Origin of the sequence: Bacillus sp. MSP13, from assembly GCF_000815295.1 — a bacterium.
In the GTDB taxonomy this organism is placed as follows: Bacteria; Bacillota; Bacilli; order Bacillales; family Bacillaceae; genus Bacillus; species Bacillus vallismortis.
The window spans coordinates 287,129-344,169 of the sequence record NZ_JXAQ01000003.1 but is presented as its reverse complement, the minus strand read 5'-3'; the positions used below and the strand labels follow the sequence as shown (position 1 = coordinate 344,169).

Genomic DNA, 57,041 nt, shown 5'->3' with positions numbered 1-57,041 from the left:
CGCTTGCACTCGCTTTCAAAGCCATTGGTAAATCACCAGACGCTGTTTCTAACGGAAAGGCCAAAAACAGCGATAAAGCCGAGTTAAAAGCCGTAGAAACAAAGGACGGCAGCTATCGTCTTGCTTATGACGTGACGATTCGCTACATCGAGCCTGAACCCGCAAATTGGGAAGTCTTAGTTGATGCCGAAACAGGCGACATTTTAAAACAGCAAAATAAAGTAGAGCATGCTGCCGCCACTGGAACCGGAACAACTTTAAAGGGCGCAACTGTTCCTTTAAATATCTCTTATGAAAGCGGAAAATACGTTCTAAGAGATCTTTCAAAACCAACAGGCACGCAAATCATCACATATGACTTGCAAAACAGACAAAGCCGCCTTCCGGGAACGCTTGTCTCAAACACAACGAAAGCATTCACATCTTCATCCCAACGGGCAGCAGTTGACGCCCACTATAACCTTGGTAAAGTATATGATTATTTTTATTCGACATTTAAACGAAACAGCTATGATAATAAAGGCAGCAAGATCGTTTCTTCCGTTCACTACGGCACTAAATACAACAATGCTGCATGGACAGGGGACCAAATGATTTACGGTGACGGCGACGGTTCATTCTTCTCTCCGCTTTCCGGCTCTTTAGATGTGACTGCGCATGAAATGACACATGGTGTTACTCAAGAAACGGCCAACCTGATCTATGAAAATCAGCCAGGGGCATTGAACGAATCTTTCTCTGACGTATTCGGTTACTTTAACGATACAGAAGACTGGGATATCGGTGAAGACATTACGGTTAGCCAGCCGGCTCTCCGCAGCCTGTCCAATCCGACAAAATACGGTCAGCCTGACCATTACGCCGATTACAGAAATCTTCCAAATACAGATGAAGGCGATTATGGCGGCGTACACACAAACAGCGGAATTCCAAATAAAGCCGCTTACAATACCATTACAAAGCTTGGTGTCTCTAAATCACAGCAAATCTATTACCGTGCGTTAACAACGTACCTCACGCCTTCTTCCACGTTCAAAGATGCCAAGGCAGCTCTTATTCAGTCTGCCCGCGACTTGTACGGCTCAACTGATGCCGCAAAAGTTGAAGCGGCCTGGAATGCTGTTGGATTGTAATGTGGGACAAGCCTGAGATCCCTCTGGCTTGTTTCGTTATATGTAACAATATGAATCAACCAAACATCAGGGTTGAGGGGACCTTCCAATTTTGCCAACAAAAAGAGCAATAGATATTGACAAAAAAATTTATTTATGCTATAATTTACTATTAATATATTTGTTTGTATAATAAGATTCTCCTGGCCAGGGGAATCTTATTTTTTTATGGGAGGATCATTTTATGAAGAAAAATGAGTCCAGCTTAACGTCTTTGATTTCAGCTTATGCCCGTGCGTATCACAGCCGATATGACACATCTCTCATTTTTGATGATTTTATCGCAAAAGATCTCATTAACGAAGAAGAGTTTACCAGCATTAGCAAGAATATGATTCAAGGAATATCGTTTTTCAACAAAGAGATCGCCGATCGTCTGCAACATGATCCAGAAGAGATATTAAAGTGGGTTACACAAGTACAGCTTTCCCCGACGCCCTTAGCACGTGCTTCGTATTGCGAAAAAGTCTTGCACAACGAATTAATGCTGGGAGCAAAGCAATATGTCATTCTTGGCGCCGGATTGGATACTTTCTGTTTTCGGCATCCTGAATTAGAAAACACGTTACAAGTTTTCGAAGTTGATCATCCGGCCACACAGCAATTCAAAAAGAGTAAGCTGAAGGAGGCTAAGCTGACCATCCCTGATTTTCTTCACTATGTTCCTATGGATTTTACCAAAACGTTTTCCTATCAGCCTCTTATAAATGAAGGATTTGAAAACATAAAAACATTCTTTAGCCTTCTGGGAGTCTCTTATTATATAACAAAAGAAGAAAATGCAAGCCTGATTACACAATTATTTTCTCATGTCCCCTCAGGGAGTTCTATCGTTTTTGATTATGCCGATGAAACACTTTTTACTGCAAAAGGGAAGTCAAATCGAGTTGAACATATGGTGAAGATGGCTGCTGCAAGCGGAGAACCAATGACATCATGTTTTACTTATCAAGAAATGGAACAAATGTTAGAGTCAGCAGGTTTACTGATCTATGAACATCTAACACCCGACGACATTCATGACCTTTTCTTTGGCAATCGAACAGACGATTTATCGGCGTTTGAAACGATTCATTATATTCATGCGGTGAAAAAATAATGTTTCTTCTATCATAGATTCGCCTTTCATTTTCGGGAGGCTTTTTATGGTTAACAGCTTACAAAAATAAGCTGCCGTTATCATACGGCAGCTTCCGCTAAAGGCTTCACCAAGATCATAAATGATTTGCCTTTCTCATCTTTTTCCGTTTTCAGCTGTTCAAACCCGCATTGGCTCAAAAACAAGATCCATTCACTGCGGTCAATGGGAACTGCCGCAAACATCGCTTTGTGTCGGGCCTTGAGCGATGTGCTGATCCGTTCAACGATCATGCCCGCATGCCCCTTTTTTTCTTCAGCCGGGTCTACCAGCACCGTTCCCAGCCATGGTTTTCCGTTAGAAGGCGCCCACTCGAGATGATAGCTGAGGGCAACAGGCTGGCCGTCTTTTTCCCATACAAGCCAAGAGCCGTTGTACATGGAGTAGGAGATCATATAGCTTTCAGCATCTTTCTCCCCAAACTCCTCATCTCTCCAGACAGGATGAGCCTCTGCGAGCGCCTCTAACAAGCTGAGGTCGTCCTGTTCAAATAACCTACTTTCCAGCACGAAGGTACTCCTCAAATATTGTTTTATGTATAGCAGGATTTCCGGCCAGAACACCGTGATTTTCTAAAAAGGTAAACGGCTCACCCTCAATGGTAGAATAAATGCCTCCTACTTCATTTAACAGTACACAGCCGGCCGCATAATCCCATGGCGCAAGCCGCATTGTGATGTAAGCATCTATTCTGCCGGCCGCGACATTCGCCAGCTCTAAAGCAGCAGAGCCGTAGGAGCGTGTGCCTCTGACTCTTTTCACAAGGGGCGCTAACACACTCGGATCAATTCTTCTGTTTTCTGTTATCCATGTCGCGTTAATGCCAAGAATGGCTTCTTCAATGACGGTTTCTTTTAAAGGCGCCAGCTTCGTTTCGTTCATATAAGCTCCTCTGCCGCTAAATGCGTGATAAAGCTCATCATGCACCACATCATAAATTAATCCGATTTTCCCTTCTCCATTTTCAAATATCCCGATTGAAATCGCAAAGTTTCTTTGCTGGTGAACAAAATTCATCGTCCCATCAATCGGATCGATTATCCAGACAACTCCTTCCAGTGAGTGAAGTTTGTCTCCTTGCCCTTCTTCGCCGAGTATGCGGTGCCCCGGGAACGTTTCTTGAATGCGATCAATGAAAAATTTTTCCGTTTCTTTGTCAATATTGGTGACTAAATCATTCGGATTTGATTTCGTTTCAATCGTCAGGTTTTTATGCATGGATTGTTTTATTCTCGCGCCTGCTTCCCTTACCCATTTTTTTGCAATCTCATCAATTTCCGTCCAATTTGCCATTCGTATGTGCCCTCTCTTCTATGTAGACCTTTTATTTTATAGGATACTGATAACGGCGGTGAAAAAGCAAGGAAAATGAAAAATATCCCTTCTCATGTAAAAACGAACCATTCACGCGGTTCGTTTTCACTATCGCTTTTACCCGTTAAGACGAATCCATTCTTTTCTGAGTCGCTCAAGTTTGTTTTTGCTTTGTTCAATCTGTTCTTCATTTTCTTTTTGCATTGCTTCATACAGGGTTGCCAATTCATAATCAACCTCTAGTCTCCAGACAGCTACACGATTGTCTTTCTCTTCCTTAAATCCCTCTTTCACAACTTGCCTCATTGTCTTTCGCCCCTTCCAGAGATCATTTGTTTGTAAAAAAGCATCCCATTTTGCCATTCAACAATGATTACTTCTTATATCGTATGATCCTTCTATTTACGTGTAACATGATTCTGAAAATTGTGTGTTTACCTATTCGTTTATTACCACATTTCCCCTTTCTTCAAACGTGCTCAATCTTTTGACGCTCGTATGAACTGTGATAAAATATGTTTACTTGCATGAAGGAGGAAAACGATGACTCAAATGCGTTTTACAGAAGAAGACTTTAACACATTTACAATAGAAGGCTTAGACGCGCGCATGGAGGTACTAAAAGAGACGGTCCGTCCGAAGCTTACAGCTCTAGGCGAACATTTCGCCCCGACTTTATCTGCTTTAACCGGAGATGAAATGTTTCCGCATGTGGCAAAGCACGCAAGAAGATCCGTCAATCCCCCTGCCGACAGCTGGGTGGCGTTTGCAAACAGCAAAAGAGGCTATAAAAAACTGCCGCATTTTCAGATTGGTTTATGGGAAAGCCACGTATTTGTGTGGTTCGCGATTATTTATGAATCCCCTATCAAAGAAGAGTACGGCAAATTGCTTGAAGCGAATCAGGAAACCATAACAAAGAATATTCCAGACAGCTTCGTTTGGTCCGCAGACCACACAAAACCAGGAGTACATAAGCAGTCTGAAATGGACAAGGAACAGCTGAAGACGTTGTTTGAGCGTTTGCAGACTGTAAAGAAAGCCGAGCTGTTATGCGGCATTCAGCTTCAAAAAGAAGAAGTGCTGAATATGAATAACCAGGAATTCCTTCAGCGCATCGACGATGCCTTTCAGCAACTTGCTTTCTTGTACCGATTCACCCAAAAGGTATCACAAGCATAAACAAGAGCCGGGGCATGAAATGCCTCCGGCTCTTTCTTACATCTTAATCTTCGCATGCTCAGATTCTCTCGCCTGTTTCACCGTGCGATAAGGAGAGTATGTACTTTGCTCTTCAAACTCACCGCATAGCTTTTTTTCCTCAGCCTTTCCAGGTACAATTTCCTTGAAACGGCGGTAAACTTTAAGAAGCTCTTCACGATCTGCGCCTTTTTCATATGCAAGCTCAACCTGCTGGAAAAACGCAATCACATCCACTGCTTCTTCGGTTGTCCAATCTTCATTCATTGGATATTGGTACTCCATTTTCTTCACTCCTTATAGATTTGCTTCCTTCAAGAGAAAGCATCTTCATTAGATCATAAATTGTTCTTTACTTTCTTTCAAGTTCATAATATAATTCATTTGTTTTACGTCTAAAAAACGGTTGAGAAACTGATTTTAATACACACTATTATCCATAGGTATGATTACAAAGGTGGGAAAACAATTGTCGCAACATGAAACACCCTTATATACAGGACTGAAAAAGCACGCAAGCAGACAGCCTGTTCAATTCCACATTCCAGGCCATAAAAAAGGGGCAGGAATGGACCCAGAATTCAGACAATTTATCGGTGAAAACGCGTTAAGCATAGATTTAATCAATATTGAACCATTAGATGACCTGCACGCGCCTAAAGGCATCATCAAGCAGGCACAGGATCTGGCGGCTGAAGCATTTGGCGCGGATCACACATTTTTTTCTGTTCAAGGAACAAGCGGCGCCATTATGACAATGGTGATGGCTGTTTGCGGACCTGGAGATAAAATTATTATTCCAAGAAATGTGCACAAATCAATCATGACAGCTATTGTATTTTCCGGAGCAATTCCAATCTTTATTCATCCTGAAATTGACAATGAATTAGGCATCTCTCACGGCATTACGCTCGAGTCTGCTAAACGGGCGCTTACCGAGCATCCAGACGCAAAAGGGCTTCTTGTTATCAATCCGACTTATTTCGGTGTTGCAGCCGATTTAAAAAGCATTGTTGAACTCGCTCATTCGTTTGATGTGCCCGTTCTAGTTGATGAAGCACACGGCGTTCACATTCACTTTCACGACGAATTGCCGCTTTCAGCTATGCAGGCAGGGGCGGATATAGCAGCTACAAGTGTACACAAGCTGGGAGGATCACTGACGCAAAGCTCTATTTTAAACATGAGAGAAGGCCTCGTTTCTAAAGACAGAGTGCAATCCATCCTGAGTATGCTGACAACAACGTCTACATCTTACTTACTTCTTGCCTCTCTGGATGTTGCCAGAAAACGTCTTGCGACAGAAGGCCATCAGCTTGCCGAAAAGACACTGCAGCTTGCCAACCAGACGAGAGACCGCCTCAATCAGATTGAAGGCATGTATTGTGTCGGTTCTGAGATTCTCGGTTCAAAAGCAGCTTACAGCTATGACCCGACAAAATTGATTATCTCTGTTAAAAATCTTGGACTTACAGGGCATGATGTTGAAAAATGGCTGCGAGAATCCTTTAATATTGAAGTGGAACTATCCGATCTGTACAATATTTTATGTATTTTCACCCCTGGCGACAGCCAAAATGACGCAGATCGGCTTGTAGAGGCATTAACAGAGATTGCACATCATATGTCAGAAAAAGATATAACACACCAGCAAACTGAGGTACTGCTTCCGGAAATCCCTTTATTGGCAATGACTCCTCGTGATGCTTTCTATGCCAATACGGAGGTCATTCCATTAAAAGAAGCATCTGGACGGATTATCGCTGAATTTGTCATGGTATATCCTCCTGGTATTCCGATCTTCATTCCAGGTGAAATTATTACAGAAGACAACATCAGCTACATTTTTAAGAATCTTGACGCAGGCCTGCCGGTTCAAGGACCTGAAGACTCAACTCTAAACATGATTCGGGTCATTAAAGAACAAAAAGCGATACAATAAATAAAAAGCATGCGGCCAAAGCCGCATGCTTTTTATTACTCTTCATCAACAGGACATTGACATTGTCCGCAGCATGATCCGTATAATGTTGTCACTTTCTCATCTTCAAAGTAATGAATGGCTTCGTTGCAATCTTGGCAAACAATCGTTCCCATCTCTCATTCCCCATTTCTTTGAATTTTGAAAACGCTTAATTTCTTTTGTTGCTATTATATTAATATGTCACATTTAAAATGTCAACATCAAACTGTATAACACATTTAATTTAGATACGATGCTATATAGTGTTTTTTTATTTTTCACTATACAATCTCAACCTTCAAAAAACTGCTTTAATCGATACATATGCAAAATACCTCATGTGATTTCGTGTTTTCTTAAACTTCCATGAAAGAACACATCCACACATTCCTTATACCCCCAGACCGCTATGTTAAACGAATGATACGATATGTAATCTCACTTTAAAAACAGTTTCAATTATATAACAATTAGGTAACAAGGAGCAGATTAATCCGCCACTCATGATAAACTAAAACTAGTTTACTATTGTTTATACAGAGGAGAAGATAGATGCGATATCGCGCGGTATTCCCCATGCTGATAATAGTATTTGCTTTATCGGGCTGTACGCTTTCCACCATCAATCCGATAAAAAAAAGCCGGATTGACAATATTCATCATACACAAATTTTGTTTTTTTCTGATGAAAACCAAATTGATCAGGAAGCGCCATATTATGATGCACTGCTTGATTTAGAAAAAGATTATCCAGAGCAATTAGATAAAATGAAGGTTTATAATAACAAAAAAGGCTGGGAAGATGAAATTGAAACCGTTCCTACCCTTATGGTTGTTGACCAACGCCATGTCGTCGTGAAAATCGAGGGATGTGTGAAAAAGAAAGAAGATATCATTAAACCATTGCAGCATGTGCTGTCAAAATAAATAAAACAGCCCCCGCTTTATGCGAGGGCTGTTTTTGATATGAGCATTATTTTACGATGTGAATCGGACTTCCGATTGCCACTTCAGCTGCTTCCATTGTGATTTCGCCCAATGTTGGGTGAGCGTGAATAGTCATCGCGATATCTTCAGCAGTCATGCCGCTTTCAATCGCTAAACTTAATTCAGAAATCATATCTGAAGCACTTGCGCCGGCGATTTGCGCACCGATTACAAGGCCGTCCTCTTTACGAGTGATCAGCTTCATGAAGCCGTCTGTTTCGTTAAGAGAAAGCGCACGTCCGTTTGCTGCAAATGGGAATTTAGCAGCAACAATGTCAAGACCTTCTTCTTTTGCCTGCGCTTCAGTGTAACCAACTGATGCAAGTTCAGGCTCTGAGAAGACAACCGCAGGAATACCAAGGTAATCGATTTCTGCAGGCTCTCCAGCGATAGCTTCTGCTGCGATTTTACCTTCGTAAGACGCTTTGTGAGCAAGCGGCGGTCCTTCGATGATGTCACCGATTGCATAAATGTTAGATACGTTAGTGCGGCACTGTTTGTCAGTTTTCACGACACCGCGGTCCGTCATTTCAATACCGACTTGCTCAAGTCCAAGCTCATCAGTGTTTGGACGGCGTCCTACTGTGATCAGAACATAATCAGCATCAACCGTTTTTTCTTCGCCTTTTACTTCAAACGTAACTGTTACGCCGTCTGGTCTTTCTTCAACGCCTTTAGCCATCGCATTTGTATGGATTTCAACGTTGCCTTTTTTCTTCAGTCTGCGTGTAACAAGAGAACTCATTTGTTTTTCAAAGCCAGGAAGAATTTCTTCTCCGCCTTCGAGAATAACAAGCTCAGTGCCAAAGTTAGCATACGCCGTTCCAAGCTCAGTTCCGATATACCCGCCGCCGATCACAACGAGCTTTTTAGGAATTTCTTTAAGAGCCAAAGCGCCTGTTGAATTTAGGACACGCTCAGTATATTTGAAGTTTGGCAATTCGATAGGACGAGAACCAGTTGCAATGATTGCGTTTTTGAACGTGTATGTTTGAGCAGAGTTCTCATCCATAACACGAACCGAATTGCTGTCTACAAAATAAGCTTCACCTTTTACAACATCTACTTTGTTGCCTTTAAGAAGACCTCCAACACCGCCAGTAAGCTTGTTTACGACAGAAGCTTTCCATTCTTGAACTTTTGTGAAATCAACTGATACGTTCTCAGCTGTGATTCCCATGTCGTCAGAATGCTTTGCATTCTCATAGCGGTGGCCAGCATTGATCAGCGCTTTTGAAGGGATACATCCAACGTTCAGACAAACGCCTCCAAGAGTTGCTTTTTCAACGACTGTTACTTTTTGTCCAAGCTGTGCAGCGCGGATGGCAGCTACATAGCCGCCAGGTCCCGCACCGATTACAAGAGTATCTGTTTCAATAGGGAAATCTCCTACTACCATAACATTACGCCTCCATTAAAATTAATTGTGGATCGTTCAGTAAACGCTTGATGTGATTTAATGCATTTTGCGCAGTTGCTCCGTCGATCATACGGTGGTCGAAGCTGAGAGAAAGAGCTAAGACTGGAGCTGCTACAATTTCGCCATCACGAACAATCGCTTTTTCTGCAATGCGTCCGATACCAAGAATCGCAACTTCCGGATGGTTGATAACCGGAGTGAACCATTGTCCGCCGGCAGAACCGATGTTTGTAATTGTGCAAGATGCGCCTTTCATTTCAGCTGGAGCAAGCTTGCCTTCACGAGCTTTTGTTGCAAGGCCATTGATTTCATCAGAAATTTCAAAGACAGATTTACGATCTGCATTTTTCACAACCGGTACAAGCAAGCCTTTTTCAGTGTCAGCAGCGATCCCGATGTTGAAGTAATGTTTTTGGACTACTTCTTCTGTTTTATCGTCAATTGACGTGTTTAAAACAGGGAATTTTTTCAGTGCAGATGTAAGTGCTTTTACAACGTAAGGCAAGAAAGTCAGCTTGATTCCTTGATCAGCAGCAACCTGTTTGAACTGTTTACGATGTGCAACAAGGTTTGTTACGTCCACTTCATCCATTAACGTTACGTGAGGAGCAGTGTGTTTAGAGTTAACCATTGCTTTTGCAATTGCTTTACGGATACCGCTCATTTTTTCACGTGTTTCTGGGAATTCGCCCTCAGGAGCTGGTACAGCAGCCGGTTTAGCAGCTGTTTCTTGAGGCGCAGCCGTTTCTTGAGGTGCAGCAGCTTCTTGCGCTCCTCCGTTTACAAAGCTGTCGATATCTTCTTTCACAACACGTCCGTTGTTGCCTGAACCAGTTACTTTACGGATGTCAACGCCTTTTTCACGAGCATATTTACGTACAGAAGGCATAGCGATAACGCGTTTGTTAGGGTCAACTTCTGCTTGATCCTGCTGACCTGCGCCAGTTGCTTTTGCAGGCTCTTGAGCTTGCTCTTCTTTCGCAACGTCTTGTCCAGCTTCTGCAGTTGACTGAACTTGTGCTTCAGTTTTCGCATCATCTGACTCTTCGCTGCCTTTAAATTGAAGGTCTTCGTAACCAGGTGCATCAAACGTAATGATCGTTTGTCCAACAGTTGCAACCGTTCCCTCTTCAACTTTTAATTCTAATACTTTTCCTTTAACAGGTGAAGGAATTTCTACTACTGCTTTATCATTTTGGACTTCAGCCAGTACATCATCTTCGTCTACCTCATCGTTAGGCTTGACAAACCATTTTACGATTTCGCCTTCGTGGATACCTTCCCCGATATCTGGAAGTTTAAATTCAAATGCCACAGTTTTCGACCTCCTAGTTTGATTAAGCAATTTTAAAGTTTACATCGTAAGCATTGAAAACAGATATATAATAGAGGGAAAACATTCATCTTCCCTCTCGATTATGCAGTTTGATTAAAATTCAAGTACTTTTCTTGCTGTTTCAAGAACGTCTTTATGGTTTGGAAGCCATACGCTTTCTGCTTGAGAGAAAGGAAATACTGTATCAGGCGCAGCCACACGAAGTACAGGCGCTTCCAAGCTTAAGATCGCACGGTCGTTAATTTCCGCTACTACGTTTGCTCCAACACCGGCCTGTTTTTGTGCCTCTTGAACAACAATCGCGCGCCCTGTTTTTTCGACAGATGCGATGATTGTATCGATATCAAGCGGGCTTACAGTGCGGAGGTCGACAACCTCAGCAGAAATGCCGTCTTTTTCAAGCTCCTCGGCAGCTTTTAATGATTCGTGAACCATTGCGCCGTAAGTGATGATTGAAAGGTCAGTACCTTCACGTTTCACGTCAGCTTTGCCAAGCTCAATTGTGTATTCTTCTTCAGGAACTTCCTGACGGAAAGAACGATAAAGTTTCATATGCTCTAAGAAAACAACAGGATCATTGTCTCTGATCGCAGAAATTAAAAGTCCTTTAGCATCGTAAGGAGTTGATGGAATCACAACTTTGATACCAGGCTGTTGGGCAACAAGACCTTCTAAGCTGTCAGCGTGAAGTTCAGGCGTATGAACACCGCCGCCGAATGGAGAACGAATTGTTACCGGTGACGTCCAGCGGCCGCCAGAACGGTAGCGCATACGAGCCATTTGGCCAGAAACCGAATCCATTACTTCGTAAACAAATCCGAAGAATTGGATTTCCATTACAGGACGGAAGCCGTTTAAGCCTAAACCAAGGGCAAGACCGCCGATACCAGATTCAGCAAGCGGCGTGTCAAACACACGGTCTTCACCGAATTCTTTTTGCAATCCTTCTGTCGCACGGAATACGCCGCCGTTTACACCAACGTCTTCTCCGAAAACTAAGACATTTTCGTCATTTTTCAGTTCTGCGCGTAACGCATCCGTGATTGCTTGAATCATTGTCATTTGCGCCATGGCTTACTTCGACTCCTTCTGTGTATAAATTTCAAATTGCTCCTCAAGATTGTGAGGCATTTTTTCGTACATGATTTTCATTAAATCCGTTACTTTTTGCTTAGGCTCAGCATCAGCTTTTTTGATCGCTTGCTTAATTTCTTCTTTCGTATCCTCGATTACTTTAGCTTCTTCTTCTTCAGACCATAAGCCTTTATTTTCAAGGAACGCACGGTAACGTACTAGCGGATCTTTTTGTTCCCACTCATTTTCGATTTCTTTTGTGCGGTATTTAGTCGGATCGTCACCAGCCATTGTGTGCGGGCCGTAACGGAATGTAAGTGTTTCAATCAGTGTCGGGCCTTCGCCGTTGATTGCGCGCTCGCGTGCTTCAGCAGTTGCAGCGTATACAGCAAGCGGATCCATTCCGTCTACTTGTACGCCGACAATACCGGCAGCTACAGCTTTTTGTGCGATTGTTTCAGCCGCAGATTGTTTTTCAACCGGAGTTGAAATCGCGTAGCGGTTGTTTTGTACTACGAAGATTGCAGGTGCTTTATACGCGCCGGCAAAGTTAATTCCTTCGTAGAAGTCCCCTTGGGAAGCTCCGCCGTCACCAGTGTAAGTGATTGCGACAGCTTTCTTACCGCGTTTTTTAAGACCTAACGCAACACCGGCTGTTTGAATGTATTGAGCACCGATAATGATTTGTGGAGAAAGAGCATTCACATCATCAGGCATTTGGTTTCCTCTGAAATGTCCGCGAGAGAAAAGGAACGCTTGATATAATGGAAGGCCGTGCCAAATTAACTGAGGCACATCACGGTATCCTGGAAGAACAAAGTCTTCTTTTTCAAGCGCGAAATGCGTTGCAATCTGAGAAGCTTCTTGACCCGCAGTAGGAGCGTAAAATCCGAGACGCCCTTGACGGTTTAATGAGATAGAGCGTTGATCAAGCACACGCGTAAATACCATGCGGCGCATGAGCTCTTTTAATTGATCATCTGTTAAATCAGGCATCGCCGCTTCATTCACGACTTCTCCCTTTTCATTTAAAATTTGGAACGTTTCGAACTGCTTTTTAATGGCATCAAATTGCTTTTTGCTATCAACAATAGCTTTTTTCGTTTTTGCAGCCATACTAAGTCACCTCTTCCTTTCTTTTAAACAGTCATTAGACGTGCATTCCTTTTATACATACAAACTTAGGGTACCCTAAAGTATGATCAGTAAGTCGTATATATTTTAGCCGATCCCCAGTTTGCCAAAACCTTTTATGTAGGATAGTTACACTCTGCTTTGAACTGTATTATTTCGAAGTTGTAAAAAACTAATACAACACCGCTTAACATGGATTAGTTTACACCAAATAAAGAAGAACCGTCAATCGTTTTCATCGCTGATTTTCAATAATTGTATTCGCTTTACATTTTCAATAAAAAAACAGAAGCCGACTGCGCTCAAAACTGTACTAGTATACATCTACATACTGTACTACAATAGAAATGAAAATTTTGAACAATATCAATGTCTTTTGCATTTAAAAAAGAGCTGTTCTCAAAGTCAGCTCTTTTTCACTTGATAGCCTGCGGCATCGTATAGATCTTCTCGGGCTTCATTATATTTTTCTGTTTGTTCATTAAATTCTCCGCTATATTTCAGGACCTTTTTATAAGAAGCATTCACTTTATCGATCTGCTGATCCAGAGCATCCCGTGTCAAGCTTTTGTCTTTCAACTGCATATACAGCTTTTTATCAAGCTGAAGCGCTTTATTATATTCTTCATACAGGGAGTCATAAGATGAATATCTTTTCTCCATCTGGCTTGCTGCGGCGTCAGCCTTTTCTTTTATGTGCTTATCCTTAATATGTTGAGCAGACGTTTTCGCTTCTTCAAATGCCGATTCCGATTTTTTGATGCTGTCATTTTCAATCTTTACATGTTCTTCACGCTTGCTGATATTTTCAAGCGCTTCGTTACATAAAGCTGCAATTTTTTTATAGTCATCCATATTGAGTGTCATTACATCATCATAAAGCTGATTTTCTTTCGCTTCCAATTCTTTTAGCGTTTTCTGCTCTTCTAAAAACGGCTTCTCCGATTCTGCGGCTTTTTCTAATGACTGATGCAGTGAATCAACCGGGTCCTGCCCCATGCATCCTGATAACATCAGAGTCACAGCAAAAAAGACACCGATTTTCATCCCAGACCGCCGTTTTAATGCGTCTTTCACGTTAAATCCCCCAATCTTGACCATTTCTACTATAGAATTCACCGGGTGATTTGGCAATAGCTTTCCTGAATGAGGAATACAGAAACCAAACCAAAAAAGTGAAAAATCAGGACAGATGACCATACAACTTTTTCGTTTTTACATAGGTTATAGTAGACGCTATGCCTACTCATAAAGGCTCTGGCGTAATTCAAAGAGGAGGTTTTGTAGTATGTATGGATATGGATACGGCGGAGGCTGCTGCGGTTATGGTGGTTACGGATATGGCGGATACGGATATGGCCGCACATTTGCGCTAATCGTTGTTTTATTCATTCTGTTAATCATTGTCGGAGCTGCTTATTTAGGCGGAGGCTGCTAATCACACAGGAAGAAATTCGACCAGCCATCAACGGCTGGTCATTCGTTTCGTTGCACCTTTGTGAAGAAATCCGATATAATTTACATATTAAGCTTTAGGAGTGAAGTTTCTTGATTACTATGGAAAACATCGTACGTGACGGACATCCAGCCCTTAGAGAGACAGCTGAACCTGTTGAGCTGCCTGCGGCTGACGTAGAAAAACAGCAGCTGGCCGACATGATCGAGTTCGTTAAGAACAGCCAAAATCCGGAACTGGCCGAAAAATACAAACTGCGTCCGGGCGTAGGACTCGCAGCTCCTCAAATGAATATAAAAAAACGAATGATCGCCATTCATGCGGAAGATTCTTCCGGCAAGTTATACAGCTATGCTTTATTTAACCCAAGGATCGTCAGCCATTCTGTTGAAAAAAGCTACTTAACAAGCGGCGAGGGCTGCCTTTCTGTTGATGAAGCGATTCCAGGCTATGTTCCCCGCTATGCTCGCATCAGAGTAAAAGGAACAACCCTTGAAGGAGAAAACATTGATATTCGTTTAAAAGGATTTCCGGCAATTGTGTTTCAGCACGAGATCGATCATTTGAACGGCGTGATGTTCTATGACCATATTGATAAAGAGAACCCTTTCAAAGAACCTGAAAATGCGATCGCGATTGAGCGCTAAAAAAAATAGCTGGCACAATTCAGTGCCAGCCATTTTTTTATGTTAAAAGACCCAATTCTTTGACAGCGTACGCGATTCCATCCTCGTCTACCGGCTTTGTTACAAAATCCGCGATTTCTTTCAATTCTGGAACAGCATTGCCCATAGCCACACCTGTTCCAACATACTCAATCATTTGCAGATCGTTTAATCCGTCCCCAAACGCATATGTATCGCTAATATCAAACGGAAGGCGCTCGATCACTTTTTTGATTCCTTCAGCCTTCGAACCTCCATGCGGCAGAACATCAGTCGAGAGATCATGCCAGCGCACTAGATCAAATTCAGGAAAAGCCGCGTAAGCTTTTTCTTCTTCATCCCGGCAAAATAACAGAAGCTGAAAAATGTCTTTTCCTTCATAGAAAAGGTCATCGGTTTCTGGATAATCGGTTTTAAGGCTTCCGATTCCCTCCATGACATGAGGATGATCCGCAACAGTCGCTTTCATTGTGTCCTCAGCCATAAACACGACAGGATGTTTGCCCTCTCCCGCCTGTTTTAATAATCGTTTGACTGCCTCTTCAGGCAGAGGATTTTTATAAATCACTTGATTTTCAAAGACAACATATTGCCCATTGTAAGAAATAAACGAGTGTATGCCCAGCTCTTCTATAATAGGCTTAACTAAAAACGGAGACCGCCCGCTGGCAATAAACACATGGTGCCCTTGGCGCTGCAGCTCGGCCACCGTTTTTCTCGTACTTTCCGGTATATTCTTATCATGATCATATATCGTACCGTCAATATCAAAAAAAATTAATTTTGAATCCATTATAACTTCCCCTTTATCGTCTTGATCTGCAAATCCCACCTTCATCATACAAAAAGATTGCCATTCAGCAAACTATTTGGTTCAAAAAACACATTTCAATTCCATTAATAACCACGAAAAGTCTTCCCCCATCTCCGTATACTATTTGTATAAAAGAACTATGGACAAGTTAAGATGAAAGGAGGAAGGAACAAATGCTGCGCAAATTAAGAAAGAAACTCAGAAGACAATGGAACGGAATGCTCCGCAAGAAAGCCATTGCCTGACAAGGGATCTTCCGTTTTTCAAAGGATCCTTATTTTGCTCAAGGCTTTCCTTATATTCCGTTTTCGAATATAATAGAAGAAGCGAGTCTAACATACGGCATTTAAGGAGAGATTTGGATGATTTATAAGGTATTTTATCAAGAAAAGGCTGACGAAGTACCTGTTCGGGAAAAGACAGATTCACTTTATATTGAAGGCGTATCTGAGCGTGACGTCAGAACTAAGTTAAAAGAGAAAAAATTAAACATTGAGTTTATTACACCTGTTAATGGTGCATTTCTAGAATACGAACAACAGAGCGAAAATTTTAAAGTATTGGAGTTATGAGCGGTATGAAATTTGTAAAAAATGATCAGACTGCCGTTTTCGCCCTCGGAGGACTGGGCGAAATCGGTAAAAATACGTACGCGGTGCAATTTCAGGATGAAATTGTGCTGATTGATGCGGGGATCAAGTTTCCCGAGGACGAGCTGCTCGGGATTGACTACGTTATCCCAGATTACACGTATTTAGTCAAAAACGAAGATAAAATTAAAGGGCTTTTTATCACCCACGGTCATGAAGACCACATCGGCGGTATTCCGTACCTGCTCAGACAAGTGAATATTCCTGTTTACGGCGGTAAACTCGCGATCGGCTTACTTCGGAATAAACTTGAAGAGCACGGATTATTACGACAGACGAAACTGAATATTATCGGTGAGGATGATATCGTAAAATTCCGTAAAACGGCAGTGTCATTCTTTAGAACTACACATAGTATTCCGGATTCCTACGGTATTGTTGTAAAAACGCCGCCCGGAAACATTGTACATACTGGAGATTTCAAATTCGACTTTACTCCAGTCGGCGAGCCGGCAAACTTAACGAAAATGGCCGAAATCGGCAAAGAAGGCGTTCTATGCCTCCTATCAGACAGCACAAACAGCGAAAACCCGGAGTTTACCATGTCTGAGCGCCGTGTCGGCGAAAGCATCCATGACATTTTCCGCAAGGTGGACGGCCGAGTCATCTTCGCTACATTTGCGTCGAATATTCACCGCTTGCAGCAGGTGATTGAGGCAGCTGTATTAAATGGAAGAAAAGTTGCCGTATTTGGACGCAGTATGGAATCCGCGATTGAAATCGGACAAACTCTCGGTTATATTAGCTGCCCTAAAAATACATTTATTGAGCATAACGAAATCAATCGTTTGCCTGCCAATAAAGTAACGATATTATGTACGGGAAGCCAAGGGGAACCGATGGCAGCATTATCAAGAATTGCAAACGGCACACACCGCCAGATTTCAATCAATCCTGGGGACACAGTCGTATTTTCTTCATCCCCTATCCCAGGCAACACAATCAGCGTAAGCCGGACAATCAACCAGCTGTATCGCGCGGGGGCAGAGGTTATCCACGGACCTCTAAATGATATTCATACATCCGGTCACGGCGGACAGGAAGAACAGAAGCTGATGCTTCGTTTAATCAAGCCTAAATTCTTCATGCCGATTCACGGAGAGTACAGAATGCAAAAGATGCATGTCAAGCTTGCAACAGATTGCGGCATCCCTGAAGAAAACTGCTTTATCATGGATAATGGCGAAGTATTAGCGCTTAAAGGAGATGAAGCTGCAGTGGCCGGCAAGATCCCTTCTGGTTCAGTATACATTGACGGAAGCGGCATCGGGGATATTGGCAATATCGTACTTCGCGACCGCAGAATTCTTTCTGAAGAAGGTCTGGTCATCGTGGTTGTCAGCATTGACATGGATGGCTTTAAGGTTTCAGCGGGACCTGATTTAATTTCCAGAGGATTTGTGTACATGAGAGAATCTGGCGACTTGATTAATGATGCTCAAGAACTTATCTCAAACCACTTACAAAAAGTGATGGAACGAAAAACGACTCAATGGTCTGAAATCAAAAATGAGATTACAGATACACTTGCACCGTTCTTATATGAAAAAACGAAACGCCGCCCGATGATCCTTCCGATCATTATGGAGGTTTAAAAAAAGATGCACTCACTTTGGAGTGCATCTTTTTTTATTGTAATGTTATGTGCTGGAATGACTTTACATCAAATAATCCCGTTGTCGTCATTTTGATATCAGGGATGACAGGCAAAGCCAAAAATGACAGCGTCAAAAATGGATTAAATCCGCCTGTGAAACCTACTTTCGACAATTGATCATGCAGCGACATCAAGCTTTGATTCACCTGCTCCGCTGATTGGTCTGAAAGTAAACCCGCAATCGGCAGCGGTACTGAATGAAGCTCGTCTCCATTATTTACAATGGTTAATCCTCCGCCAATTTCCTGGAGTTTATTAACTGCAGCCGCGATATCAGCATCGTTTGTCCCGACGGCAATAATATTATGGGAATCGTGCGAAATGGTTGTGGCAATCGCTCCGCTCTTCAATCTAAATCCATTCACAACACCAAGTCCGATTTCTTTTAACCCTTTATGCCGCTCAACAACAGCAATCTTTAACAAATCGAGCTCAGTGTCAGACTCAAAAACATGCCCTTCAGGAGCAGGAACACGTACCATCCGTGTTTCAAGCTGATTTGGAATGATTTGAATCACATTGATTGGCTGATTTGGTTCGATTGGCATATGAAAATTCTGTTTATTAAGAGGCGCGGCGAGTTTAACAGAATGAAGCAGAGCCGGTTCTGGTGAGGGAGCTGAAGCACTATCTTGATAGACTGCTTCACTACCTTCAGAAACCGTTTGTCCTTTTACCATTGTCTTTGTGACAGTGACGTTTTCCAGATCAGAAACAAAGAGCAAATCGGCGTCAAAACCCGGGGCAACCGCTCCCTTTGTATCTAATCCGTAGCATTCAGCTGCGTTAAGGCTTCCTAATTGATAGGCTAAAAAAGGGTTGAGTCCGGCTTCAATCGCCATTTTCACCTGATGATTCACACTTCCCTCTGACAATAAATCATCCACATGCTTATCATCTGTACAAAAGAAGAAACGGCGTGCGTTCTTTTCATTCACTGCCGGCAGCACATTGAGAGTGTTTTTTGCGACTGATCCTTCACGCATCATGACATACATTCCTCTTCTAATGCGATCAAGCGCTTCCTCTTTCGTTGTTACTTCATGATCATTTAAGACATATGCAGTTCTATAAATATTAATGAGGTCTGTTGATAAACCCGCTAAATGACCGTCAACCCGCTTTCCTGCAATACGGGCATCGAGCAGTTTCTGAACCATATCTTCCTCAGCCTGCTGAACTGACACATAGTCCATGACTTCAGCTAGTCCTAAGACTTCTTTCTCTTCGTAAAAAGGCTTTAAATCGGCAGCTTTAAGAACTGCGCCTGATCGCTCAAAGCTTGCGGCAGGCACACTGGAGGGAAGCATAAAATGAATATTCAGCGGTGTTTGCCGAGCCTGTTCAATCATAAATGCAATCCCTTTTTCACCAGATACATTCGCAATCTCATGCGGATCGGTAACAACTGTCGTTACACCATGCGGCAATACCGCTTTAGCGAACTCAATCGGTGTTACCATTGATGACTCAATATGTACATGTCCATCTATAAAACCTGGAACAATCATTTGTCCCTCTGCATCAATAACATTTTCGCCTTCATACTCGCCGAGGCCTACAATGACTCCATCTGTAATCGCAATATCTTCATATATCCACTCTTGATTATATACGTCCATGATTTTTCCGTTCTGAATGACGATATCAGCTTTTTGTCTTCGGGCTGAAGCATTCAGCCTATTGACCAGCTCTCCTTTATTCAAATAGGCCCCTCCTCTTTTTTATTATATGGTACAATATGCTATCGGAACGACCATGCTTAGTCAATAAAATGTTAGGAAATTAACGCTCATTTCATTAAAGTCGTTATATTCTGATAATATTAAAAACACCGCCCTTTGGGGACGGCTTGTTTTACTGCTATTTTGTATAAAGAACTCTTTTTTCAAAACGGGAAATGTCTGTCACTGATCCAATGACGATGAGAATATCTTCTTGATGTATCACTTCCGTCGCAAGAGGTGATACGATGACTTCCTTGCCTCTTTTGATAGCTACGATGTTAATACCGTATTTCGCACGAATATCTAAATCGAGAAGCGTATTTCCAGCCAGGCGGCTGTTAGCTACGATTTCAACAAGACTATGCTCTTCAGACAGCTCCAAATAATCAAGTACGTTGTTGGACACGATGTTATGCGCAATTCGTTTTGCCATATCGCGTTCCGGGTGGACGATGTGATCGGCTCCGATTTTAGAAAGCACTTTTTCATGATAATCGTTCTGTGCCTTCACTGTAATGGTATGAACGCCAAGTTCTTTCAGAATAAGAGTTGTTAAAATACTCGCTTGAATGTTTTCGCCGATTGCTACAATGACGTGGTCAAAATTTCGCAGACCTAAATTTTTCAGGACAGACTCGTCTGTTGAATCACCGATAACGGCGTGGGATGCGATCTTGGCATACTCGTTGACTTTATCTTCGTCAATATCCATCGCCATAACCTCGACGCCTTCTTCGCTTAATGCTTTGCAAATACTGCCACCAAAACGGCCCAGTCCAATTACCGCAAATTCTTTTTTCATAATGGTGCTCCTTTACCTGACTTCATATTGTTCAAATTTTATCATATTCTTTTGTAACAGTGTTAATTTCGTTACCCTTTTGGCAGGGAATTCATATGCCGCTTGAGCTTTTCAGCAAACGCCGATGACAAATACATCTCCGCTCCGCGTTCAATTTCAACCTGATAGTGCTGAGGCGGGGCAGTTTCCGGTTCTTTTTGGAGGACGAGAAAGGTTAAGCAATCTGTATAGCGCCTCCCCCCTGCTTCAACGTCTACAAAGGCCGGCCGATACGCAAAAGATGCTACGCCCTCCCTTTTATATAAATAAGTGAGAGCAGAGAAAGGAATACGATATAAAACGCCTTCCGTTGTTCCTCCGTCTTCCATCATATCCGCTCTTGAGCCGTCTTCCCTTTTTAGGGTGAAGCGGGTTGTGTATCCTTTTAAAACTGCTCTCCCTACTGGATCTTGAAAATAGTGTTCGACTCCCGCCTTTTGAAAGCGGGCATTGTCCATGCAGGACCCATAAGCAAAATAATAAACAGGATTGTGCGATTTGCTGATCATTTGATGTTCTTTCCAGTCACCGCTGCTTATTTTTGAAAAGCCGGCACATTCGGTTTTGTTCATATCATAAACTAGCGCTTTTTTGATTCCGTCATCCGTTTCTACAAGGACCGTATGTTTTTCACTGCCTTGATAAAATTGATCGAGCTTATGTATACACCATTCATCTGCTTCATATAACTCGCCGCATATATAGCCTTCATCATCAAAAGCGGCTGCAGGCCCCTCATTTGAATCAAACAGACATCCCTTCGTTCTGGCCTGCTCATTGATACATACCGACTGCGCAAGCAGATGATGATTTTTTTCATGTTTTCTTAATGTCCCGTATACAAACAGCAGCATGTGTATCGTCTCCCCCCTCTCAGCCGTTTGGTTTAAAAGGCAGAACAACTTGAAAGACACTGCCTTTTCCAGCTTCACTTTCGATTTTCAATTCTCCGTCATGCTCCTTCAAGATTCTTAAACAAATGGCAAGTCCGAGCCCCGTGCCCTTTTCTTTGGTTGAATAAAAAGGTTTGCCAATCTGCTTAAGCTTTTCCTGGGGCATGCCGTTTCCTTCATCTCTCACGCTTATCACGGCGTGAGAGGCTGTCTTAGCGGTTGAAATGGTAACGACACCGCCTTGTGGCATTGCCTCAATTCCATTTTTAATGATATTGATAAAGACCTGCTTCAGCTGATTTTCGTCTCCGTTAATGATACAGCTCTCTGTCTCTTTGAAATTTTTTTCTATGACGATATTGGACAGAATTGCATTGGTATCAAGCAATGTCGTAACTTGTTTCAGGATCTCGTTGAGGTGATGCGCCTTAAATGTGACCGCCTGCGGCTTTGCAAGCAGCAACAGCTCGCTGAGCACCAAATCAATTCTTTTAATCTCTGAAAAAATGATGTCAAAATAACCTTTTCTGTCTGGATATTGTGTTTTCATAATCTGAAGGAAACCGCTGACAGAGGTTAAAGGGTTTCTGACCTCATGTGCAATCCCGGCGGCAAGTTCACTTGTGATTGACAGTTTCTGAGATTCTCTCGCCAGCCGTTCATTAATCTCAATAAGCTCATCTTCGGCTTCTTTCCGCTCAGTGATATCTGACATTGTGCCCAGGCTGCCTGTAAATTGGTCATCTCGATCGTAGTAAAGTTTATAATGAACTTCTCCCCAAAAAATCGTGCCATTCTTTGTCACGTATTTTGCCGTAAACATGCCAGAAGAGGCTTTGTTTTGAATTTGCGTGCTGATGTGGTCGGCTACGTGCTTTTCTTTTATGAAGTAATCATTATACATTGTTCCCATACATTCACTGATTGAAAAGCCGGTTATGGAGGCCCACGCTTGGTTTAAATATGTAATTTCACCTTTGTCATTCGTTTGAAATACGATTTCCTGCAAATTATCCATGATGCGGTTTTTTTCTTCAGAAAGCTGTTTATACTTCCATTCATTATCCTTCATTTTCTGAACCAGCTGCTGTTTTTCATCAATATAATAAGCCAGCATCCAGACACTTGCTAACGTGACTGCAGTATACACAATATCAACAGGCCAATTAATCGGGTTTTTGCCTATAAAATAAAATAAATAATCCCAAAACATAATAAAAATCATTGCCAAGATGATGGAAATGATACGTGCTTGATATTTTCTCATATGACCACCTGCCGCTTGTGTTTCTCTATTTATTGTACCATTCTTCAACAAATAATTGAGTAAAATATGTAAAGTATCCCAAATCATTCATCACATGATGTATATTTTTCCATATATTAGGCGGCGGATTCGGAAATCGGCAGAAAGAAAGGCGGAGATTGTTTCTTTCCGCCTATTTCAACATGATATTATTCTTTTAAAGCGGCTTGGATTTCTTCGAGAAGCAGCTGTGCACCCTCAGGGCTTAACGTAATCTTACCATTGCCGTATTCTTTATTATCTGAAGTGATTTCTCCGGTCATTAAACAAACCCCATGAGGTTTATACTTTTTCAAGATAATTTTATCCCCGTCAACAAAAAACTCAATGCTGTCTTTTATCGCAATATCCAATGCCCGTCTTAATTCGATCGGCATGACAATACGCCCTAACTCATCTACTTTTCTCACAACACCTATTGATTTCATAAAAAACCCTTCTTCCTTTAAATGTTTCTTTTCTCATGTAATGTTTAAGGATGAACCTCAATATATCGTAGACGTATGAAACTCAGAAAAAGTTTCCCGCTTTCTATAAGAATCACAAGATATTTTTACCATAAAACCGAAAAATGTATTACTTCTGTTACACTGCTCCATGATTTTTTACAAAAACATTTCTTTCCCGACACACACCCCCAAAAATCGCTTCATTTCTCAGAAACTTTAAATGTAGAATGATATAAAATCAGGATAGAGATTGGGTGAAAACATGTTTCAATCAACTGAAATCGGGATTGACTTAGGAACAGCTAATATACTTGTGTACAGCAAAAATAAAGGGATTATCTTAAATGAACCATCTGTAGTGGCAGTGGATACTACGACAAAAGCAGTCCTTGCGATCGGGACTGACGCGAAAAACATGATCGGGAAAACACCAGGAAAAATTGTCGCTGTCAGACCAATGAAAGATGGCGTGATCGCAGACTATGATATGACAACCGATTTGCTAAAGCACATTATGAAAAAAGCCGCAAAAAGCATCGGCATGTCGTTCAGAAAACCGAATGTAGTCGTTTGCACACCGTCAGGCTCGACAGCCGTAGAACGCCGTGCCATCAGTGACGCGGTGAAAAATTGCGGCGCGAAAAACGTCCATTTAATTGAAGAGCCGGTAGCAGCCGCCATCGGAGCGGATTTGCCGGTCGATGAGCCGGTTGCCAATGTGGTAGTAGATATCGGCGGAGGGACGACAGAGGTCGCCATCATTTCCTTCGGCGGCGTTGTTTCCTGCCACTCTATTAGAATCGGCGGAGACCAGCTTGATGAGGATATCGTTTCCTTCGTCCGGAAAAAATACAATTTGCTGATTGGTGAACGGACAGCTGAGCAGATCAAAATGGAGATTGGTCATGCTTTAATTGAGCATGTTCCTGATGCAATGGAAATCCGGGGACGCGATCTCGTGACAGGCCTTCCCAAAACCATTATGCTTCAATCTAACGAAATTCAAGATGCAATGCGTGAATCTCTCCTGCATATTCTTGAAGCCATCAGAGCTACACTTGAGGACTGCCCGCCTGAATTGAGCGGAGATATTGTTGACCGCGGTGTCATTTTAACAGGCGGCGGCGCGCTCCTTAACGGGATTAAAGAATGGCTCACAGAAGAGATTGTCGTGCCTGTACACGTGGCGCAAAATCCGCTTGAATCTGTGGCAATTGGCACCGGCCGTTCTTTAGAGGTGATTGATAAGCTTCAAAAGGCGGTTAAATAGTCTTTTCCTGAAAAAATCTCACATGCAGCAAATTTCTTGCTTCTTTTTTCCTCACTCCCTTCATATTGTGGGAAATGGAGAAACGTTAAGGAGGAAGCAGATGCTAAGAGATTTAGGAAGAAGAGTAGCCATCGCAGCCATTTTAAGCGGAATTATTCTTGGAGGCATGAGCATTTCTTTAGCCAATATGCCCCATTCGCCTGCAGGCGGCACTGTAAAACTGAATCATCCGTAATTTCGAAAAACCCAAGACATGTTGTTTTGGGTTTTTCACTTTTGCCTCCTTTCTTTTCTTTATGGGATCATATTTGATATGATGAGGAAAAAGCTTGAGGAGGAATGATTTATGGAACCATTTTCCTATAAATTAAATACATATGCGCAGCTGGCGGTAGAGGTCGGCGTAAACGTGCAAAAAGGCCAATATGTAGTGGTAAACGCTTCAACAGACGTACGGAATTTTGTCCGTCTCATTGTGAAACATGCATATGAAAAAGGCGCAAAAAATGTCACGGTGAATTGGCAGGATGACGAAGTCGCCAAATTAAAATATGAACTCGCGCCGTTTGAAGCATTCGAAGAATACCCTGAATGGGAAGCAAAAGGCAAAGAAGCTCTTGCTCAAAAAGGAGCTGCTTTCATCTCTGTTGTGTCATCAAACCCAGACTTATTAAAAGGTGCAGATTCCAAAAGGATCGCTGCATTCCAAAAAGCGGCAGGCAAGGCACACATACATACAGACAATATATTCAATCGGACAAAGTCAGCTGGACTGTCGTTGGTGCGGCATCAGCGGGCTGGGCCCAAAAAGTTTTTCCCGGCAAATCAGAAGAGGAAGCGATTCAGCTTCTGTGGGAAGAAATTTTCAAAGCAACGCGGGTAAACGAAGACAACCCGGTTCAAGCTTGGATCAAGCATGATCAAAATCTTTATGAAAAAGTTGACCATTTAAACAAGAGACATTACGCCGCTTTACACTATCAAGCAGAAGGAACTGATTTAACCATTAAGCTGCCTAAAAAGCATGTTTGGGCTGGTGCGGGCAGTGTAAATGAAAGCGGCCATGAGTTTATGGCCAATATGCCGACAGAAGAAGTATTCACGCTGCCGCAAAAAAACGGGGTCGATGGAGTCGTATCGAGCACAAAACCGTTAAGCTATGGCGGAAATATTATTGAAAACTTCACCCTCACGTTTGAAAATGGCCGTATAATCGACATAAAAGCCGAAAAAGGTGAAGACATTTTAAAAGAACTGGTGGAAACAGATGAAGGCTCTCACTATTTAGGTGAAGTGGCACTTGTACCTTACGATTCGCCTATATCACAATCAAATATTCTTTTCTATAACACATTGTTTGATGAGAATGCGTCAAGTCATTTGGCGATCGGGAGTGCCTATGCCTTTAACATTGAAGGCGGAAAGCAGATGTCACGTGAGGAGCTTGTCAAAGAGGGCTTAAATGAAAGCATTGCACACGTGGACTTTATGATTGGTTCTAAAGATATGAATATTGATGGAATTACGAATGACGGAAAAAGAGAGCCTATCTTCAGAAAGGGAAATTGGGCTTTTTAAATAAATAAAAGGAGGCTTTCGCCTCCTTCCTTTTTATTTTTCTGCTTCATACATTTGCAGATTGGCATAAACCGTTTCTAATATAGGTACTGCTAGAGATAAGCGTTTTGCTTTTCCAAGTAAAAAGCCGTGCAGGTGGTCGCCTTCAGTCGTTTGACCGTTTTCCATATCCCGAAGCATGGAGGACTTCATATGATAAGACATGTTTGTCATCGTACGGAAGCTCTCTTCCTCAAGATCCGGATCAGCCGGAACGCCTTCTTTTCGCAGAATAGCGCCAATTTCCCCAATAAGAGTTTGCGCCGTGTGACGTCCGCCTTCTGATGCAAGGATCGGGCCAAGCGGCCTTTGAAATAACGTTGTAATCCCCGCTTGCGCCGCAATAAACAGATACTTTTTCCAAATGTCCTTCTCAATATGCCCGCTGATGATGACTTCTGCCTTGACGTCTGAAAATGCCTCTTTAAGCGCTGTTATTCGTTCCGTACGTTCACCGTTCCACTCTCCGAATACAAAACGATGGGATGCACTCGTATGATGAATTTCTCCCTTGTCATCTAAGGCACTTTCTATAAAACACAAACCGCCCAGCACCTGTTCTTTTGAAAATGCCGTAAACAGCTGCTCGTAGTGACGGTACCCGTTTAAAAAAGGGATAATGACAGATTCGCAATTGATAAACGGTTTGACATCATCGATCACTTGCTCAAGTGAATACGCTTTAGAAGCAATGATCACGACGTCAAACCGCCCTATTTCTCCGGCAGTGATTAATGCGGGCTGGAATGATACATCCCCCTTTTCACTGTGGATGACAAGCCCGGTTTCTTTTAGGTGCTCAGCTCTTTTTTGGCGTACGAGAAATGTCACATCATTGCCTTTCTCTGCAAGGCGCCCGCCAATATACCCGCCGACTCCTCCTGCTCCGACAACTAAAAACTTCATTATTGTAGCCCCTTTCATATCTATGTATCAAAAAAAGCAGAGGAACATCTCTGCTTTTTTTGTTACGCGTATAATTCAGCCAGTTTTTTCTGCACATCAGGATTTTCAAGGAACTCATCATAGCTCATTTGCTTATCAACAATGCCGTTAGGTGTAATTTCGATAATTCTGTTGGCAATGGTCTGTACAAACTGATGGTCATGGGATGTAAACAGCATAGCGCCTTTAAAGCTGATTAAGCCGTTATTGAGCGCTGTAATGGATTCTAAGTCTAAATGGTTGGTCGGCTCATCCAAAATTAAAATATTGGCGCCGGAAAGCATCGCTTTCGACAGCATACAGCGAACCTTTTCTCCCCCAGATAATACATTTGATTTTTTGTGGACTTCTTCTCCGGAGAACAGCATCCGTCCTAAGAAACCGCGTAAAAAGCTCTCACTTTGGTCATGAGGAGAATATTGGCGAAGCCAGTCTACAAGATTCAGATCACTGCCTTCAAAATATTCACTGTTGTCTTTTGGAAAATACGCTTGAGATGTCGTTACACCCCATTTAAACGTTCCGCTGTCTGCTTCCATTTCCCCAGAAATGATTTTAAACAGCGTGGTAACAGCCTGTTCGTTACGGCCAGTGAAAGCAATTTTATCTTCTCTATTCATGATAAAGCTGACATTATCGAGCACCTTTACGCCATCGATCGTTTTCGTTAAGCCTTCCACCTGAAGAACATCATTTCCAATTTCCCGTTCCGGTGTAAAGTTAACATAAGGATAGCGGCGGGAAGATGGTTTAATATCATCCAGCGTAATTTTATCGAGAAGTTTCTTTCTTGATGTCGCCTGCTTAGATTTAGACGCATTGGCGCTGAATCTAGCGACAAATTCTTGAAGCTGTTTGATTTGCTCTTCTTTTTTCTTATTCGCTTCTTGAGAAAGCTTTAATGCCAGCTGGCTTGATTCGTACCAGAAATCATAGTTTCCGACATAGACTTGGATTTTGTTAAAGTCAAGGTCAGCAATGTGCGTACACACTTTATTTAAAAAGTGGCGGTCATGGGATACGACAATAACTGTGTTTTCAAAGTTAATCAGAAACTCTTCCAGCCACTGAATGGCCTGAAGGTCCAAGTGGTTCGTCGGCTCATCGAGCAGCAGTACATCCGGCTTGCCGAATAACGCTTGTGCCAAGAGCACTTTTACTTTCTCTGAACCGCCAAGGTCTTCCATCTTCTTCGCATGAAGGTCTTCTGAGATACCAAGGCCTTTTAAAAGGATCGCAGCTTCACTTTCTGCTTCCCATCCGTTCAGCTCAGCAAATTCGCCTTCTAGCTCAGCAGCCCGAATTCCATCCTCATCTGAGAAATCAGGCTTCATGTAAATAGCATCTTTCTCCTGCATGACCTCATACAGGCGTTTGTGGCCCATAATGACCACTTTCAGCACTTCATACTCTTCGTACTCAAAATGGTTCTGCTTCAAGATAGCAAGACGCTCGCCAGGACTCATATGAACGTCCCCTGTCTGAGGCTCGATTTCGCCAGATAGCACTTTCAGAAACGTTGATTTCCCGGCACCATTTGCACCAATTAACCCATAGCAATTGCCTGGGGTAAATTTAATATTGACATCTTCAAATAACTTGCGATCCGCAAACCGCAAGCTTACATTATTTACAGCAATCATTTATTATCCTCCATCATGTCTATCATCAATAAAAGTATACCATGAATGCAGGGCAAGAGAAATGATTCCCTGATAAATCGGAGAGAAAACACTTATACACTCAACGTTGCAAGCATATGTTACAATAAAACAGAAGAGGATGCATCCAGCTGGAAATTACACACTCTTATGGAGGAACACATTGAGGCTTTTAACACTTACTGAATATTGCTTAATGATCTTTTTCACGGGTTTTTACCTCGCTGTAACAGGCTTTACCGCTAAAGATGTCGGCTTATATATTGGCATAGCCCTTATTTACATATTTTCGCATATTTTTTCTAAACGGCTTTTAGAAAAACGCGGAAAAGAAAACAAACAGGTTCACCTTTTCTTCAGTGTGCTGGCCATTATCGGTTCAGTGTTTATTACGGTATTATGCATTGCATTAGTCGCTTCTTTTTCAAATTAAAAAACGCCTGCTGTCCAAAGGCCAGCAAGGCGTTTTTATTTTGTTTGGCGCATTTCATTAAACGGGAAAAAGACAAACTTCGATGTGCCGACAATCCGTTTTTCCGCAATCAGCCCCAACCCGTTTCGGCTGTCCATTGAATTCAGCCGGTTATCTCCCATAACAAAATATTTGCCTTCGGGAACCTTAAGCGGCCCAAAGTCGCCAGTCAGACTCACACCAAGTTTTTCTGCTTCCTTTTTATTTTGAGACAAGTAAGGCTCGGCTACTTTTTTTCCGTTTATATAAAGCGTATCATCCTTCATTTGAACGGATTCTCCAGGCTTTCCGATCAATCTTTTGACGTAATGGATTTTAGACGTCTCACCATCGATAATGACGATATCTCCGCGTTCCAGTTCGCCGATATAATTGACTGTTTTATTCACAAACAGCCTTTCACCGTCGTGTAATGTGGGATACATAGATGAACCTTCGACTAAATAAGGCTCAAACAAAAAGTGACGGATCAAGAGAGCCAGCAGGACAGCGATGACAATCGCTTTTCCCCATTCCAAGTACGTATTGGTTTTTTTCTTCGGCGCTTCCTCAGTTTTCGTATTTTTTTCCTCGGTCAAAGTGTTTCCTCCTAGACGGTTGCTATGTCAGTTGTTTCTCTTCTTTTACTTTATCATAAATGATTATAAAATACATAACTTAACCGCGCTCCCGCCAGCAGGATAAAGAAAAAGCACCTCCAAATTTTAGACTGTGTCTAAAATTTGGGGTGCACTTCAAATGAGGGACGCTTTTTCTTATTTCTCTGTAACAGGTTTTTTAAGAACGCCGAGGATAATTGCCATCACGACAGCACCGATCACGATACTTAATAGGTAAAGCAGCGGATGGTTTGTAATGAAGGCTACGAATACTCCTCCGTGAGGTGCCGGAAGCGTTACACGGAAGAATTCAGTTAATCCGCCGGCAACAGCTGCACCAGCGACAGCAGCTGGAATCACGCGAAGCGGGTCAGCCGCAGCAAACGGGATCGCTCCCTCTGTTACGAAAGCAGCACCCATGAAGTAGCATGTAATGCCAGCTTCACGGTCACGCTGAGTGAATTTGTTTCGGAAAATTGTTGTTGCAAGTGCGATACCAAGCGGAGGAACCATACCGCCGGCCATGATCGCTGCGTGAGGCGCGTAGTTGCCTGCATCGATCATCGCGATACCGAACGTAAAGGCTGCTTTATTAAGCGGGCCGCCCATATCGATCGCCATCATACCGCCCAAAATAATACCCATTAATACAAGGTTGCCAGTTCCCAGGCTTTCAAGCCAATTGGTTAAGAAGTTCATAAATGCCGCTACCGGTGTATTCACAACGAAACGCATGATAATACCAGTTAAGAAAATACCAAACAGCGGATAGATTAATACAGGTTTCAGTCCATCAAGTGACTGCGGAATAAAGACAAACGCTTTTTTCAATAGAACAACGAGATAACCAGCCAAGAATCCGGCAATTAAACCGCCTAAGAATCCAGCATTTGCTTGAGTTGCCATAAATCCGCCGACCATACCAGGCGCAAAACCAGGACGGTCTGCTATACTCATTGCAATAAAACCGGCAAGAACAGCAACGATTAATCCTAGTGCATTGTCACCGCCGATAAACTTAAGAGCAGCAGCAAACGTGTTGTAAGTAGGATCGTCCGGATTGGAAGAATTAATTCCCCAGAAGAATGAAATCGCAACGAGAATACCGCCGCCGACTACGAACGGAAGCATGTTGCTGACACCGCTCATCAGATGCTTATAAAACGTGCTTCCGATGCTGCCGCCAGACTTGCCTCTCGCTTCATCATCATCGTTTGAAGCTGAAGAACCGCCGCCGCTGCCTTGGTAAACCGGCGCGTCTTGATTCATCGCTTTTTCGATAAGCTCTTGCGGGCGTCTGATACCTGCTGTAACAGGTACTTGAAGCACGCGCTTGCCTTTAAAGCGTTCCATTTCAACCTGCTTGTCCGCTGCGACAATGATGGCAGGCGCATCTTCAATTTCTTGGGCAGTCAGCTTGTGCTTGATACCGCTTGAACCATTTGTTTCGACCTTAATGTCCACACCAAGCTCTTTCGCTTTTTCTTTCAGGGCGTCCGCAGCCATAAATGTGTGTGCAATGCCTGTTGGGCATGCAGTCACCGCTAGGATTTTCCCTTTTCCGGCAGGTGCTGGTGCCGCTTCTTCTTCTTCTTCCTCTTCGTCATCATCTTTATCGTGCTGATTAATAATGTCGATAATAGCATCTTCTGACTCAGCTTCAAGGAGCTGCTTGCGAATTTCTTCACGCATTAACAGCGTAGAAAGTCTTGATAATGCTTCAAGGTGAGTGTTGTTTGCGCCTTCAGTCGCCGCGATCATGAACACCAAGTGAGCCGGCTGGCCGTCTAATGATTCATAATCGACACCGTCTTTTGAACGTCCGAACGCGATCGCCGGGTTGATAACGCTTGCTGTTTTCGCATGCGGGATAGCGATTCCTTCACCGATCCCCGTTGAGCTTTGGCTCTCGCGATTTAAAATGGCTTCCTTGTAGGCTTGGCGGTCATTTAATTTTCCGGCCTTATCAAGAACAGTAACCAATTCGTCAATCACATTTTCTTTTTCTTTGCTCTCAATATTAAGCTTTATTGTATGCTTCGTTAAAAGCTCAGTTATTTTCACTTTTATTTCCTCCTCTATAGACGTGTGACCTTAACTTCAGGAAGAAGCTGCTGGACAAATTCTTCTGTTCCGAGTTCTTCAGAGAACGCGGTAGCGCTGCCTGATGTAACACCTAAACGGAATGCTTCTTCAAGCGGCAGCTGTTTGGAAATACCGGCCAAAAAGCCTGCAACGACGGAATCTCCCGCTCCGACTGAGTTGACCAATTTCCCCTTCGGCACGTTAGCAAAATAAACAGCTTCTTTCGTAAATAGAAGCGCTCCGTCTCCTGCCATGGATACGATTACATGTTCAGCCCCTTGTTCTACAAGTTTTTTCCCATATGGGACAGCTTCTTCAACAGATGTAATGGTCGTGCCGAACATTTCTCCAAGCTCATGATGGTTTGGCTTCATCAAAAACGGTTTCATTTCTGTCGCTTTCAAAAGCGCCTCACCAGAGATATCCAGAACAACACGCGCGTTTTGCTTTGTGCAGGCCTCCGCGATTTTTTCGTAAGTATCATGAGGCAATGAAGATGGAATGCTTCCTGCTAGGACGACGATATCTCCCTCTTGCAAAGACTGGAACTGTTCTAAAAAGGCTTTGAAATCTTCATTCGAAATTGTTGGTCCCTGACCATTAATTTCAGTTTCATCACCCGTTTTTAGCTTAACATTGATACGGGTGTCTTCTTTCACTTCAGAAAAAGCTGTTTCCAGGTTTTCTTTCTGCAAAAATGTTTTGATATATTCTCCGGTAAATCCGCCGACGAATCCGAGCGCTTTAGACGGTACATGGTGTCTTTTGAGCAGTCTCGATACGTTGATGCCTTTGCCCCCTGGATACTTTGTATCGTATGCGGAACGGTTCAGGCCTCCTACAGTAAAATCTTCAACGTGAACAATATAATCGACAGATGGATTAAGTGTTACAGTGTAAATCATGGTTTCACTACCTTTACGACAGTTTTTTCTTGGTAATTATCGAATGTAAGCTCTTCAGCGTCAGTCGTAATGATTGTTGCGTCGCCTATTCCGGCGAATGCCGAAAATGAAATTTCTCCGAATTTCGAAGGGTCTGCTAAGACGTAAGCGTGTTTTGCCTGTTTGACAGCTTTCTGTTTTAAAAGGGCCTCATCAGGGTCCGGCGTTGTGAATCCAGCCTCTGTATGGACACCGTTTGTCCCCAGAAAACTCTTGTCGAATCTGTATTGATCCATGGCAACCAGTGAAGCGCCTCCAATAACAGCGCCCGTTCTGTGCTTTACGTATCCTCCAAGCAAGTAAAAAGAAATTTCTTTCCTTATTAGTGCTTCGATATGCATCACCCCGTTTGTGACTACAACAATATCTTTGCTTTTATCCATAAAATCAATCATGTACAAAGTCGTCGTGCCTGCATCAAGGTAAATGCAATCTCCTTCTTCTAAAAGGGAAACTGCTTTTTCAGCAATCTTCAATTTATCATGAAGGTTTTTGGATGATTTTTCAAGCATATCGGGTTCAAGTCTGATATCGGAAAGCTTGGCTGCTCCCCCATGAACACGCTTTAAAAAACCGCGTTCTTCAAGTGTTGATAAATCTCTTCTGATTGTTGATTCAGAAGCGTTTGTAAGATTTATGAGCTCTTGAATTTTGACCACATCATGCTTTTCTATTTGATCAATAATCAATTGATGCCGTTCAGGAGTTAGCATGCTTCACCTCCTAATGAAAACGTATTCATTTTGAATACAATTTCATTGTAAACGCTTTTTTCAATTTAGGCAACTAAAATCATTCAAATTCATTCAATAACTATCAAAATCTTTCACGTTTCTCCATATTAACGTATGTCTATAGGGTTTGTAAACTGTAAATTCGACAAAAACAAGGACAATTGTACGACATTTTCTTCTTATTTTAATGAAAAAAGTCTTTTATATTCATAGTAGAAAAAAATGAACATGAAAAAACCTCATGCATATTGCATGAGGCTACTCGTAACGCAGTGCTTCAATCGGATCAAGCTTTGCGGCTTTATTTGCAGGAAGCATGCCGAAAATCACTCCAATGAGCATACTGAACAGCACGCCCCCGCCTACAACCTGCCAGGATATGAGTGACGGCCAGCCCGCAATGGCGGAAACAAGCGAGGCCCCTCCATATCCGATTCCAATCCCAATCAGTCCTCCGATCAGTGTCAGTACGACTGATTCAATTAAAAACTGAGTCAGAATCTGTCCTCTCGTCGCACCGAGTGATTTTCTGATTCCGATTTCTCGCGTCCGTTCTGTGACTGATACGAGCATAATATTCATGACACCGATCCCGCCGACCAAAAGAGAGATGCCTGCAATTGAGCCGATAATCGTCGTCATAATCGCTGTTACTTTGCCGATTCCGGCCGCAATCTCTTCCATGTTCATCACTTGATATGAATCCTCTGTGCCATGATTGTCATTTACTAGCTGCGCTGCTTCTTTTCCAGCTGTTTTTATGTCATCCGCTGATTCGACTTGCAAGGATACGTTACTGAAATCACTTGTGCCAAAAGAGGATTTCATCATATTAAATGGCACATACATTTCACTCAAACCGAAAGAAAGCAAGCCTGTTTCTTTTTTCAGCACGCCGATGATTTCAACAGGCTGTCCGTTGATCCAGACCACTTCTCCAAGAGGGGATGCTTTATCAAACAGCTCTTCAGCCATCTTTTCAGAGATGACTCCGGCTCTTTTCCCCGCAAAAAAATCATGATCGGTAAAGGTTCTGCCGCTTTCGATTTTTAAAGAATTGACATTCATGTATCCATCGTTTATCCCGTTAACGGTAACATCCGTTTCTTCCTCATGATAACGTGCTTTCATACTTTCAGAAGTCGAGGCAACAACTTGTTCGATGCCCTCTATCTCTTTTAAACCTTTGATATCATTTTCTGTAAAAGTAGATTCTGCTAAGGCGTTCGGATTGCTTGCAAGCTCCTCATCGCTTGGCATATAGTACAGCTCTACGGTATTGCCCGGGCCGCTGATCGACTGCTTCAACATTTGCTCGCCGCCCTGTCCTACCGCAACCACGACGATGACAGAGCCTACACCAATGATAATGCCGAGCATCGTTAGAATCGAACGCATTTTATGGGCAAGGACGGAGCTTAAAGCCATTCTAATGTTCTCTAACAGACTCATTCTCCCACGCTCCTTTGTCCGGAGCTGGCAGGAGCAATGTGTCCGTCACGCACCATGACGATTCGATTCGTGCAATCTGCGACTTCCGGTTCGTGCGTAACAAGAACGATTGTCGTTCCTTCGGCATTTAATTCTGTAAATTGTTCCATAATCGCCACGCTTGTTTTCGTGTCCAGCGCGCCGGTCGGTTCATCTGCTAAAATCAATTTTGGCTCATTCACGATTGCTCGGGCAATGGCTACCCGCTGCTTCTGCCCGCCCGACAGCTCGTTGGGCATGTGGAGCATTCGATTGGCTAACCCGACCTTCTCCAACGCTCTCTCAGCCCGCTCTTGTCGTTCTTTTTTGCTTATACCGGAATAAATCATAGGCAGCTCGACATTTTTTTTTGCGTTCAGCCGCGGAAGAAGCTGAAATTGCTGAAATACAAAACCGATGGACCGGTTACGGACTGCAGCCAGTTCTTTATCTTTATATGAAGAAATGTCTTCGCCGTCCAATTTATACGTACCGGAAGTCGGCCGGTCAAGACAGCCGATAATATTCATGATCGTCGATTTCCCTGATCCTGACGGCCCCATAATCGAGACATATTCCCCCTGATGAATGTCCAAATCAATAGAATGGAGAACATCAAACGTTTCCCTGCCGATCTGATAGCTTTTTCTCACATTAGAAAGCTGAATCATTTATGCTTTCACTTCCGTTCCATCGGTCACCTGATCAGAGGGATTCAAAATGACTTGATCCTCTTGAGAAACCCCCTCTTTAATCTCTGTCAGATCATCTGTAACTTCACCGATTTTGACATCAACTCGTTTTGCTTTTCCGTCTTTTACTGTATATACATAATATTGATCATCTTCTTTTTTGACTGCCTTTGAAGGAAGCGTATTTGCTTTCCGCTTATCTGTTTCAATATTCATGATGAATTTAAAGCCAGGCTTTCCTTCTGGAAGATCCCCTTTTATTTTCACTTGAAGCGGATATTGGACCGCTTGGTCTGTTCCTTGTACCGCGGTGCTGTCCTGCTGATCCGGAACAAGTCCGACTGCGGACACTGTGCCTTTCCACGTTTTATCCTGAATAACATCCGAAGTGAGTGTGACCTTCTGGCCTTTTTTAATTTTCAGTGTATCGTATTCAGACAATTTCCCGGAGACGACAAGGTCTTTCGGATTGCCGATATGTATGACAGGCTCTTGAATATCTGATTTTTTGGAGGCCGCTTCTTGGTTGACACTAATAACGGTACCTTCGATTTCGCTTTTGACTTCAAGATCTGACACCCGATTGGCAAGTGACTGCCGCTGGAGCTCGGTTTGTTTTAAATCGATCTCAGTTGTTTTTTTCTGCATTTGAAGCTCCGTCCGCTCAGATTCAATTTGTTTTTCTGCTTCTTTCTTTCCAACCTGTTTTGCCAGTTCTTTTTCTTTATGATGTAATGCTTTTATTTTTTCTTCAATTTGGTCAATTTGAAGCTGGTTGGATTCAGCCGTTAACCGGTTCTGTTCTTTTTCGAGGCTCAGCTGCTCATTTGTATAGGTGACTAAAGGCGTTCCCTTTTTCACTTTGTCGCCTTCTTTCACTTTAATGTCTTCTAATGTCCCTTTATCGGCTTCATAAAAGACATACTGTTCATTTGAAAATTGCAGGGTCCCGGGAACCATAACCGTTGACGAGATTTCTTTTTCTTCAAGACCTCCCGCCTCTATCTTCTGTCCGGCGCTTCCACTTGCCGGGGCGGCAGACCGGTATATATTGATTCCAATGAAAAGTGCGACTAAAACTGCGATTCCAATTCCGATCCAGACTTTTTTCATGATGTTATGCACCCGCCACTGAATTGATTAAACCTGAAAAGAATGAAAATGCGACTAAAATCCCGAAAAGAACAATCACTGAAATCCATCCTGCTTTTTTTGAGATGCCGCCTGTTTTATGAAGGCCAATTGCTAACAATACATAGCTCCATATGCTAAATATCTCAAAAGTATTTAACACGCTGGCAAGAGCTCCGTCAGACGGAATAATCCCCGCCAATGATGTCACGCTGTAAAGAGGATTCGCGTCAGTCGTGAAAATAACGATTCCGTTAACCAACAATCCAAGACTGCTAATCAAAGAGACAAACAGACCGAGAGAAAGCATTTTTTTGTATGTCGTAACTCCGCCTGAGATTTTTACACAAAGCCAATAAATAAGAGGAGCGATAAATAACGCTGCGATACCGCCGAAAATCGCGCCTGCCATTCCTCCAAATTTGGTGATTGTTGCGACTGTTTCAATTTCTTCAGCTGATAACCCTTGAGGGCTCGTGTTTTTCATAAGCTCACTATAATCCGTACCGAGTGATTGCAGTACCGCGCCGACGATGATAATCGCTGCAACAATAAATAGCGGTCCCCATACAGCCGGTCTTTCTCTTATTCTTTCAAATTGAATGGACGGACTTGAGATCACTCCGAAAAGTGACGGCTTCTCAGTCGCCGTTGCGCTGTTTTTTTCTACATTTGTTTCCATTTCAAAACCTCCTTGAGAATATCTAACAAATAATACGAGATGGGGACCAAAAGGTTTCATGTTTTTTCTAATAAATTTCCAAAAGTCTTCAATATATAAACTGAAGGCTTTCACTCTTATTCTATCGCTTCGCTGTATTGCGTTTTCACAAGCCCGGCGTAGATGCCTCCTATAGCAAGCAGCTGCTCATGGTTTCCTTCTTCCATTTTCTTGCCGTGATCAAGAACAATGATGCGGTCGGCGTCGCGGATCGTAGACAATCTGTGGGCGATCATCACTGCTGTACGCCCTTTCAATAGCGTTTTTAACGCCTGCTGAATTTTCACTTCCGTTTCTGTATCAATACTTGCGGTTGCTTCGTCAAGGATAATAATAGCTGGATCGGCGAGCAATGCTCTTGCAAATGAAATGAGCTGGCGCTGACCGGCAGAAAGTACGCTGCCCCTCTCCTCCACCTCTGTTTCGTACCCTTCTGCTAAACCAGAAATAAATTCATCCGCTCCGACCGCTTGGGCTGCTTTTATCACTTCTTCGTCTGAAGCACCCGGCCGGCCAAAACGAATATTTTCCGCGATGGTCCCGGAGAAAATGAATGTATCTTGCAGCACGATGCTGATTTGGGAGCGCAAACTGGCAAGGGAAAGATCCTGAATTGGTATACCGTCTATTTTTATGGTGCCTCCCGTGGCATCATAAAAACGGCTGATTACATTCGCGATCGTTGTTTTCCCGCTCCCCGTATGCCCGACAAGCGCAAGCGTCGAGCCCGCCGGAATAGTGAAGGAAACAGCGTGAAGGGCTTTTCGTTTTTCATCATACGAAAATTCAACCTCTTCAAAACTGATCTCCCCATTTATTTTTTGCTTATGAATCGCGCCCCGCTTCTCTTTAACATTTGGCTGTTCGTCCAGAAACTCAAAAATCCGTTCTGATGACGCCATTCCCATTAACAGCTGGTTATAGACTTGCCCCAGTCTTGAAATAGGTTCCCAAAACATGCCAAGATAGAAGGCAAAAGAAACGAAGACGCCAATCGTGATGGTTTCATTCATGATGAGTGTGGCGCCATACCAAATCAAGACACCCGTGCCAATCGCGTTTGTCATTTCTACCAGCGGACGGAACATGGCATTTTTTCTTGTGGCTTCTTGCCATGATTGATAGTTTTCCTGATTGACGCCGTCAAAATACGCCGTGTTTTCTTCTTCCTGCGTAAATGCCTGTGTGACACGGATGCCCTGAATGCTTTCGTTCAAATGAGAGTTCAGCTTCGATTGCTTGAGGCGCACCTTTTGCCAGGAGCGGCGTATTTTTTTTCTAAGACTTGTTGAAATAAAAAACATAATCGGCAGTGTCACCATAATGGCTATAGTCAGCTCAGGACTCAGCGTAAACAAAATGATCATAACGCCGGCCAAAAGCAGCAAGTCGGTCAATAAGTTGATGACTCCGCTTGTAAAAAGCTCCTGAAGAGAGTTAATATCATTCATAATCCTGACCAAGATCGATCCGGCCGACCGCTGATCAAAAAAACGATGGGATAAGCGCTGCACATGGGTAAATAAATGCTGGCGCAAATCGTATATCACATGCTGGCCAAGCTGGTTCATCCATTTAATTCTGAATACATTGGCGGCATAATTGAGCACATATAAACCGCTAATGATAAAAATGAGCTGGACCAGCAGCTCCGAGTTTCTCTCCGCAATGGCTTGATCGAGAACATAAACGCCGATCAAAATGGGAATCACAAGCTTCACAGCAGTCCCAATCAATACGGTAAGAAAAGAAAGCGGCAAAATCGTTTTTCGATATGGTTTAACATAGCCCAGCAGCCGCCACATTTGAGTCCAGTTAAACGGCTTTTCAATGATTTCATCTGAAGAATAATAGAAACGCTCCAAAATCCCTCGTTTATCTGCTTGTTTCATATAGCCCTCCCTATCCGACCTGATGCGGCTCATTGATCATTTTGACATCACGGTATTGTAAATCGTAAATCTTTTGATAGTAGCCGCCTTTTTCGAGAAGCTCTTGATGTGTTCCCCTTTCACAAATCCGCCCTTTATCAAAAACGAGAATTTCATCGGCGTGTTTCAGAGAAGAAATCCGGTGAGCGATGATAAAGGTTGTGCGGTTTTTCATGACTTCTTTTAAAGCCAGCTGTATGCTGTGCTCTGTTTGCATATCTACTGCGCTCGTGGCATCATCCAATATTAAAATGCTCGGGTTCAAACAAATGGCTCTCGCAATGGCGATACGCTGTTTTTGTCCGCCGGAAAGCCCCATTCCCCTCTCTCCAAGCATGGTGTCATATCCATCAGGAAGCTCCGTGATAAAGGCATGAGCCTGCGCCCTTTTTGCCGCTTCGATGATGTCTTCCATTGAGGCATCCGGCCTCCCGTACGAAATGTTTGATCGAATCGTAGATGAAAACAGAAAAGATTCTTGCAGAACGACCCCGATATTGGAGCGAAGGGTTTTTAACGAATAATCGGTGATAGGCTTATGGTCAATGGTAATCATTCCGCCAACAGGACTGTAAAATCTGGTGAGGAGCTGTGTAACTGAGCTCTTGCCTGAACCTGTCGGGCCCAATAGTCCGATTACCTTCCCGCTGTTTGCCTCAAAGCTGACATTGCTTAGCGCGTTTGTTTGTTCTTTACCGTATGCAAGAGAAACGTTCTTGAACATGACATCTCCTGTTAATCTTTGTTTTTGCATATCATGAGCATGATCTGTGATCTCTTCTTCTTTTTCAAGAATCTCAAGCAGGCGTTCACCTGACGCTTTTGCTTGAGAGAACATATTGATGACAAAGCCTAAGTTCATAATCGGCCACATCATATAATTGACGAGGCTGAAAAAAGCGACAAGCTCGCCGGGGTTGAGCTCGTTGTGCATCACCAGGTAGCCGCCGTATGAAAGGAGAGCCACAATACAAATATTGCCGATGAACTCCATTAAAGGGAAATACGCAGACCAAATGGATGATGTTTGTAAATACTGTGTCCTGTACTCCGCATTGGCCTTATTGAAATGGCTGATCTGAAAATCTTCTCTGGATAGAGATTTAACCGTATTGATGCCGCTGATATTTTCCTGGACTTTTGTGTTGAGTTTCGCAAACGATTTGCGAATCCCTCTGAAAGCGGGATGGACTCTTTTGTCAAACTGATATACCGCAACAGCGAGAAATGGCAAAACAGCGATTGTCACAAGCGTAAGAGGAACAGAATAATAAAACATGACAGATAGGCTGATGGCGACCAGCAGACCGAATCGAATGAGCTCAGCGAGACCGTAAGATAAGAAAAAACGAAGCCCTTCAACGTCAGCTGTCAGTCTGGACATCAAATCCCCTGTTTTCGCGTTATCATAATAAGAAAAAGAAAGCCGCTGCAGTTTTTCATACAGGCCATTTCTCAGCCGATAAACGGATTTGATGCCGAACATATCACCTAAGTATTGATGAAAAAAAGTGGCCGTTCCTTTCAAGGCCATTACCGCAACAAATCCTAAGCTGACCCATGCCGCAAGCCGATACTGCTTTCCCAGGACGATTTCATCAATCGTGATTTGCAAGATAATCGGGTAAACGACAGTAATCGCAGTCATCAAAAGCATGGCCAGAAGCGACCACATAAACACCCTTCTGTACGGCCAATAAAACATTTTTAACCTTTTAAATGTCTCCATATCCAGCACCTTTCCAATTTTTATCACCTTTACTATATCGATACCCGAAATAAATTTCTATTGTTTTTTCGAAAATTCAGTCTAATGATGGAGTGAGTCTCTTACTTTATAGGGAGTCTCTTATGTAAAATAATGCTTACAGAAAATCATTGTATGCTGGGGATGCTTGGGGATATGCAAATGAAATACAGAAAAACCGGGCGGCTGCATGCCGTCCGGTTCATCCTCCACTGACAGGCGGAATGATCGCTACCGTGTCGCCTGAAGATACGCTAGTATTTTCTTTCACATAGCTTTCGTTCACAGCAATCATAGCTGTATCAATGGATTCGAGTCCGTATTGTTCTTTTAAACTTGCTTTTATTTCGTCTGTCGTTGCTTGTTCCATATCCATTTCCAATGCTTGTGTTCCGGCCTGTTCTGCAAGCCCTGCAAATAAAAGGATTTTAATCATGCTGCTCTCCCTCGCTTACATCTGGTTTTCCGTTCGGATAAGCTGTTGTTTCAAGCTGGTCGCCGATCCATTGCTCACCGTCCTCCCAAATTTCTTTTTTCCAAATCGGGACAATCTGTTTAATCCGTTCGATCGCATACTCATTGGCTTCATAAGCAGCTTTTCGATGGGGAGAGGATACAGCGATTACAACCGCTGCTTCACCGATATCCAGCACACCTATACGATGGGTGATTGCGGCTGAAGCACCCTTCCATTTTTCTTCAATCTCAGTCCCGATTTGAGCCAGCATTTGCACGGCCATCGGTTCATATGCCTCATATTCAAGCCGAACCGTTCTTTTTCCGTTTGTCCATTCCCGAACCGTGCCAATAAATGTGGTAATTGCCCCGGCTTCCCGTTTCTCCACTTTTTTGATGATGTCTTCGGTAATAATGGGTGTTTTCGTGATCTCAAACCGTTCCATTATGCAGATTCCCCCTTCAGCTGTGAAAGCACAAAATCCACGGCAGCCGGATCATCCGCATGAAAAACGGACAATCCCTGATGCTCTGTTATATGCTCTTTTTTCCTATAGATGATGGCGATTGTATTGTCTGCCCGCAATGCTTCAAGATCTTCCTTTTCGCTTAGTATAACCACTTTGGGATAAGGAGCTTTTTTAAAGCCTTCTATCAGAAGACAGTCTGTTTCGAGAAACTGATATAACCCAATCAGCCGCGGCAAATCCCAATGGCGGCGGGCTGTCAGCTGTAACACACCCGCACCTTCTACCGCTGTCACATCAGCACCTGCCGCTTGATAACGGTCAGTGTCTTTCCCTTTAGTGAACGATTGCGGTTCACCACCGTGACCGTGATGCTTTAAGCAACCTAAATTGAGCCCCTGTTCAGAGGATTTTTCAAGAATACGTTCGATAAACGTTGTTTTCCCGCTGTTTTGAAATCCTACAACTTGGACGATTGGGAAAGGACGGACCAAGGCCATTCACTTCCATTCTCTTCTCTGATAAGCAGCACTTGAACCGTTCTGCCTGATTCGTACCCTCTCGTGCCGCCCGGCAGGATCATAAACGCATTTGCTTCTGCAAGTGACGTAACAGAGCTCGACTTGTCCAATCCGACGGGTTCCGCCAGCAACTGCCCTTCCTGGTGGTATACGAACGCACGTACAAAACGGGTAAATGGGTTCGGTTTCGGAAAATCCTTCGTCAAAGCAGCTTCCGCACAAATCGAATGCGGTTTTTCATTGAGCAGCCATATCTGGATCATTGGTTTGACAAACAATTCAAAACCGACATAGCATGCTGATGGATTACCTGACAGACCAAACAGGAGCGTATCATTTGCATGCGCCACCGTTGTTACGCTTCCCGGGCGCATGGCAACCTTATTAAAGAGCACGTCCGCTCCGAGTTTTTCATAGATCGCAGGCAAAAAGTCAAAGTCACCCACTGATACACCGCCAGTTGTGATCAGAAAATCAACCTTTTTCATCGCTTCTTTGACCGCGGCAAAGCTTTGATCCAGGTCATCAGAGATTTTCCCTAAATAAAGCGGAGATGCGCCTGCTTCAACCACTTGCGCATACACCATGCTGGCATTGCTGTTGCGGATTTTCCCCGGTTCCAGCGGATCACTGACATTCAGCAATTCAGTACCGGTTGCAATAATTCCGACAACCGGCTTTCTTACGACAGGCACAGATGCGTATCCGAAGGTTGCCAAAAGAGCGGTCACTCCTGGTGTGACTCGGGTGCCCTTTTTCAATAAAACACTCCCTTTTTGAGCGTCTTCACCTGTTTTTGAAATATTATCCCCCGGCTGAAAGCGGCGTTTTAAAGACATAAATGCCTTCTTATTCTCTTCAAAGGTTTGAGTCAGCTCAATCATGACGACAGCATCTGCTCCTTCAGGGATTTGCGCGCCTGTCATAATCCGCACGGCCTGAAACGGGCCAAGTTCTTTTTCAGATACAGCCCCCGCTCCAATATGGTCAATGACCTCAAATCGAACCGGGTTTTCACGTGAAGCTTCAGCCGTATCGCACGCTCGGACAGCAAAACCATCGTATGGCGAACGGTCAAAGGCAGGTACGTGGTGATCCGCTGTTACATCTTCGGATAAAAAGCGATGCAGGCTGTCTTCAAGCGCCACCCATTCTGTTTCCCCTTGTTTTTGAAAATGGCTGACACGCCGAATTGCCTCGTCTACCGGTATCGGTGTTCTTTTCTCCAGCATTCTGACCCCTCCTGTTGTTACAATCCAATTACTCTTGCCAGCACGGAATTGGCTTCTTTCACATCATTTGTTCCATGCACCAGTGCCCGTCCATCATTGAAAATGACGATTCTGAATTCCTCGTAAAAAATATGCAGCAAAAACGCATTGGCCTCGACCTTGCCGATTGTTTTAAGCCGATTGATAAGCTCTTGTTTCGGAATTCTTTTTAACGACTCCGACCTTACCTGTACTGTATCACGGCCGCATAGTACAGCGGCTTTTGGTGTGTTCCAGTCTTGGAGATAAGGATAAACCGCGTATGCTCCGCAAGATGGGCAATTCTCACGGCGTACATGATTAACGTTAATCTTCATATGCGAGTTATTCCAAACATCGAATGTCACAAACCCTCGCTGTATCGCTTCTTTTTTTCCGGTTAACAGCTTTAATGCCTCTGCCTGCTGATAGGCCGAAACAATATGCACAGCTGGCGGAATAATGCCGGCAGTATCACACGTCGCCCCGCCGACAGGAATTTGCTCAAACAAACAAGACAGACAAGGCGTTTCTTCTGGAATGATCGTCATGAACATCCCTTGGCTGCTGACACAAGCGCCATAGACCCACGGTGTCTTTGTTTTCTGGGCAAGATCGTTTATCAGCATGCGGGTTTCAAAGTTATCTGTCGCGTCGATGACGACATCCGCTTTTTCAATCAGCGGCTCAAGCGTTTCGGCTGTTCCTTCGGTAACGTACGCCTCAATATGTATTTCGCTGTTAATCGCTGATAGGTGCTCTTTGGCAGCCATGGCTTTCGGCATGTGGAGCTTGGCGTCGCTTTCTGTATAAAGCTGCTGCCTTTGCAGGTTGCTCCACTCCACATAATCACGGTCAATAATGGTAATGGTACCGACCCCCGCTCTCGAAAGCCCTTCAGCTCCTGCCGTCCCGAGCGCTCCTGCACCGACAACCAGCACATGGCTTTCTGCCAGTCTTTTCTGGCCCTCTTCCCCTATTTGCTTAAATCTGATTTGCCGTGAATAACGCTCCTCCATCAAACCTGTTCTCCTTATCTTTTATGTCATTTTAACATGTTTTTGCCCCATCAGTCCCGCCTGAAGGAATTCGTTTTTTCTTCCAAACAGCTAAAATCATCACGTGTGTTCACGTTAATAAACTCAGCCGGATTTGCCCCAATTTCTTCATCTTGTACGTAACAAACCGATATACGGCTTAACAAATCTGATATTCTTAAACTCTTCTCACAAAGCTGATCATATAAAATGGGCATGATTCGTTTATGGTACATTGCAATCAATGGCTGCTCCCGTCCCCTTGAAATCGGGACGACCGCATCTCTACCGGGAGCCATCAGACGCTTGAGCTCCAGCATCGTCCTTCTTTGGATCAGCGGCGTGTCACAGGACAACACAGTATAAAGCTCGCCGTCTGTCTTTTTAAAAGCGGTATATATACCCGCCAATGGCCCCATTCCTCGAAACGGCTCAGTATCTTGATATACTTCATTTTCACCGTTTTCTCGGAATCTACCAATCAGCTCAGGACGGGTGATGATAACCGCATGTTCTCCAAGCGCCGCTTTGGTCCATTCGTAAAACATCCTGTCCTTCCATTTCACAAACGCCTTCGGTTCCCCAAAGCGCCGTGAGGCTCCTCCTGCCAGCAGTACGTTTATATGCTTCATATCCTCTCACCTCTAGTTCGTTAAAATCATAGCAAAAGCAAGGCCCTAACGCCACTGCTTGTCTGTTTATTAAAGAGGAATAGCTGTTCAGTATTTGCATATTGTAGTGTTAACATCATGAGGGAGATGGTTCGAATGAAAAGATCAGGTCCTTTTTTCCACGATGTGTCTCAGGAGAACCTTTATTTAAAATCAGAGCTTTCAAGGTGCCATAAGCTGATTTCCGAACTTGAAGCAACCTACTTCCATCAGAAAAATAACAAACTGCTCAAAGAAAATAACGATATGAAAGAAAAACTTCAGCAGTTGTCCGCCGAATTAACGCAAATGTCAACGAAAGAAAAACACGCCTCCCACACCAGCAAAACCCTGCATCAAATAAGAGCTGAGCTCCTAGATAAAATCGTTGCGCTGCAGGAGCTCCTATCTGCTGAAACCTTCAAACGCAAAGCCGAAATCGAAGAAAAACATAAACTTCATATTGCTAAAATTAAAATGGAAGAAGAAAATAAAAATCTGCATAAACGAGTCAGCCTTCTTCAATCCTCTATCCGGCAGGAACAGAACGCATTGCTTCAGGCAAAACACCAAACCGACATGGTGAAAGCTGAAAACAGCCGTCTAAAAGAGCAAATGGTAGAAAAAGAATATCAGCTAAAACATATTAAAATAGAAGTTGATCATATGAAAGATCGAATCATAGAAACGAAAGAAAGGCTGCTCGAAATAGAAAAAACGAAAGAAAAACTATTTCACGAAACTATTGTATCGTATAAACGGCAGCTTGATGAAAGTGATGCCTGGATTGCTTCTCATTTTGCCGATATTGATGGCGGCACGAAACAAAAAGAAAAAACAGAAGAAAAAGCCCCAGCGGCCTATGCACAGCCACATCAGGTAGAAACCATACTTGAAGATGTCACCAAACAGGTACACGCGCTTCAAAAACAGCTCACCCGCGCCCAATCATCAGACCAGGCCATGAGCCATACAATTGAAGAACTGAAAGGCAGAGCCGCTGAAGAAAAACCTTATCAAAAATGGGTCTATAAGCTTAATCTTGAAAGGGAAAACAAACCTTCACAGAAAAAAAACCAATAAAAAACTGCTTGCGCACTACGCAAGCAGTTTTTCTGTCTATTTATTCATTCGTTGATTCCGCAGGTTCAGCTGATTCTGCAGATTCGATTTCGCCTTCTAAAATATACTGGCCGCGATACGGCTTTTTCACTTCCGGATACATTTTAATTAGGCTTTGCATGAATGTTGTCATATTAGGGATTTCAAGACCGCTTTCTTTTTCAATCTCTTTTTGAAGCTCGGAGCTCTTAATCGCCGCGTTGTGGCGTTTCAAAGTTTTAATGGCAGCTTCTCGCAGCTTAGCTGCTTTTGATCCCGGTCTTGCCGTACCTCTTCTTCTTCGTGTTGTTCCGTCTGGTATACCGGCAGGAAGAGAGGAAATAGATTGAAGCTGAGGCTGAACAGACTGTTGCTGTGACGGTGGCTGATAGCTTCTGATCTCCTGAGCCGCAAGCTCAGCGAGAACCGGCAGAGAGTCCGGTTTTTTTTCAGACCGAAAATCCTTTTTGATTTCGGAAGGGCTTCCATTTCTGTCCAACTCTCTTAATTTTGCGTATATTTTATCACGTTCGATTTGATATTCACGAATGACTTTCACTTCAGCTTCATTTAATTGTTCTAACCGCAAGCGCAAAGCTTCTCTTTCATTAAACATTCCTCAATGTACCCCCTATCGAAATTAACATCTTTAAATAAGATATTAGATTACAAAAGTAATTTTATCAACTATTATTTTAGCATTTTACTATTATATTTACTCTATGAAAAACTCCTTATTTTCTAAAAAATATTTATTTTCCAGAAGAGTTCTTTATTCTCAAGGGTTCAAGGGACTTTCGAGTTCATTTGGTATTATGTTGAAAATATATATTTTACTTACTTCTTTAAAGAAATGTAGTGTACTATCTACAATTTTCGAGTTATGGGCGATGAAATTCATCTAAAATTGAGGAAAAACAAAAAAATTTGCTGCTTTTTCATCGTATCAATCCATATATCAACTTTCAACTTGCCCAGATTTGGAAAAATAATCTTCTTACTCATTTTCGATTCCTTTCTTGTACAAATAAAAAAACCTGATAGATCAGGTTTTTATGAGAATCTTCAAGCCTGTTCTGTTTCAGACAGAACACGGTTCACACGTTTTTCAAGCATTTTCATCCCGCTACCGCCGGCTTGAAAGTGACGAAGCTGGCCTGTTTTATCAAACACATAGTATGCAGGCACATAATCATTTTCAAATGCATCGGTTAAAGCATGATCACTATCAACAAAAATTGGCTGAGTGATATCATGTTCATCAGCTACTTCTTTTATTTTGCCGAGGTCCAGATCATCCTCGGATCGAGGCATATGCACAGCTATAACGTTCAGTTTATCTTGATATTGATCACGAAATTGATTCACTTGCGGCATCGCTTCTTTGCACAGATGGCAGCTGATGGACCAGAAATGAATAAGTGTCGGCTTTTCTCCGATCAATTGCTCTCTCGTTACTTCTCCATTGAACCAGGCTTTTTCCCCAGTCAATTCAGGCATTGGCTGACGTAATTTCATTGCTTTCCCTCCTATTACACAAAAGGCCTAACAAATATGTCAGACCCTTTTTCGTTCTTAGAAAGAATTAAAGTGTTTTTTGGCCTGGTTTCCAGTTGGCCGGGCAGAGTCCGCCGGTTTGCAGCGCTTGAAGAACACGAAGCGTTTCATCAACGTCTCGGCCAATATTGTTATGGAAAACAGTTTGATATTGGAGCTCGCCTTCTGGATTGATAATATATAATCCGCGCAGGGCCACACCTTCTTCTTCGATTAAAACGCCATATTCACGGGATACCTCGTGGTTTGTATCAGCTGCAAGCGGATATTTCAGCTGACCAAGACCGTTTTCTTTACGATCAGTATTTATCCACGCCAAATGCGTATGGATTGTGTCAGTTGACACTCCTATGACTTCTGCATCAAGATCTTCAAATTCGTCATATCGGTCAGACATTGCTGTAATTTCTGTCGGGCAAACAAAAGTGAAGTCCATTGGATAGAAGAACAGCACTGTCCATTTGTCGTTTTTCATGTTTTCCTCAAGACTTACTTTGCCAAATTCTTTACTTGCAAGGACTGCTTCCATTTCAAAACGAGGAGCCTGTTTACCTACCATACGTTCTGCCATATGTATCCCTCCAATTATCGTTTGGCTTAAAAGCCGGATTCCCATGAAAATAAAGGATCATCATCTATATTTCGTTAATAACATCACAATGCCCATTATATATGAGCTCATTTTTAGAGTCAATTTTTAACAATTCATGTTTGACTTCGGCTGGAACATTTTTGAAGAAAAAGTTTAACATGCTCAAGTAAAGGGTAACAAACCTCAATATGCTGCAATCACTTCAGAAAAGGAGCCCAATATGGATTTTATTAAACAATATGATTGGCCGGGGCTTATTACACATGCCAGTGTCCTGCTCGTTAAACTCGTCATTATGATTTTTCTCTACTTTATCGTCCGATCATTAGGCATGAAAATCATTAAGCATCTGTTTGCAAAATTCGAGGAGCAGAACAGTTTGTCCAAAGGACGCGCATATACGCTCCAAAGCCTGACTCTCAACATATGTTCTTACATATTGATTTTTATATTCTTCGTCATGGTTCTGGATTTGTTTCATTACAATCCTAGCGCTCTTTTAGCGGGAGCAGGAATTGTCGGGCTTGCTGTCGGATTTGGCGCCCAAGGGCTTGTCAGCGACATCGTGACAGGTTTTTTTATTCTGCTTGAAAAACAATTGGATGTTGGAGATTATATTACGGTTTCCACCTTTGACGGGATTGTCGAACAGGTTGGCTTAAGAACAACTCAAATCCGCAGTTTTGATGGGACACTGCATTATATCCCTAACAGAAACATTACAAACGTGAGCAATCATTCCCGGGGAACAATGCAGGCTCTGGTTGACATAAAAGTGCCGGCTGAAAGAAACATTGATGAAACGATTCACATTTTACAGCAAGTATGCAATGAAACGGCAGCCGCTCTTCCGCAAATAATAGAGGGCCCAAATGTCATTGGGATTCAAGAACTTGGCACTTCCGAAATCGTGATCAGAGTCATTGCCAAAACAGAAAATATGGAACAGTGGCGCGTCGAGCGAGTGCTTCGAAAGGAAATAAAAACCGCCCTTGACCGCGCTTTTCCTAGAGAAACTGAGTAAATAAAAGAACCGAAGCTTTTTTGCTTCGGTTTTTCATTTACTGAATTCTGCTTTCCACTTCGCTGCAAATTTCTTCAGCAGTCATCCCGGAAGCTGTAATAACGGGTGCTTGTGTTGCCGTGTCAGCTATTCCTTGCACATTATTGTCAAGGCCTGTTACGACACAGCAGTCACAGCCTTTTGCATCGGAAGGGCTTTTCATCATGACAACGTCATATCCTTTTTCTTTTAATGCGGATTCAACATCTGATAACGATTGTTCAATTCCAATTTTTTTTGCCATTATTGAACACCTCCGTTTACTAGAGTGCTCATTTCTTGGAATTTTATTCTTTCATTTGTACTTAATTGGCATAAACAGAAAAATAACCTGTCATGACGTTAACCGCTGTTTCTATCGCATTTTCATCAGGATTCAGCTTTGCGTGATGAAGCCCATGTTCAGAATCAGCACCGAGCCAGAACATGAAGCCTGGATATTTCTTCAGCATGTAGCCGAAATCCTCTCCAGTCATTGCTTCTTTTGCTTCGATTACTGTTGCTAGTTCATGTTCAGCAACAAAAGACATAAATTCTTCTGTCAGTCCGCTCGTATTGTAAACTTGGTGATACACAGACGGATACGTTACTTTTCCTGTGCAACGGAATCCGATTTCTATTCCTTTCACTACATCTTCAATCCGTTCCTTTACCCGTTTCATCGATTCTTCAGAAAGGGTGCGAATGGTGCCTTCCAAGCGGGCTGTTTCCGCAATGATATTTTGTGCTGAGCCTCCTGTAATGGTACCGACCGTAATAACCGCGCTGTCCAGCGGATCTGTGTTTCTAGATATGATCGTTTGCAGCTGGGTGACAAGTGTGCTTGCCGCTACAACCATATCTTCGGCAAGGTGCGGATAGGCCGCATGTCCCCCTTTTCCTTCCAAATCAATGACAAGCTCTGATGTATTCGCAAAAAGGAGGCCGCTTTTTGTCGCGATCGTGCCTACGGGCAGCTCTGGAGCAATATGCAATGCGGTGATGACATCAGGCTGCCACTTTTTTAATACATCACTCTCAAGCATTGGTTCCGCACCGCCAGGCCCTTCCTCTGCCGGCTGAAACAGGAAGAGCAAATCATGTTTGACCGGGTGGTAAATAAAATGGTCAATAATGCCGAGTGCAATCGTCATATGCAAATCGTGTCCGCAGGCGTGCATGTTGCCGTGATGCTCTGATGCGAATGGAAGACCGGTCTGCTCTTCAATGGAAAGCGCATCGATATCCGCTCTGTACGCCAGCATTTTTTCCGGCTCCGTCCCGTTGATCTTAACAAAAAGCCCTGTTCGCCATTTCTCAATTTCAATTCTGTCTTGCGGATATTGTTCCAAAACATTTAATAAATATTGCTGGGTTTTGTACTCCTGAAATCCAAGCTCCGGTATACGGTGCAGATCTCTGCGGATTGCGATGAGCTCCTCTTTCTTCATTCCTTATTCCTCCTGCCTATACGAATAAGGCGTGGATATAATATCCACGCCTTTTTTATCAAACCATTCCTTACAGCTGGCGTAATTCCTGCTTGATTTCAGTTTTGCCTTTTGTTTTCTCATCAATGTCTTTGATTTTTTTAGCAGGTGTTCCTGCAACGACAGTGTATGGCTCTACATCGTTTACCACGATTGCGCCTGCAGCCACAACCGCTCCTTTGCCTACTGTTACGCCTTCAAGCACAACAGCATTTGCCCCGATCACAACATCGTCCTCAATTACAACCGGTTGAGCGGATGGCGGCTCAATAACGCCCGCAAGCACAGAACCCGCTCCGATATGGCAGTTTTTGCCAACAGTAGCTCGTCCGCCCAAGACAACGTTCATATCGATCATTGTGCCTTCGCCGATAACTGAACCGATATTGATAGAAGCCCCCATCATGATGACTGCATTATCACCGATTTCAACTTGGTCGCGGATGATCGCGCCAGGCTCGATACGCGCTTTGATATTTTTAAGGTCAAGCATTGGAATCGCAGAATTGCGGCGGTCATTTTCAACCACATAGTCTTCGATTTTGCTTTGATTTTCTTCAATGGCTGTTTGGATTTCGCTCCATTCACCGAAAATGACACCTGTGTTTCCGTTGATAAAAGCTTTCGCAGATTCGCCAAAATTGATTCCTTCCAGCTCACCTTTTACGTAAACCTTTACCGGTGTAGATTTCGTGCTATTTTGAATAAATGAAATAATTTCATTTGCGTCCATCATTTTCATATGTATAGTCCTCCTCCTGATTTTCTACCTCATTACTGTATCAAACGAAAGATACAAAGACAAGAAAAAAAGGAACAGCCGCTTGAGCAGTTCCCAGTGGTAAGTCAGACAGCGATTCCGCTTTTCTTTGCGAATTGTCTTCCGAACTCCATCAATTCTTGCTCTTCTTCACCTTCTGGATTATTTTCGATTTTTACTGAAGGCAGTACAATTTCACCTCCGCGTTCTTTTATTTTTGCTTCAAGCGTATCAACTGCTCCACAGAAAAATTCATATGCTGTATCACCGGAACCGAATACAGCGCAAGTTTTGCCGGAAAAATCAATCTCATCCATATCTTCAGCAAGGTCTAAAAATTCATCAGGCAAATCGCCGTCACCCCACGTGTAGGTTCCCATCATAATATGGTCATAATCGTTAAACAGCTGTGCATCATCTATATCCATCACTTCGTAACGGTCTGCCTCCGCTTCCGTGTCTTGAAGCCCCTTTTCAATCAAATCTGCCATTGCTTCAGTGTTGCCAGACATTGTTGCATAAACGAGTAAAATCTTCCCCAATTCTTTTTTCCTCCTCTAATGAATCATTGCTGACACATCGTACGGCTGAACAAATTTACATTCATACAAACCTGCACAAAAGAAATTCTCTTTCTGATTGGCCACTCTCCATCCATGCCCTTTAATGGTATCGAACCATTTTAACGACCTGGCTTCGAGGTCGGCCTGGTAAATTCTCGAATAACCATTTTCGTCTTGCATTGTTGTGACATATATAATTCCATCATCCTCTGAAATATCAAGAAATGATTCTTCATTTTTCATCATGCTGGATTGTATAGTGAACTCTTCATCAGTCAAAATATTCCGTACAGTGACAGCACCGCACTTACCTTTCACAGAACCCATCGCAGCCACTAGCCAATTTTCATTGAACACGAGCATGGATGCTGTCATGCGTGTTTCTTCTTTTTTAACGATTTGGACTGTGTCATGGTTAAAGTCATAAGCCCAAATGCCTCCAAAATATTCGTGTATTTGCGTGCCGATGAAAAGGCTGCTGCCCTGCAGGCACAATGAACGGATTACAGGGGGGTTATCAAATCCCGCAAAAGGTTTGGCTACGCGCCAAGAAACACCAAAATCATCCGATACATAAATGCAATGCTTGCCATGGGCGCAGGCAAACCCGTCGTTTCGGCCAGTAATCGCCCATACTGTTGCGTTTGTCGGAAAGCTCGACATCGTCCAGGTTTTCCCTTCGTCAGACGAACGAATGACCGTTCCCTTTTCACCGACGCCAAACAAGTAAGGCCCTATGTAACTGATGCCATGAATTTTGCTTTTCAAACGGAAAAGCTTTCTCCAGCCCTGCTCCAAAGAATAATGAAAAATGCCTTCTCTTTGTACCGCCACAAAATAACCTGAAGATGCCGATGCCGTGACAGCAGTCGCCCCTTTATGAAACATGGGTCTTTTCCTTGCTGATATAATCCGCCCATGCAAGAAAATCTCTCGCAAACGCTCGGCAGCTTTCCACATCTTCATCTGTTTCAGGCGCCAGTTCGATTTTCAATGTTTCCTGGTAAACAGCAGCTCCCGCCTCTTGCAGCATGACACTGAACAAATTGACCGCTTCACAAAACTTCGGATAAGAATAGTCGCCAGATCCAAAGCAGGCTGTTATCAAACCATTAAGCTGGAGCTGTTTGACCTCTTCAAAAAAATCTTCCGCTTCGTAAGGCAAATCGCCGTCGCCCCATGTATACGTGCCAATCAGCACATAATCATAGGATGTCAAGGCAGAAACATCCGCATCATCTATCTCCATGCAGTCGATATCCAACTCATAATCCTGAAACGTTTCTTTTATAATGACGGCAATGTCTTCCGTATTTCCTGACATGCTGGCATATGTAATCAGGGCTTTAGCCATGTTATCACCTCATTAATTGATAATGATTTTCAATATCATATGTAACACTTTAAATGATAATGATTTTCATTGTCAATAAGTAAATAAAAAAAGACAGCACATCGCTGTCTTTTTAAAATGGATTTTCCTGATCCAGCATATCCTTTATGACTTGAACAAAAGCTTGAACTTGCTTCAGCTCAAAGGCAGGTTCATAGCCTAATAGCCATGTGTCCCGTCCAATTGGATGCTCTTTTGTGTCTAACAGTGGCATTTTATTGACTTTATCTTCATTTTGAAGAGTAACTGACGGCAATATGGCATAACCGATTCCGTGCAACGCCATCTGTTTACACGTTTCAATCTGATCAACCAATATCGTCTGTTTTGGCGACGTTTTAAATTTTTGATGCCACCAATGCTGAATTTCCTGAAAATAGGTGCTGTCGCTTTTAAACTGGATAAACGGCCGTTCAGTATGGGCAATATCTTCGATGCAGGAAATGTCAGTGTCGACTAAATACAGGTGATCTGTCATCAAGTAATCTTTACGGCCCTTCCACTCAGGATTCCCTCTTATAATACCGATATGAACCTGATCCTCATATAAGCTTTTCAGCATTTCGCTGCTCCAGCCGGTAATGAGCGAAACCTTTGCATTCGGGTACTTTTCCACATACGTCTTCAGGACTTTAGGGAGCCAATGCTGGCCGATTATTGAGGCGACAGCAAGCTTCAATGTGCCGTGAATTTCACCTTCAAGCTCATCAATATTTTCTCTAATCCTTTCCTGCTCTAACGTTGCATCATTTGCAAACTGAATGATTTTCTCACCGGCGGGGGTTACCGTTAACCCTTTTTGAGATCGCAAAAAGATTTTAGTGCCCCACGCCTTTTCAATCGTTTGTAAGCGCTGAGATAAAGCCGGCTGAGATACAAAAAGCCGCTCCGCCGCCTTTCTCATATTTAACTCCTCAGCTAAAACTACGAGCATATGAAGCTCTTGAAGCTGCATGTCGTCCTCCTTTTTTATAATCAATAAGTTTTTCTTATCTCCCATTCTAATAAACTCTTCGTTTCTGATTCAAGTCCTTTTCTCGTTTAAATTATGTATACGCTTTCTTTGTTGACCTTCCAATATATTGAAAATAGGCCGTGAAGCCTACTTATTCAATGAGCGTATGTGCTTATTTAACTCCTTTAATACCACTCTTCTCGTAAAAATCCCTTCAAACACCTGTTCGTCGTTTTCCACACAGACAAATCCGTTATTAATGACCATGCTAAATCCCTTCATAATCGGATCATTTGTATGGAGACGCGGAATATCTGTCAGCATCACTTCCTCAACTGTAATTTGGTCAAGCTTTTCAAACTCAATTCGCTCAAGCCCAAAAATGCTGTTCATAATCATATTTGTGCCGATTAAACCATGTAAACGATAGGACGCATCAAGAACCGGAATAGCTGTGTATCCGGTTTTTGTCAGCACTAATAATGCGTGCTCAAGGTTATTGCCGACTTGAACGTGCGCTACTTTGTCCGCCTCAATCATGAATTGTCCGACTGTTGCCTCAAGAAGCTGGTCTGATTGTAAGCTTATCATGTTTTCGACCCCTTTTCATTTTCATCAACCATACATTCCCTATATTACAATAATATAAACTTTATCAGTATTTGTCGAAAAGTTTCCTCCAATAAAAAAGATACTCTTTTTACGAGTATCAATTATAGGGCATTACATTAATTTTCAAATCGAAATCGGTCGTATAGTGTTACAAGTTTTTTGTAGGTGGTTCCATCAACGTTTTTGGTTCCTGTCTCTATATCGTTGATTTCACTGCTCAAAAGCTCGATAGCATACTCATGGTTGATCAGGATATTCAGCAGAAGTTTTTGTTCTTCTTCTGTAAATCGTTCACCGATAAGACTCATTCGCAATCAGGCCCCCTGTTTTATACTGAATACCTCTGAAAGTAAGTCAACTTACTTTCAGCTCTACCGCTAGAATAAGTAATCAGAAAACAAACGTCAACCGCATAATTCGACATTTCCCTTTGCTTTTCACACGGAATTATTTTGTAAAACGATTTGCATAGCTGAAGGCAGTGTATGAATCCGGTTTTATTTTCGCCTCTATCCCCATGGAAGTAATACGTCCTGTCATTTCTTGAATCAGTTCTTTTGTAAGCCCTTTTTTTCCAATATCCAAGTGAACCTCAAAGGTCAGATCCGCTCCCTCACCGGTAAAGGGCAGGAGCAGATCTGTGATATCCATTAAGTGTCCGTCCAGAATATAAGCGGCTGTTTCCTGGCTGTACGCCGTTTCTAACGAAATCTTCTCCCGAAGGCTATGTATGGGTCTGTCGACTGTATGATTTTTCAAACAGCCCCAAGCTCCCTTGCCTGTACGATGCAAATGCAATGCGGTAATAAACTTGGTGTAATCTCGGTGGACCTGTGAATCGGTTCCGATAGATAACACATAGGAGGAACGGGGGTCCTTTCGAACAAAGGCTTTAAGCCGTTCCATCACATCTTGAAAGGTCATCTGTGCTTCTGAGAGATTATAAAACAGAAAAGAATCAGCCATGCCGACACTCCTTTTCAAGGATTTACAACCATGAAACAAGTATGTTCCTTATCGTTTATTACGATTACTTTTTACAGAAGCGGAAGCTTGTTCCCCTTATTTCAGGAACCTACTGAAGAAGTTCAAAGATTTCGATGGAAACCATGTCGATATTATCAAACGGATATGTGTTAGGTTTTTCACCTTTTTGGAAAACTGTCAGCTCAAACGTTTGATTTTTTTCGAAATATTTTACACTGCATATTTTCTCACCATTTACTTCGAAATAACGCTGCATTGGCTCGTTAGCCGCTTCCGCTGTTTCTTGCAGACTTTGCAGCCGTGTGATGATACCCATTAATTGTGACATTCTAAAAAAGGACTCCTTTCAAAAAGCAACTTCAAATCAACAAGTATTTATTATAATACAAGTTC

At 42.9% G+C, this 57,041-nt stretch carries 62 protein-coding genes and 1 pseudogene (1 of these 63 cut by a window edge); 15 read left to right on the top strand and 48 right to left on the bottom strand.

From position 1 onward, the window contains the following. Positions 1 to 1,133, top strand: partial view of a neutral metalloprotease NprE gene (nprE, locus tag SC79_RS03070; protein ID WP_039073832.1) — the 3' portion only. 433 nt of this gene lie to the left of the window's left edge; only the last 1,133 of its 1,566 coding nucleotides appear in the window; its start codon lies beyond the left edge, outside the window; its stop codon occupies positions 1,131 to 1,133. A 223-nt stretch (positions 1,134 to 1,356) separates the two neighbouring features. Further along, positions 1,357 to 2,271: a class I SAM-dependent methyltransferase gene (locus tag SC79_RS03065; protein ID WP_039073831.1), complete on the top strand. Its 915-nt coding sequence runs from the start codon at positions 1,357 to 1,359 to the stop codon at positions 2,269 to 2,271. Positions 2,272 to 2,351: 80 nt separating this feature from the next. Here SC79_RS03065 and SC79_RS03060 read toward each other — a convergent pair whose 3' ends face one another. The 3 genes from SC79_RS03060 to SC79_RS03050 form a co-directional block, all read right to left on the bottom strand. After that, positions 2,352 to 2,780, bottom strand: a complete 429-nt coding sequence (locus SC79_RS03060; protein ID WP_082022531.1) for a GNAT family N-acetyltransferase — start codon at positions 2,778 to 2,780, stop codon at positions 2,352 to 2,354. Positions 2,781 to 2,805: 25 nt separating this feature from the next. Then, positions 2,806 to 3,603 (bottom strand): inositol-1-monophosphatase, encoded by a 798-nt coding sequence (gene suhB / locus SC79_RS03055; protein ID WP_010328442.1) that lies wholly within the window; start codon positions 3,601 to 3,603, stop codon positions 2,806 to 2,808. A gap of 138 nt (positions 3,604 to 3,741) precedes the next feature. After that, entirely contained in the window at positions 3,742 to 3,930 is a 189-nt protein-coding gene (locus SC79_RS03050) for a hypothetical protein (RefSeq protein ID WP_039073892.1), read from the bottom strand. A gap of 237 nt (positions 3,931 to 4,167) precedes the next feature. Between SC79_RS03050 and SC79_RS03045 the strand changes: the two genes are divergently transcribed. Continuing rightward, a complete protein-coding gene (locus SC79_RS03045) occupies positions 4,168 to 4,806 on the top strand; it encodes a YktB family protein (protein WP_039073829.1) in 639 nt (212 codons plus the stop codon). 36 nt (positions 4,807 to 4,842) lie between these two features. Here SC79_RS03045 and SC79_RS03040 read toward each other — a convergent pair whose 3' ends face one another. Next, a complete protein-coding gene (locus SC79_RS03040) occupies positions 4,843 to 5,109 on the bottom strand; it encodes a UPF0223 family protein (protein WP_039073828.1) in 267 nt (88 codons plus the stop codon). Positions 5,110 to 5,293: 184 nt separating this feature from the next. On the opposite strand from SC79_RS03040, the gene speA reads away from it, so the two are divergent. After that, positions 5,294 to 6,766 carry an arginine decarboxylase gene (gene speA / locus SC79_RS03035; protein ID WP_039073827.1) on the top strand — a complete coding sequence of 491 codons (1,473 nt, stop codon included), beginning with the start codon at positions 5,294 to 5,296 and terminating at the stop codon, positions 6,764 to 6,766. Positions 6,767 to 6,801: 35 nt separating this feature from the next. Here the strand turns inward: speA and SC79_RS20370 are convergent, their stop codons facing one another. Then, positions 6,802 to 6,921: a GapA-binding peptide SR1P gene (locus SC79_RS20370; protein WP_082022512.1), complete on the bottom strand. Its 120-nt coding sequence runs from the start codon at positions 6,919 to 6,921 to the stop codon at positions 6,802 to 6,804. A gap of 418 nt (positions 6,922 to 7,339) precedes the next feature. Between SC79_RS20370 and slp the strand changes: the two genes are divergently transcribed. Then, positions 7,340 to 7,714, top strand: a complete 375-nt coding sequence (gene slp, locus SC79_RS03030; protein ID WP_039073826.1) for a peptidoglycan-associated lipoprotein Slp — start codon at positions 7,340 to 7,342, stop codon at positions 7,712 to 7,714. Positions 7,715 to 7,760: 46 nt separating this feature from the next. On the opposite strand, the gene lpdA is transcribed toward slp, so the two are convergent. The 5 genes from lpdA to SC79_RS03005 all read right to left on the bottom strand — a co-directional run bounded on the left by lpdA (position 7,761) and on the right by SC79_RS03005 (position 13,815). Further along, on the bottom strand, positions 7,761 to 9,173 hold the full coding sequence (gene lpdA / locus SC79_RS03025; RefSeq protein WP_039073825.1) for a dihydrolipoyl dehydrogenase: 1,413 nt from the start codon (positions 9,171 to 9,173) through the stop codon (positions 7,761 to 7,763). A gap of 4 nt (positions 9,174 to 9,177) precedes the next feature. After that, entirely contained in the window at positions 9,178 to 10,509 is a 1,332-nt protein-coding gene (pdhC, locus tag SC79_RS03020; protein WP_039073824.1) for a pyruvate dehydrogenase complex dihydrolipoyllysine-residue acetyltransferase, read from the bottom strand. Between the two features lie 114 nt (positions 10,510 to 10,623). After that, positions 10,624 to 11,601 (bottom strand): pyruvate dehydrogenase complex E1 component subunit beta, encoded by a 978-nt coding sequence (pdhB, locus tag SC79_RS03015; RefSeq protein ID WP_039073823.1) that lies wholly within the window; start codon positions 11,599 to 11,601, stop codon positions 10,624 to 10,626. 3 nt (positions 11,602 to 11,604) lie between these two features. Further along, the gene (pdhA, locus tag SC79_RS03010) at positions 11,605 to 12,720 is read right to left on the bottom strand and encodes a pyruvate dehydrogenase (acetyl-transferring) E1 component subunit alpha (protein WP_039073822.1); all 1,116 of its coding nucleotides are present in this window, start codon (positions 12,718 to 12,720) and stop codon (positions 11,605 to 11,607) included. 423 nt (positions 12,721 to 13,143) lie between these two features. After that, positions 13,144 to 13,815: a YkyA family protein gene (locus tag SC79_RS03005; RefSeq protein ID WP_039073821.1), complete on the bottom strand. Its 672-nt coding sequence runs from the start codon at positions 13,813 to 13,815 to the stop codon at positions 13,144 to 13,146. A 211-nt stretch (positions 13,816 to 14,026) separates the two neighbouring features. Here SC79_RS03005 and SC79_RS03000 point away from each other — a divergent pair, with 211 nt between their 5' ends. Both SC79_RS03000 and def read left to right on the top strand, forming a co-directional pair. Further along, a complete protein-coding gene (locus tag SC79_RS03000; protein WP_039073820.1) occupies positions 14,027 to 14,176 on the top strand; it encodes a YjcZ family sporulation protein in 150 nt (49 codons plus the stop codon). A gap of 110 nt (positions 14,177 to 14,286) precedes the next feature. Further along, entirely contained in the window at positions 14,287 to 14,841 is a 555-nt protein-coding gene (gene def / locus SC79_RS02995; RefSeq protein ID WP_039073819.1) for a peptide deformylase, read from the top strand. Positions 14,842 to 14,878: 37 nt separating this feature from the next. On the opposite strand, the gene SC79_RS02990 is transcribed toward def, so the two are convergent. After that, complete coding sequence (locus SC79_RS02990; protein WP_039073818.1) at positions 14,879 to 15,652, bottom strand: Cof-type HAD-IIB family hydrolase; 774 nt, start codon at positions 15,650 to 15,652, stop codon at positions 14,879 to 14,881. 383 nt (positions 15,653 to 16,035) lie between these two features. On the opposite strand from SC79_RS02990, the gene rnpZA reads away from it, so the two are divergent. Next, complete coding sequence (rnpZA, locus tag SC79_RS02985; RefSeq protein ID WP_010328458.1) at positions 16,036 to 16,245, top strand: RNA polymerase subunit omega 1; 210 nt, start codon at positions 16,036 to 16,038, stop codon at positions 16,243 to 16,245. Between the two features lie 5 nt (positions 16,246 to 16,250). After that, entirely contained in the window at positions 16,251 to 17,918 is a 1,668-nt protein-coding gene (gene rnjA / locus SC79_RS02980) for a ribonuclease J1 (RefSeq protein WP_039073817.1), read from the top strand. Between the two features lie 34 nt (positions 17,919 to 17,952). Here the strand turns inward: rnjA and ade are convergent, their stop codons facing one another. The 5 genes from ade to abhA all read right to left on the bottom strand — a co-directional run bounded on the left by ade (position 17,953) and on the right by abhA (position 23,175). Then, positions 17,953 to 19,686 (bottom strand): adenine deaminase, encoded by a 1,734-nt coding sequence (ade, locus tag SC79_RS02975; protein ID WP_039073816.1) that lies wholly within the window; start codon positions 19,684 to 19,686, stop codon positions 17,953 to 17,955. Positions 19,687 to 19,843: 157 nt separating this feature from the next. Beyond that, positions 19,844 to 20,509, bottom strand: a complete 666-nt coding sequence (ktrC, locus tag SC79_RS02970; RefSeq protein WP_010328461.1) for a Ktr system potassium transporter KtrC — start codon at positions 20,507 to 20,509, stop codon at positions 19,844 to 19,846. 71 nt (positions 20,510 to 20,580) lie between these two features. After that, positions 20,581 to 21,408, bottom strand: a complete 828-nt coding sequence (locus tag SC79_RS02965) for a gamma-glutamylcyclotransferase (RefSeq protein WP_082022530.1) — start codon at positions 21,406 to 21,408, stop codon at positions 20,581 to 20,583. 13 nt (positions 21,409 to 21,421) lie between these two features. Next, complete coding sequence (gene kinC, locus SC79_RS02960; RefSeq protein ID WP_039073814.1) at positions 21,422 to 22,708, bottom strand: two-component sensor histidine kinase KinC; 1,287 nt, start codon at positions 22,706 to 22,708, stop codon at positions 21,422 to 21,424. A gap of 188 nt (positions 22,709 to 22,896) precedes the next feature. Further along, complete coding sequence (gene abhA, locus SC79_RS02955; RefSeq protein ID WP_003238863.1) at positions 22,897 to 23,175, bottom strand: transcriptional regulator AbhA; 279 nt, start codon at positions 23,173 to 23,175, stop codon at positions 22,897 to 22,899. A gap of 283 nt (positions 23,176 to 23,458) precedes the next feature. On the opposite strand from abhA, the gene mreBH reads away from it, so the two are divergent. The 3 genes and pseudogenes from mreBH to SC79_RS02945 all read left to right on the top strand — a co-directional run bounded on the left by mreBH (position 23,459) and on the right by SC79_RS02945 (position 26,044). Next, positions 23,459 to 24,466 (top strand): cell shape-determining protein MreBH, encoded by a 1,008-nt coding sequence (gene mreBH / locus SC79_RS02950; protein WP_039073891.1) that lies wholly within the window; start codon positions 23,459 to 23,461, stop codon positions 24,464 to 24,466. Positions 24,467 to 24,566: 100 nt separating this feature from the next. Next, positions 24,567 to 24,701: a protein YkpC gene (locus SC79_RS19775; RefSeq protein ID WP_003238865.1), complete on the top strand. Its 135-nt coding sequence runs from the start codon at positions 24,567 to 24,569 to the stop codon at positions 24,699 to 24,701. A gap of 111 nt (positions 24,702 to 24,812) precedes the next feature. Continuing rightward, positions 24,813 to 26,044 (top strand): annotated as a pseudogene (locus SC79_RS02945) (aminopeptidase). Between the two features lie 33 nt (positions 26,045 to 26,077). Here SC79_RS02945 and SC79_RS02940 read toward each other — a convergent pair. Next, positions 26,078 to 26,989, bottom strand: a complete 912-nt coding sequence (locus SC79_RS02940) for a ketopantoate reductase family protein (RefSeq protein ID WP_039073813.1) — start codon at positions 26,987 to 26,989, stop codon at positions 26,078 to 26,080. A 62-nt stretch (positions 26,990 to 27,051) separates the two neighbouring features. Then, positions 27,052 to 28,671 carry an ABC-F family ATP-binding cassette domain-containing protein gene (locus tag SC79_RS02935; RefSeq protein ID WP_039073812.1) on the bottom strand — a complete coding sequence of 540 codons (1,620 nt, stop codon included), beginning with the start codon at positions 28,669 to 28,671 and terminating at the stop codon, positions 27,052 to 27,054. A 181-nt stretch (positions 28,672 to 28,852) separates the two neighbouring features. On the opposite strand from SC79_RS02935, the gene SC79_RS02930 reads away from it, so the two are divergent. Further along, positions 28,853 to 29,122, top strand: a complete 270-nt coding sequence (locus SC79_RS02930; protein WP_039073811.1) for a hypothetical protein — start codon at positions 28,853 to 28,855, stop codon at positions 29,120 to 29,122. A 35-nt stretch (positions 29,123 to 29,157) separates the two neighbouring features. Here the strand turns inward: SC79_RS02930 and sipT are convergent, their stop codons facing one another. From sipT to SC79_RS02850, 16 genes are all read right to left on the bottom strand, one after another. Then, positions 29,158 to 29,739: a signal peptidase I sipT gene (gene sipT, locus SC79_RS02925; RefSeq protein ID WP_039073810.1), complete on the bottom strand. Its 582-nt coding sequence runs from the start codon at positions 29,737 to 29,739 to the stop codon at positions 29,158 to 29,160. A gap of 177 nt (positions 29,740 to 29,916) precedes the next feature. Then, positions 29,917 to 31,824 (bottom strand): PTS fructose transporter subunit IIABC, encoded by a 1,908-nt coding sequence (locus SC79_RS02920; RefSeq protein WP_039073809.1) that lies wholly within the window; start codon positions 31,822 to 31,824, stop codon positions 29,917 to 29,919. 14 nt (positions 31,825 to 31,838) lie between these two features. Further along, positions 31,839 to 32,750, bottom strand: a complete 912-nt coding sequence (pfkB, locus tag SC79_RS02915; RefSeq protein ID WP_039073808.1) for a 1-phosphofructokinase — start codon at positions 32,748 to 32,750, stop codon at positions 31,839 to 31,841. Beyond that, a complete protein-coding gene (locus SC79_RS02910; RefSeq protein ID WP_039073807.1) occupies positions 32,747 to 33,502 on the bottom strand; it encodes a DeoR/GlpR family DNA-binding transcription regulator in 756 nt (251 codons plus the stop codon). Before SC79_RS02910 ends, pfkB begins: the two co-directional genes overlap by 4 nt. A 279-nt stretch (positions 33,503 to 33,781) precedes the next feature. Further along, positions 33,782 to 34,975 (bottom strand): sporulation-delaying-protein transporter subunit SkiZ, encoded by a 1,194-nt coding sequence (gene skiZ / locus SC79_RS02905; protein ID WP_039073806.1) that lies wholly within the window; start codon positions 34,973 to 34,975, stop codon positions 33,782 to 33,784. Next, the gene (gene yknY / locus SC79_RS02900) at positions 34,972 to 35,664 is read right to left on the bottom strand and encodes an ABC transporter ATP-binding protein YknY (RefSeq protein WP_039073805.1); all 693 of its coding nucleotides are present in this window, start codon (positions 35,662 to 35,664) and stop codon (positions 34,972 to 34,974) included. The genes skiZ and yknY overlap by 4 nt, the downstream gene beginning before the upstream one ends. Continuing rightward, the gene (locus SC79_RS02895) at positions 35,665 to 36,798 is read right to left on the bottom strand and encodes an efflux RND transporter periplasmic adaptor subunit (RefSeq protein ID WP_039073804.1); all 1,134 of its coding nucleotides are present in this window, start codon (positions 36,796 to 36,798) and stop codon (positions 35,665 to 35,667) included. It abuts the gene before it with no gap. A 4-nt stretch (positions 36,799 to 36,802) separates the two neighbouring features. Then, positions 36,803 to 37,498 carry a toxin SDP protection protein YknW gene (yknW, locus tag SC79_RS02890; protein ID WP_039073803.1) on the bottom strand — a complete coding sequence of 232 codons (696 nt, stop codon included), beginning with the start codon at positions 37,496 to 37,498 and terminating at the stop codon, positions 36,803 to 36,805. Positions 37,499 to 37,614: 116 nt separating this feature from the next. Continuing rightward, positions 37,615 to 39,429 (bottom strand): ABC transporter ATP-binding protein, encoded by a 1,815-nt coding sequence (locus SC79_RS02885; protein WP_039073802.1) that lies wholly within the window; start codon positions 39,427 to 39,429, stop codon positions 37,615 to 37,617. Between the two features lie 10 nt (positions 39,430 to 39,439). Beyond that, complete coding sequence (locus SC79_RS02880) at positions 39,440 to 41,197, bottom strand: ABC transporter ATP-binding protein (protein ID WP_039073801.1); 1,758 nt, start codon at positions 41,195 to 41,197, stop codon at positions 39,440 to 39,442. A gap of 220 nt (positions 41,198 to 41,417) precedes the next feature. Next, positions 41,418 to 41,651 (bottom strand): molybdopterin converting factor subunit 1, encoded by a 234-nt coding sequence (moaD, locus tag SC79_RS02875; RefSeq protein ID WP_039073800.1) that lies wholly within the window; start codon positions 41,649 to 41,651, stop codon positions 41,418 to 41,420. Then, complete coding sequence (locus tag SC79_RS02870) at positions 41,644 to 42,117, bottom strand: molybdenum cofactor biosynthesis protein MoaE (protein ID WP_039073799.1); 474 nt, start codon at positions 42,115 to 42,117, stop codon at positions 41,644 to 41,646. Before SC79_RS02870 ends, moaD begins: the two co-directional genes overlap by 8 nt. After that, a complete protein-coding gene (mobB, locus tag SC79_RS02865) occupies positions 42,117 to 42,638 on the bottom strand; it encodes a molybdopterin-guanine dinucleotide biosynthesis protein B (protein WP_039073798.1) in 522 nt (173 codons plus the stop codon). Before mobB ends, SC79_RS02870 begins: the two co-directional genes overlap by 1 nt. Continuing rightward, positions 42,599 to 43,891 carry a molybdopterin molybdotransferase MoeA gene (locus SC79_RS02860; RefSeq protein ID WP_039073797.1) on the bottom strand — a complete coding sequence of 431 codons (1,293 nt, stop codon included), beginning with the start codon at positions 43,889 to 43,891 and terminating at the stop codon, positions 42,599 to 42,601. Before SC79_RS02860 ends, mobB begins: the two co-directional genes overlap by 40 nt. 17 nt (positions 43,892 to 43,908) lie before the next feature. After that, positions 43,909 to 44,928 carry a molybdopterin-synthase adenylyltransferase MoeB gene (locus SC79_RS02855; RefSeq protein WP_039073796.1) on the bottom strand — a complete coding sequence of 340 codons (1,020 nt, stop codon included), beginning with the start codon at positions 44,926 to 44,928 and terminating at the stop codon, positions 43,909 to 43,911. A gap of 50 nt (positions 44,929 to 44,978) precedes the next feature. Then, positions 44,979 to 45,578, bottom strand: a complete 600-nt coding sequence (locus SC79_RS02850; RefSeq protein ID WP_039073795.1) for a molybdenum cofactor guanylyltransferase — start codon at positions 45,576 to 45,578, stop codon at positions 44,979 to 44,981. Between the two features lie 135 nt (positions 45,579 to 45,713). Here SC79_RS02850 and SC79_RS02845 point away from each other — a divergent pair, with 135 nt between their 5' ends. Next, the gene (locus tag SC79_RS02845) at positions 45,714 to 46,679 is read left to right on the top strand and encodes a hypothetical protein (protein ID WP_039073794.1); all 966 of its coding nucleotides are present in this window, start codon (positions 45,714 to 45,716) and stop codon (positions 46,677 to 46,679) included. 40 nt (positions 46,680 to 46,719) lie between these two features. Here the strand turns inward: SC79_RS02845 and rok are convergent, their stop codons facing one another. From rok to ahpA, 3 genes are all read right to left on the bottom strand, one after another. Then, a complete protein-coding gene (gene rok, locus SC79_RS02840) occupies positions 46,720 to 47,313 on the bottom strand; it encodes a transcriptional regulator Rok (protein ID WP_039073793.1) in 594 nt (197 codons plus the stop codon). 449 nt (positions 47,314 to 47,762) lie between these two features. Beyond that, positions 47,763 to 48,215: a TlpA disulfide reductase family protein gene (locus tag SC79_RS02835; RefSeq protein ID WP_010328490.1), complete on the bottom strand. Its 453-nt coding sequence runs from the start codon at positions 48,213 to 48,215 to the stop codon at positions 47,763 to 47,765. Between the two features lie 67 nt (positions 48,216 to 48,282). Next, positions 48,283 to 48,825, bottom strand: coding sequence for a biofilm-specific peroxidase AhpA (ahpA, locus tag SC79_RS02830; RefSeq protein ID WP_010328491.1), 543 nt, complete (start codon positions 48,823 to 48,825; stop codon positions 48,283 to 48,285). 241 nt (positions 48,826 to 49,066) lie between these two features. Here ahpA and SC79_RS02825 point away from each other — a divergent pair, with 241 nt between their 5' ends. Continuing rightward, complete coding sequence (locus SC79_RS02825; RefSeq protein ID WP_039073792.1) at positions 49,067 to 49,870, top strand: mechanosensitive ion channel family protein; 804 nt, start codon at positions 49,067 to 49,069, stop codon at positions 49,868 to 49,870. Between the two features lie 37 nt (positions 49,871 to 49,907). Here SC79_RS02825 and SC79_RS02820 read toward each other — a convergent pair whose 3' ends face one another. From SC79_RS02820 to SC79_RS02770, 11 genes are all read right to left on the bottom strand, one after another. Then, positions 49,908 to 50,153 carry a YkuS family protein gene (locus SC79_RS02820; RefSeq protein WP_039073791.1) on the bottom strand — a complete coding sequence of 82 codons (246 nt, stop codon included), beginning with the start codon at positions 50,151 to 50,153 and terminating at the stop codon, positions 49,908 to 49,910. Between the two features lie 61 nt (positions 50,154 to 50,214). Then, a complete protein-coding gene (locus tag SC79_RS02815; RefSeq protein WP_039073790.1) occupies positions 50,215 to 51,339 on the bottom strand; it encodes an N-acetyldiaminopimelate deacetylase in 1,125 nt (374 codons plus the stop codon). 70 nt (positions 51,340 to 51,409) lie between these two features. Next, the gene (gene dapD, locus SC79_RS02810; RefSeq protein WP_010328497.1) at positions 51,410 to 52,120 is read right to left on the bottom strand and encodes a 2,3,4,5-tetrahydropyridine-2,6-dicarboxylate N-acetyltransferase; all 711 of its coding nucleotides are present in this window, start codon (positions 52,118 to 52,120) and stop codon (positions 51,410 to 51,412) included. Positions 52,121 to 52,224: 104 nt separating this feature from the next. Then, positions 52,225 to 52,680 carry a flavodoxin gene (locus tag SC79_RS02805; protein WP_039073789.1) on the bottom strand — a complete coding sequence of 152 codons (456 nt, stop codon included), beginning with the start codon at positions 52,678 to 52,680 and terminating at the stop codon, positions 52,225 to 52,227. Between the two features lie 15 nt (positions 52,681 to 52,695). Next, positions 52,696 to 53,589: a hypothetical protein gene (locus tag SC79_RS02800; RefSeq protein ID WP_039073788.1), complete on the bottom strand. Its 894-nt coding sequence runs from the start codon at positions 53,587 to 53,589 to the stop codon at positions 52,696 to 52,698. Beyond that, positions 53,579 to 54,055: a flavodoxin gene (locus SC79_RS02795; protein WP_039073787.1), complete on the bottom strand. Its 477-nt coding sequence runs from the start codon at positions 54,053 to 54,055 to the stop codon at positions 53,579 to 53,581. Before SC79_RS02795 ends, SC79_RS02800 begins: the two co-directional genes overlap by 11 nt. A 112-nt stretch (positions 54,056 to 54,167) precedes the next feature. Further along, positions 54,168 to 55,049, bottom strand: coding sequence for a transcriptional regulator CcpC (gene ccpC, locus SC79_RS02790; protein ID WP_039073890.1), 882 nt, complete (start codon positions 55,047 to 55,049; stop codon positions 54,168 to 54,170). Positions 55,050 to 55,196: 147 nt separating this feature from the next. Beyond that, entirely contained in the window at positions 55,197 to 55,640 is a 444-nt protein-coding gene (gene cbpB, locus SC79_RS02785; protein WP_039073786.1) for a cyclic-di-AMP-binding protein CbpB, read from the bottom strand. Between the two features lie 137 nt (positions 55,641 to 55,777). Further along, positions 55,778 to 55,975, bottom strand: a complete 198-nt coding sequence (abbA, locus tag SC79_RS02780) for an AbrB antirepressor AbbA (RefSeq protein ID WP_010886502.1) — start codon at positions 55,973 to 55,975, stop codon at positions 55,778 to 55,780. A gap of 133 nt (positions 55,976 to 56,108) precedes the next feature. Then, entirely contained in the window at positions 56,109 to 56,627 is a 519-nt protein-coding gene (locus SC79_RS02775) for a ribonuclease H-like YkuK family protein (RefSeq protein WP_039073785.1), read from the bottom strand. A 109-nt stretch (positions 56,628 to 56,736) separates the two neighbouring features. Further along, positions 56,737 to 56,976, bottom strand: coding sequence for a YkuJ family protein (locus SC79_RS02770; RefSeq protein WP_003218671.1), 240 nt, complete (start codon positions 56,974 to 56,976; stop codon positions 56,737 to 56,739). Positions 56,977 to 57,041: the final 65 nt, after the last annotated feature.

Excerpts from the sequence above, each read along its gene's own strand:
- yknW (WP_039073803.1), bottom strand. The coding sequence starts at position 37,498 with ATGGAAACAAATGTAGAAAAAAACAGCGCAACGGCGACTGAGAAGCCG.
- SC79_RS03065 (WP_039073831.1), top strand. The coding sequence starts at position 1,357 with ATGAAGAAAAATGAGTCCAGCTTAACGTCTTTGATTTCAGCTTATGCC.
- SC79_RS02860 (WP_039073797.1), bottom strand. The coding sequence starts at position 43,891 with ATGCTGGAGAAAAGAACACCGATACCGGTAGACGAGGCAATTCGGCGT.
- ktrC (WP_010328461.1), bottom strand. The coding sequence starts at position 20,509 with ATGAAAAAAGAATTTGCGGTAATTGGACTGGGCCGTTTTGGTGGCAGT.
- SC79_RS03040 (WP_039073828.1), bottom strand. The coding sequence starts at position 5,109 with ATGGAGTACCAATATCCAATGAATGAAGATTGGACAACCGAAGAAGCA.
- rnjA (WP_039073817.1), top strand. The coding sequence starts at position 16,251 with ATGAAATTTGTAAAAAATGATCAGACTGCCGTTTTCGCCCTCGGAGGA.
- suhB (WP_010328442.1), bottom strand. The coding sequence starts at position 3,603 with ATGGCAAATTGGACGGAAATTGATGAGATTGCAAAAAAATGGGTAAGG.
- SC79_RS02820 (WP_039073791.1), bottom strand. The coding sequence starts at position 50,153 with ATGGCAAAAAAAATTGGAATTGAACAATCGTTATCAGATGTTGAATCC.
- SC79_RS02935 (WP_039073812.1), bottom strand. The coding sequence starts at position 28,671 with ATGATTGCTGTAAATAATGTAAGCTTGCGGTTTGCGGATCGCAAGTTA.
- SC79_RS02835 (WP_010328490.1), bottom strand. The coding sequence starts at position 48,215 with ATGAAATTACGTCAGCCAATGCCTGAATTGACTGGGGAAAAAGCCTGG.
- SC79_RS02775 (WP_039073785.1), bottom strand. The coding sequence starts at position 56,627 with ATGGCTGATTCTTTTCTGTTTTATAATCTCTCAGAAGCACAGATGACC.
- abhA (WP_003238863.1), bottom strand. The coding sequence starts at position 23,175 with ATGAAATCAATAGGTGTTGTGAGAAAAGTAGATGAGTTAGGGCGTATT.
- moaD (WP_039073800.1), bottom strand. The coding sequence starts at position 41,651 with ATGATTAAAATCCTTTTATTTGCAGGGCTTGCAGAACAGGCCGGAACA.
- dapD (WP_010328497.1), bottom strand. The coding sequence starts at position 52,120 with ATGAAAATGATGGACGCAAATGAAATTATTTCATTTATTCAAAATAGC.
- SC79_RS02870 (WP_039073799.1), bottom strand. The coding sequence starts at position 42,117 with ATGGAACGGTTTGAGATCACGAAAACACCCATTATTACCGAAGACATC.
- rnpZA (WP_010328458.1), top strand. The coding sequence starts at position 16,036 with ATGATTTATAAGGTATTTTATCAAGAAAAGGCTGACGAAGTACCTGTT.
- SC79_RS02880 (WP_039073801.1), bottom strand. The coding sequence starts at position 41,197 with ATGGAGACATTTAAAAGGTTAAAAATGTTTTATTGGCCGTACAGAAGG.
- slp (WP_039073826.1), top strand. The coding sequence starts at position 7,340 with ATGCGATATCGCGCGGTATTCCCCATGCTGATAATAGTATTTGCTTTA.
- SC79_RS02815 (WP_039073790.1), bottom strand. The coding sequence starts at position 51,339 with ATGAAGAAAGAGGAGCTCATCGCAATCCGCAGAGATCTGCACCGTATA.
- SC79_RS02885 (WP_039073802.1), bottom strand. The coding sequence starts at position 39,429 with ATGAAACAAGCAGATAAACGAGGGATTTTGGAGCGTTTCTATTATTCT.
- cbpB (WP_039073786.1), bottom strand. The coding sequence starts at position 55,640 with ATGATAAGCTTACAATCAGACCAGCTTCTTGAGGCAACAGTCGGACAA.
- SC79_RS03050 (WP_039073892.1), bottom strand. The coding sequence starts at position 3,930 with ATGAGGCAAGTTGTGAAAGAGGGATTTAAGGAAGAGAAAGACAATCGT.
- pdhA (WP_039073822.1), bottom strand. The coding sequence starts at position 12,720 with ATGGCTGCAAAAACGAAAAAAGCTATTGTTGATAGCAAAAAGCAATTT.
- SC79_RS02800 (WP_039073788.1), bottom strand. The coding sequence starts at position 53,589 with ATGTTTCATAAAGGGGCGACTGCTGTCACGGCATCGGCATCTTCAGGT.
- ahpA (WP_010328491.1), bottom strand. The coding sequence starts at position 48,825 with ATGGCAGAACGTATGGTAGGTAAACAGGCTCCTCGTTTTGAAATGGAA.
- SC79_RS02845 (WP_039073794.1), top strand. The coding sequence starts at position 45,714 with ATGAAAAGATCAGGTCCTTTTTTCCACGATGTGTCTCAGGAGAACCTT.
- pfkB (WP_039073808.1), bottom strand. The coding sequence starts at position 32,750 with ATGATTTACACTGTAACACTTAATCCATCTGTCGATTATATTGTTCAC.
- pdhB (WP_039073823.1), bottom strand. The coding sequence starts at position 11,601 with ATGGCGCAAATGACAATGATTCAAGCAATCACGGATGCGTTACGCGCA.
- SC79_RS02770 (WP_003218671.1), bottom strand. The coding sequence starts at position 56,976 with ATGTCACAATTAATGGGTATCATCACACGGCTGCAAAGTCTGCAAGAA.
- yknY (WP_039073805.1), bottom strand. The coding sequence starts at position 35,664 with ATGATTCAGCTTTCTAATGTGAGAAAAAGCTATCAGATCGGCAGGGAA.
- SC79_RS02795 (WP_039073787.1), bottom strand. The coding sequence starts at position 54,055 with ATGGCTAAAGCCCTGATTACATATGCCAGCATGTCAGGAAATACGGAA.
- SC79_RS02940 (WP_039073813.1), bottom strand. The coding sequence starts at position 26,989 with ATGAAGTTTTTAGTTGTCGGAGCAGGAGGAGTCGGCGGGTATATTGGC.
- SC79_RS03045 (WP_039073829.1), top strand. The coding sequence starts at position 4,168 with ATGACTCAAATGCGTTTTACAGAAGAAGACTTTAACACATTTACAATA.
- ccpC (WP_039073890.1), bottom strand. The coding sequence starts at position 55,049 with ATGCAGCTTCAAGAGCTTCATATGCTCGTAGTTTTAGCTGAGGAGTTA.
- mreBH (WP_039073891.1), top strand. The coding sequence starts at position 23,459 with ATGTTTCAATCAACTGAAATCGGGATTGACTTAGGAACAGCTAATATA.
- SC79_RS02990 (WP_039073818.1), bottom strand. The coding sequence starts at position 15,652 with ATGGATTCAAAATTAATTTTTTTTGATATTGACGGTACGATATATGAT.
- SC79_RS02850 (WP_039073795.1), bottom strand. The coding sequence starts at position 45,578 with ATGAAGCATATAAACGTACTGCTGGCAGGAGGAGCCTCACGGCGCTTT.
- SC79_RS03000 (WP_039073820.1), top strand. The coding sequence starts at position 14,027 with ATGTATGGATATGGATACGGCGGAGGCTGCTGCGGTTATGGTGGTTAC.
- SC79_RS02825 (WP_039073792.1), top strand. The coding sequence starts at position 49,067 with ATGGATTTTATTAAACAATATGATTGGCCGGGGCTTATTACACATGCC.
- skiZ (WP_039073806.1), bottom strand. The coding sequence starts at position 34,975 with ATGAGTCTGTTAGAGAACATTAGAATGGCTTTAAGCTCCGTCCTTGCC.
- SC79_RS19775 (WP_003238865.1), top strand. The coding sequence starts at position 24,567 with ATGCTAAGAGATTTAGGAAGAAGAGTAGCCATCGCAGCCATTTTAAGC.
- SC79_RS02910 (WP_039073807.1), bottom strand. The coding sequence starts at position 33,502 with ATGCTAACTCCTGAACGGCATCAATTGATTATTGATCAAATAGAAAAG.
- rok (WP_039073793.1), bottom strand. The coding sequence starts at position 47,313 with ATGTTTAATGAAAGAGAAGCTTTGCGCTTGCGGTTAGAACAATTAAAT.
- mobB (WP_039073798.1), bottom strand. The coding sequence starts at position 42,638 with ATGGCCTTGGTCCGTCCTTTCCCAATCGTCCAAGTTGTAGGATTTCAA.
- lpdA (WP_039073825.1), bottom strand. The coding sequence starts at position 9,173 with ATGGTAGTAGGAGATTTCCCTATTGAAACAGATACTCTTGTAATCGGT.
- SC79_RS20370 (WP_082022512.1), bottom strand. The coding sequence starts at position 6,921 with ATGGGAACGATTGTTTGCCAAGATTGCAACGAAGCCATTCATTACTTT.
- kinC (WP_039073814.1), bottom strand. The coding sequence starts at position 22,708 with ATGAGAAAATATCAAGCACGTATCATTTCCATCATCTTGGCAATGATT.
- SC79_RS02895 (WP_039073804.1), bottom strand. The coding sequence starts at position 36,798 with ATGAAAAAAGTCTGGATCGGAATTGGAATCGCAGTTTTAGTCGCACTT.
- SC79_RS02855 (WP_039073796.1), bottom strand. The coding sequence starts at position 44,928 with ATGGAGGAGCGTTATTCACGGCAAATCAGATTTAAGCAAATAGGGGAA.